Origin of the sequence: Octadecabacter sp. R77987 (assembly GCF_042466115.1) — a bacterium.
GTDB lineage: Bacteria > Pseudomonadota > Alphaproteobacteria > Rhodobacterales > Rhodobacteraceae > SW4.
Genome location: NZ_JAXHBQ010000001.1, coordinates 1,772,501 through 1,827,658 on the forward strand (window position 1 = coordinate 1,772,501; position 55,158 = coordinate 1,827,658).

60 protein-coding genes and 1 tRNA gene (2 of these 61 only partly in view) are annotated in these 55,158 nt (G+C 59.7%); 26 read left to right on the forward strand and 35 right to left on the reverse strand.

Going from position 1 to position 55,158, the window contains the following annotated elements; genetic code table 11:
* The 5 genes from SJY21_RS09005 to SJY21_RS09025 form a co-directional block, all read right to left on the reverse strand.
* Positions 1-249, reverse strand: the start of a protein-coding gene (locus tag SJY21_RS09005) for an MFS transporter (RefSeq protein ID WP_377509209.1). It extends 930 nt beyond the left edge of the window; the window shows 249 of its 1,179 coding nt (coding positions 1-249); its start codon is at positions 247-249; the stop codon falls past the left edge of the window.
* A gap of 43 nt (positions 250-292) precedes the next feature.
* A complete protein-coding gene (gene msrQ, locus SJY21_RS09010; protein WP_377509211.1) occupies positions 293-907 on the reverse strand; it encodes a protein-methionine-sulfoxide reductase heme-binding subunit MsrQ in 615 nt (204 codons plus the stop codon).
* On the reverse strand, positions 907-1,806 hold the full coding sequence (msrP, locus tag SJY21_RS09015; RefSeq protein WP_377509214.1) for a protein-methionine-sulfoxide reductase catalytic subunit MsrP: 900 nt from the start codon (positions 1,804-1,806) through the stop codon (positions 907-909). Before msrP ends, msrQ begins: the two co-directional genes overlap by 1 nt.
* A gap of 102 nt (positions 1,807-1,908) precedes the next feature.
* On the reverse strand, positions 1,909-2,124 hold the full coding sequence (locus SJY21_RS09020) for a DUF6552 family protein (protein WP_377509217.1): 216 nt from the start codon (positions 2,122-2,124) through the stop codon (positions 1,909-1,911).
* A gap of 55 nt (positions 2,125-2,179) precedes the next feature.
* Positions 2,180-3,667, reverse strand: coding sequence for an FMN-binding glutamate synthase family protein (locus SJY21_RS09025; protein WP_377509219.1), 1,488 nt, complete (start codon positions 3,665-3,667; stop codon positions 2,180-2,182).
* A 278-nt stretch (positions 3,668-3,945) separates the two neighbouring features.
* Here SJY21_RS09025 and SJY21_RS09030 point away from each other — a divergent pair, with 278 nt between their 5' ends.
* Entirely contained in the window at positions 3,946-5,394 is a 1,449-nt protein-coding gene (locus SJY21_RS09030) for a lamin tail domain-containing protein (RefSeq protein WP_377509222.1), read from the forward strand.
* 242 nt (positions 5,395-5,636) lie between these two features.
* On the forward strand, positions 5,637-6,113 hold the full coding sequence (locus tag SJY21_RS09035) for a fasciclin domain-containing protein (protein ID WP_377509225.1): 477 nt from the start codon (positions 5,637-5,639) through the stop codon (positions 6,111-6,113).
* A gap of 93 nt (positions 6,114-6,206) precedes the next feature.
* On the opposite strand, the gene SJY21_RS09040 is transcribed toward SJY21_RS09035, so the two are convergent.
* Entirely contained in the window at positions 6,207-7,223 is a 1,017-nt protein-coding gene (locus tag SJY21_RS09040) for a Hint domain-containing protein (protein ID WP_377509228.1), read from the reverse strand.
* Positions 7,224-7,367: 144 nt separating this feature from the next.
* The gene (gene clpB, locus SJY21_RS09045) at positions 7,368-9,983 is read right to left on the reverse strand and encodes an ATP-dependent chaperone ClpB (protein ID WP_377509231.1); all 2,616 of its coding nucleotides are present in this window, start codon (positions 9,981-9,983) and stop codon (positions 7,368-7,370) included.
* 200 nt (positions 9,984-10,183) lie between these two features.
* Here clpB and pyrF point away from each other — a divergent pair, with 200 nt between their 5' ends.
* A complete protein-coding gene (gene pyrF, locus SJY21_RS09050; protein ID WP_377509234.1) occupies positions 10,184-10,909 on the forward strand; it encodes an orotidine-5'-phosphate decarboxylase in 726 nt (241 codons plus the stop codon).
* On the opposite strand, the gene SJY21_RS09055 is transcribed toward pyrF, so the two are convergent.
* The 3 genes from SJY21_RS09055 to SJY21_RS09065 are packed head-to-tail and all read right to left on the reverse strand — an operon-like array spanning position 10,906 to position 13,244.
* Positions 10,906-12,057, reverse strand: coding sequence for a sterol desaturase family protein (locus SJY21_RS09055; RefSeq protein WP_377509237.1), 1,152 nt, complete (start codon positions 12,055-12,057; stop codon positions 10,906-10,908). The genes pyrF and SJY21_RS09055 overlap by 4 nt on opposite strands.
* A 21-nt stretch (positions 12,058-12,078) precedes the next feature.
* Positions 12,079-12,351: an NfeD family protein gene (locus SJY21_RS09060; protein ID WP_377509240.1), complete on the reverse strand. Its 273-nt coding sequence runs from the start codon at positions 12,349-12,351 to the stop codon at positions 12,079-12,081.
* 2 nt (positions 12,352-12,353) lie between these two features.
* Positions 12,354-13,244 (reverse strand): SPFH domain-containing protein, encoded by an 891-nt coding sequence (locus tag SJY21_RS09065; protein ID WP_377509243.1) that lies wholly within the window; start codon positions 13,242-13,244, stop codon positions 12,354-12,356.
* Positions 13,245-13,401: 157 nt separating this feature from the next.
* On the opposite strand from SJY21_RS09065, the gene SJY21_RS09070 reads away from it, so the two are divergent.
* Entirely contained in the window at positions 13,402-14,655 is a 1,254-nt protein-coding gene (locus SJY21_RS09070; RefSeq protein ID WP_377509246.1) for a DNA polymerase IV, read from the forward strand.
* A gap of 273 nt (positions 14,656-14,928) precedes the next feature.
* Here SJY21_RS09070 and SJY21_RS09075 read toward each other — a convergent pair whose 3' ends face one another.
* Positions 14,929-15,792 carry an N-formylglutamate amidohydrolase gene (locus SJY21_RS09075; protein ID WP_377509249.1) on the reverse strand — a complete coding sequence of 288 codons (864 nt, stop codon included), beginning with the start codon at positions 15,790-15,792 and terminating at the stop codon, positions 14,929-14,931.
* 150 nt (positions 15,793-15,942) lie between these two features.
* Here SJY21_RS09075 and SJY21_RS09080 point away from each other — a divergent pair.
* The 4 genes from SJY21_RS09080 to SJY21_RS09095 all read left to right on the forward strand — a co-directional run bounded on the left by SJY21_RS09080 (position 15,943) and on the right by SJY21_RS09095 (position 17,608).
* Positions 15,943-16,017 (forward strand) — tRNA-Val (locus SJY21_RS09080).
* 78 nt (positions 16,018-16,095) lie between these two features.
* Positions 16,096-16,221 (forward strand): type B 50S ribosomal protein L36, encoded by a 126-nt coding sequence (gene ykgO / locus SJY21_RS09085; protein ID WP_010141322.1) that lies wholly within the window; start codon positions 16,096-16,098, stop codon positions 16,219-16,221.
* 171 nt (positions 16,222-16,392) lie between these two features.
* Positions 16,393-16,668, forward strand: a complete 276-nt coding sequence (locus tag SJY21_RS09090) for a hypothetical protein (protein ID WP_377509254.1) — start codon at positions 16,393-16,395, stop codon at positions 16,666-16,668.
* Positions 16,586-17,608 (forward strand): ABC transporter substrate-binding protein, encoded by a 1,023-nt coding sequence (locus SJY21_RS09095; RefSeq protein WP_377509257.1) that lies wholly within the window; start codon positions 16,586-16,588, stop codon positions 17,606-17,608. Before SJY21_RS09090 ends, SJY21_RS09095 begins: the two co-directional genes overlap by 83 nt.
* 50 nt (positions 17,609-17,658) lie before the next feature.
* Here the strand turns inward: SJY21_RS09095 and SJY21_RS09100 are convergent, their stop codons facing one another.
* From SJY21_RS09100 to SJY21_RS09110, 3 genes are all read right to left on the reverse strand, one after another.
* Complete coding sequence (locus SJY21_RS09100) at positions 17,659-18,126, reverse strand: GNAT family N-acetyltransferase (RefSeq protein WP_377509260.1); 468 nt, start codon at positions 18,124-18,126, stop codon at positions 17,659-17,661.
* On the reverse strand, positions 18,123-19,799 hold the full coding sequence (locus SJY21_RS09105) for a peptidoglycan-binding domain-containing protein (RefSeq protein ID WP_377509263.1): 1,677 nt from the start codon (positions 19,797-19,799) through the stop codon (positions 18,123-18,125). The genes SJY21_RS09100 and SJY21_RS09105 overlap by 4 nt, the downstream gene beginning before the upstream one ends.
* Positions 19,800-19,883: 84 nt before the next feature.
* A complete protein-coding gene (locus tag SJY21_RS09110) occupies positions 19,884-20,132 on the reverse strand; it encodes a hypothetical protein (RefSeq protein ID WP_377509266.1) in 249 nt (82 codons plus the stop codon).
* 119 nt (positions 20,133-20,251) lie between these two features.
* On the opposite strand from SJY21_RS09110, the gene SJY21_RS09115 reads away from it, so the two are divergent.
* Together SJY21_RS09115 and SJY21_RS09120 are read left to right on the forward strand one after the other, a co-directional pair.
* Entirely contained in the window at positions 20,252-20,419 is a 168-nt protein-coding gene (locus SJY21_RS09115) for a hypothetical protein (protein WP_377509269.1), read from the forward strand.
* A gap of 54 nt (positions 20,420-20,473) precedes the next feature.
* Positions 20,474-21,508 (forward strand): saccharopine dehydrogenase, encoded by a 1,035-nt coding sequence (locus tag SJY21_RS09120; protein ID WP_377509272.1) that lies wholly within the window; start codon positions 20,474-20,476, stop codon positions 21,506-21,508.
* Here SJY21_RS09120 and SJY21_RS09125 read toward each other — a convergent pair.
* The 6 genes from SJY21_RS09125 to SJY21_RS09150 form a co-directional block, all read right to left on the reverse strand.
* On the reverse strand, positions 21,505-21,822 hold the full coding sequence (locus SJY21_RS09125; RefSeq protein ID WP_377509275.1) for a DUF3775 domain-containing protein: 318 nt from the start codon (positions 21,820-21,822) through the stop codon (positions 21,505-21,507). The two genes, SJY21_RS09120 and SJY21_RS09125, sit on opposite strands and share 4 nt — an antisense overlap.
* A gap of 78 nt (positions 21,823-21,900) precedes the next feature.
* A complete protein-coding gene (locus SJY21_RS09130) occupies positions 21,901-22,638 on the reverse strand; it encodes an SDR family NAD(P)-dependent oxidoreductase (protein WP_377509278.1) in 738 nt (245 codons plus the stop codon).
* A gap of 15 nt (positions 22,639-22,653) precedes the next feature.
* Entirely contained in the window at positions 22,654-23,214 is a 561-nt protein-coding gene (locus SJY21_RS09135; RefSeq protein ID WP_377509281.1) for a DUF3833 domain-containing protein, read from the reverse strand.
* Positions 23,215-23,217: 3 nt separating this feature from the next.
* Positions 23,218-24,447 (reverse strand): MFS transporter, encoded by a 1,230-nt coding sequence (locus tag SJY21_RS09140; RefSeq protein ID WP_377509284.1) that lies wholly within the window; start codon positions 24,445-24,447, stop codon positions 23,218-23,220.
* Positions 24,444-25,199, reverse strand: a complete 756-nt coding sequence (locus tag SJY21_RS09145; protein WP_377509286.1) for a DUF1365 domain-containing protein — start codon at positions 25,197-25,199, stop codon at positions 24,444-24,446. The genes SJY21_RS09140 and SJY21_RS09145 overlap by 4 nt, the downstream gene beginning before the upstream one ends.
* The gene (locus SJY21_RS09150) at positions 25,196-26,491 is read right to left on the reverse strand and encodes an NAD(P)/FAD-dependent oxidoreductase (protein ID WP_377509289.1); all 1,296 of its coding nucleotides are present in this window, start codon (positions 26,489-26,491) and stop codon (positions 25,196-25,198) included. Before SJY21_RS09150 ends, SJY21_RS09145 begins: the two co-directional genes overlap by 4 nt.
* Positions 26,492-26,749: 258 nt before the next feature.
* Between SJY21_RS09150 and SJY21_RS09155 the strand changes: the two genes are divergently transcribed.
* Together SJY21_RS09155 and SJY21_RS09160 are read left to right on the forward strand one after the other, a co-directional pair.
* Entirely contained in the window at positions 26,750-27,274 is a 525-nt protein-coding gene (locus tag SJY21_RS09155) for a sigma-70 family RNA polymerase sigma factor (RefSeq protein WP_377509292.1), read from the forward strand.
* A gap of 8 nt (positions 27,275-27,282) precedes the next feature.
* Positions 27,283-27,933, forward strand: coding sequence for a ChrR family anti-sigma-E factor (locus SJY21_RS09160; RefSeq protein ID WP_377509295.1), 651 nt, complete (start codon positions 27,283-27,285; stop codon positions 27,931-27,933).
* On the opposite strand, the gene SJY21_RS09165 is transcribed toward SJY21_RS09160, so the two are convergent.
* The 3 genes from SJY21_RS09165 to mutL all read right to left on the reverse strand — a co-directional run bounded on the left by SJY21_RS09165 (position 27,930) and on the right by mutL (position 31,412).
* A complete protein-coding gene (locus tag SJY21_RS09165) occupies positions 27,930-28,319 on the reverse strand; it encodes a hypothetical protein (RefSeq protein ID WP_377509297.1) in 390 nt (129 codons plus the stop codon). The genes SJY21_RS09160 and SJY21_RS09165 overlap by 4 nt on opposite strands.
* A 61-nt stretch (positions 28,320-28,380) precedes the next feature.
* Complete coding sequence (locus SJY21_RS09170) at positions 28,381-29,610, reverse strand: DNA recombination protein RmuC (RefSeq protein WP_377509300.1); 1,230 nt, start codon at positions 29,608-29,610, stop codon at positions 28,381-28,383.
* Positions 29,607-31,412 (reverse strand): DNA mismatch repair endonuclease MutL, encoded by a 1,806-nt coding sequence (gene mutL / locus SJY21_RS09175; protein WP_377509303.1) that lies wholly within the window; start codon positions 31,410-31,412, stop codon positions 29,607-29,609. Before mutL ends, SJY21_RS09170 begins: the two co-directional genes overlap by 4 nt.
* Positions 31,413-31,513: 101 nt before the next feature.
* On the opposite strand from mutL, the gene SJY21_RS09180 reads away from it, so the two are divergent.
* On the forward strand, positions 31,514-32,494 hold the full coding sequence (locus tag SJY21_RS09180) for an NAD-dependent epimerase/dehydratase family protein (RefSeq protein ID WP_377509306.1): 981 nt from the start codon (positions 31,514-31,516) through the stop codon (positions 32,492-32,494).
* Here the strand turns inward: SJY21_RS09180 and SJY21_RS09185 are convergent.
* The 7 genes from SJY21_RS09185 to SJY21_RS09215 form a co-directional block, all read right to left on the reverse strand.
* Positions 32,491-33,801, reverse strand: coding sequence for a M16 family metallopeptidase (locus tag SJY21_RS09185; RefSeq protein ID WP_377509309.1), 1,311 nt, complete (start codon positions 33,799-33,801; stop codon positions 32,491-32,493). The genes SJY21_RS09180 and SJY21_RS09185 overlap by 4 nt on opposite strands.
* Positions 33,798-35,132 carry a M16 family metallopeptidase gene (locus SJY21_RS09190; RefSeq protein ID WP_377509312.1) on the reverse strand — a complete coding sequence of 445 codons (1,335 nt, stop codon included), beginning with the start codon at positions 35,130-35,132 and terminating at the stop codon, positions 33,798-33,800. The genes SJY21_RS09185 and SJY21_RS09190 overlap by 4 nt, the downstream gene beginning before the upstream one ends.
* 85 nt (positions 35,133-35,217) lie before the next feature.
* Positions 35,218-35,730 (reverse strand): DUF3035 domain-containing protein, encoded by a 513-nt coding sequence (locus SJY21_RS09195; RefSeq protein ID WP_377509315.1) that lies wholly within the window; start codon positions 35,728-35,730, stop codon positions 35,218-35,220.
* A 65-nt stretch (positions 35,731-35,795) separates the two neighbouring features.
* Complete coding sequence (gene lspA, locus SJY21_RS09200) at positions 35,796-36,263, reverse strand: signal peptidase II (RefSeq protein WP_377509318.1); 468 nt, start codon at positions 36,261-36,263, stop codon at positions 35,796-35,798.
* A gap of 37 nt (positions 36,264-36,300) precedes the next feature.
* Entirely contained in the window at positions 36,301-37,890 is a 1,590-nt protein-coding gene (purH, locus tag SJY21_RS09205) for a bifunctional phosphoribosylaminoimidazolecarboxamide formyltransferase/IMP cyclohydrolase (RefSeq protein ID WP_377509321.1), read from the reverse strand.
* 13 nt (positions 37,891-37,903) lie between these two features.
* A complete protein-coding gene (locus tag SJY21_RS09210) occupies positions 37,904-39,631 on the reverse strand; it encodes a heparinase II/III family protein (RefSeq protein ID WP_377509324.1) in 1,728 nt (575 codons plus the stop codon).
* Between the two features lie 114 nt (positions 39,632-39,745).
* Positions 39,746-41,020, reverse strand: coding sequence for an RsmB/NOP family class I SAM-dependent RNA methyltransferase (locus SJY21_RS09215; RefSeq protein ID WP_377509327.1), 1,275 nt, complete (start codon positions 41,018-41,020; stop codon positions 39,746-39,748).
* Between the two features lie 67 nt (positions 41,021-41,087).
* Here SJY21_RS09215 and SJY21_RS09220 point away from each other — a divergent pair, with 67 nt between their 5' ends.
* The gene (locus SJY21_RS09220; RefSeq protein WP_377509330.1) at positions 41,088-41,267 is read left to right on the forward strand and encodes a DUF1674 domain-containing protein; all 180 of its coding nucleotides are present in this window, start codon (positions 41,088-41,090) and stop codon (positions 41,265-41,267) included.
* A gap of 3 nt (positions 41,268-41,270) precedes the next feature.
* Here the strand turns inward: SJY21_RS09220 and SJY21_RS09225 are convergent, their stop codons facing one another.
* Positions 41,271-41,561, reverse strand: a complete 291-nt coding sequence (locus tag SJY21_RS09225; protein WP_377509333.1) for a dihydrodipicolinate reductase — start codon at positions 41,559-41,561, stop codon at positions 41,271-41,273.
* On the opposite strand from SJY21_RS09225, the gene SJY21_RS09230 reads away from it, so the two are divergent.
* From SJY21_RS09230 to SJY21_RS09255, 6 genes are all read left to right on the forward strand, one after another.
* On the forward strand, positions 41,545-42,831 hold the full coding sequence (locus SJY21_RS09230) for a LacI family DNA-binding transcriptional regulator (protein WP_377509335.1): 1,287 nt from the start codon (positions 41,545-41,547) through the stop codon (positions 42,829-42,831). The two genes, SJY21_RS09225 and SJY21_RS09230, sit on opposite strands and share 17 nt — an antisense overlap.
* A 180-nt stretch (positions 42,832-43,011) precedes the next feature.
* On the forward strand, positions 43,012-44,283 hold the full coding sequence (locus SJY21_RS09235) for an ABC transporter substrate-binding protein (RefSeq protein WP_377509338.1): 1,272 nt from the start codon (positions 43,012-43,014) through the stop codon (positions 44,281-44,283).
* A 100-nt stretch (positions 44,284-44,383) separates the two neighbouring features.
* Entirely contained in the window at positions 44,384-45,364 is a 981-nt protein-coding gene (locus SJY21_RS09240) for a carbohydrate ABC transporter permease (RefSeq protein ID WP_377509341.1), read from the forward strand.
* The gene (locus SJY21_RS09245; protein WP_377509344.1) at positions 45,364-46,194 is read left to right on the forward strand and encodes a carbohydrate ABC transporter permease; all 831 of its coding nucleotides are present in this window, start codon (positions 45,364-45,366) and stop codon (positions 46,192-46,194) included. The genes SJY21_RS09240 and SJY21_RS09245 overlap by 1 nt, the downstream gene beginning before the upstream one ends.
* 13 nt (positions 46,195-46,207) lie before the next feature.
* Positions 46,208-47,215: an ABC transporter ATP-binding protein gene (locus SJY21_RS09250; protein WP_377509347.1), complete on the forward strand. Its 1,008-nt coding sequence runs from the start codon at positions 46,208-46,210 to the stop codon at positions 47,213-47,215.
* Between the two features lie 66 nt (positions 47,216-47,281).
* Positions 47,282-48,637 (forward strand): hypothetical protein, encoded by a 1,356-nt coding sequence (locus SJY21_RS09255; RefSeq protein WP_377509350.1) that lies wholly within the window; start codon positions 47,282-47,284, stop codon positions 48,635-48,637.
* A 296-nt stretch (positions 48,638-48,933) separates the two neighbouring features.
* Here the strand turns inward: SJY21_RS09255 and dapB are convergent, their stop codons facing one another.
* Entirely contained in the window at positions 48,934-49,743 is an 810-nt protein-coding gene (gene dapB / locus SJY21_RS09260; protein WP_377509352.1) for a 4-hydroxy-tetrahydrodipicolinate reductase, read from the reverse strand.
* Positions 49,744-49,820: 77 nt separating this feature from the next.
* Between dapB and rbfA the strand changes: the two genes are divergently transcribed.
* From rbfA to truB, 3 genes are read left to right on the forward strand one after another with little or no spacing between them, the layout of a single operon-like run.
* On the forward strand, positions 49,821-50,216 hold the full coding sequence (gene rbfA / locus SJY21_RS09265; protein ID WP_377509354.1) for a 30S ribosome-binding factor RbfA: 396 nt from the start codon (positions 49,821-49,823) through the stop codon (positions 50,214-50,216).
* Positions 50,216-50,953 carry a phosphodiester glycosidase family protein gene (locus SJY21_RS09270; protein WP_377509356.1) on the forward strand — a complete coding sequence of 246 codons (738 nt, stop codon included), beginning with the start codon at positions 50,216-50,218 and terminating at the stop codon, positions 50,951-50,953. The genes rbfA and SJY21_RS09270 overlap by 1 nt, the downstream gene beginning before the upstream one ends.
* Before the next feature lie 29 nt (positions 50,954-50,982).
* Complete coding sequence (truB, locus tag SJY21_RS09275; RefSeq protein ID WP_377509359.1) at positions 50,983-51,885, forward strand: tRNA pseudouridine(55) synthase TruB; 903 nt, start codon at positions 50,983-50,985, stop codon at positions 51,883-51,885.
* Here truB and SJY21_RS09280 read toward each other — a convergent pair.
* Genes SJY21_RS09280 through SJY21_RS09290 form a run of 3 tightly spaced genes read right to left on the reverse strand, consistent with a single transcriptional unit; the run spans position 51,882 to position 53,363 of the window.
* On the reverse strand, positions 51,882-52,250 hold the full coding sequence (locus SJY21_RS09280) for a VOC family protein (RefSeq protein WP_377509362.1): 369 nt from the start codon (positions 52,248-52,250) through the stop codon (positions 51,882-51,884). The genes truB and SJY21_RS09280 overlap by 4 nt on opposite strands.
* Positions 52,251-52,279: 29 nt before the next feature.
* Positions 52,280-52,996: an RES family NAD+ phosphorylase gene (locus tag SJY21_RS09285; protein WP_377509364.1), complete on the reverse strand. Its 717-nt coding sequence runs from the start codon at positions 52,994-52,996 to the stop codon at positions 52,280-52,282.
* Positions 52,983-53,363, reverse strand: a complete 381-nt coding sequence (locus SJY21_RS09290) for an antitoxin Xre-like helix-turn-helix domain-containing protein (RefSeq protein ID WP_377509367.1) — start codon at positions 53,361-53,363, stop codon at positions 52,983-52,985. Before SJY21_RS09290 ends, SJY21_RS09285 begins: the two co-directional genes overlap by 14 nt.
* A gap of 93 nt (positions 53,364-53,456) precedes the next feature.
* Here SJY21_RS09290 and SJY21_RS09295 point away from each other — a divergent pair, with 93 nt between their 5' ends.
* The 3 genes from SJY21_RS09295 to rpsO all read left to right on the forward strand — a co-directional run.
* Entirely contained in the window at positions 53,457-53,978 is a 522-nt protein-coding gene (locus tag SJY21_RS09295) for a DUF1643 domain-containing protein (RefSeq protein ID WP_377509370.1), read from the forward strand.
* A 108-nt stretch (positions 53,979-54,086) separates the two neighbouring features.
* On the forward strand, positions 54,087-54,923 hold the full coding sequence (locus SJY21_RS09300; protein WP_377509373.1) for a calcium-binding protein: 837 nt from the start codon (positions 54,087-54,089) through the stop codon (positions 54,921-54,923).
* Positions 54,924-55,049: 126 nt separating this feature from the next.
* Positions 55,050-55,158 carry the 5' portion of a 30S ribosomal protein S15 gene (rpsO, locus tag SJY21_RS09305; protein ID WP_148056714.1) on the forward strand. 161 nt of this gene lie beyond the right edge of the window, so 109 of the gene's 270 nt are visible here — the first part of the coding sequence; it begins with the start codon at positions 55,050-55,052; the stop codon falls past the right edge of the window.

Below are 55,158 nucleotides of genomic sequence, written 5' to 3' on the forward strand. Positions count from 1 at the left end.
TGGCTGTGCCAGGAACCCCGCCGCCAGCAATCGCCGTGGACCAAACCGCGACACCAGGCGGCTGGCGACTTGCAAGGTCGGGATCGTCGCGATGGGCATCCCCAACAGCGCCAGCGCCAGCTGCGCCTTGTTCAGCCCCAGTTTGATCTGAACGTCTGGGATCAGCGCCAACCACGCACCAAAGGCCAAAGCCTGAAGTGCGAACACCGCGATGGTAAGAAGGGTCGTGCGAAACAAGGAACTGCTCATCGCGCGACACTAGCAGCGGCACACTATATATACAGACGAAAAATCAGGCGGTGGCGCGACGCTGTGCGAATTTCACCCGCGTTGCCAGCAACCCGATGATCACCACCAGATAGATGATCGGTTCAATCTGAAACCCTTTGACCAGCCACAGATAATGGACGGCCCCCAGCACGGCGATCGGATAGGTCAGCTTGTGCAGCTTGCGCCACGCGGCCCCGCCCAATTTGCGCAGGGAAAGGTTGTTGGATGTGGCGGCCAGCGGGATCATCATCAGAAGCGCAGCCATGCCAACGGTCACATAGGGGCGCTTGACCACTTCGGTCCAAACCCGCGCAACGCTTTGGACATCCAGCACCGCAAAGACAAGGAAATGTGCCAGCACCAGAAAGAACGCAGAAACACCAATCGCGCGGCGGAACTTGAGCAAGTTCAGCCCCGCAAATCGGCGCAGCGGTGTGATCAGCAACCCCGCGACGATCAGCTTCAACGCCATCTCGCCATATTCACGCTCAAGCTCGTTAATCGGCTCGATCAGGTAGCGGCCCGACTGGTTCAGCGCCAGCCAGAACTGCCACCCCGCATAAATCGCGAACACTATATATATAGTCCAAGCCGGGACGCGGCGCAGGGCGCCATTTATCGGGCCGACGATATCCATCAGTAATTTGCGCGCAGGTCCATGCCATCATAAAGGCTGGCAACTTCGTCGTAGCCATTGAACATCAGCGTGTCCTGACGGGCGGCAAAAAGCCCGCCACCGATCAGCCGTTCTGTGGCTTGCGACCAGCGCGGGTGATCCACTTCTGGGTTCACATTACTGTAAAAGCCGTATTCGCGCGCGTTGATCGCGTTCCATGTGGCATAGGGCTGTTTATCGGTCAGGGTGATCCGCACGATGGATTTGATCGACTTGAACCCGTATTTCCACGGCACGACCAACCGGATCGGCGCGCCGTTCTGTTTTGGCATCGGTTCGCCGTAAATCCCCGTCGCCATCATCGTCAGCGGATGCATCGCCTCGTCCAGCCGCAATCCTTCGCGGTAGGGGAAATCAAGCACACCGCGGCGCACACCGGGCATATTGTCGGGTTGCACGGCCGTTTCAAAAGCAACATGGGTCGCGCCCGCCTGCACACCGACCGCACTCAGAATATCCGCCAGTTCGAACCCGTTCCACGGTATGACCATCGCCCAGGCCTCGACACAGCGGAAACGGTAGATGCGTTCTTCCTCGGTCAGCCCCGATGTCAGATCGGCAACCGTGTAGGTGCCGGGATTATCGACCAGCCCGTCCACTTCGATCACCCAATCGGTCAAGTCCAGTGCATGTGCATTCTTGGCCGGATCGTCCTTGCCCGTGCCGAATTCGTAATAGTTGTTGTAGCTGGTGATCTCTTCCCAGGTGTTGGGCTGCAAATCGTCCTGCGCCTTTGCGGCACCAGCCGCACCAAATGCGCCAAGACCCAATGCACCCGCCATGATCTGACGACGATTCAGAAACATCTGTTGCGGCGTCACGTCTGCGGCGCTCAGGTCATTTTTCCAGCGATGGGCCATATGGGTCTCCTTTAGCGATGCTCCTTACTTAGGGAACTTTGCACGAAAGGCACCCGAACTTTTCTCACGATGGCGTTGGGGGATTGTAACGTTTAGCGCGTTTCAGGAATTCAGATAACCCGCGCCGATCGCTATGAATGCGCCGATATGAACGATCATAATCGCGCGGTCTTTCCACATGACCCCGACCAAGAACCAAAGCGCGATACCAATAACAAAGGCGAGCACATTCCACGGCACGATGTTCAGACCGGTTAGTCCATAACCAACAAGCTGCACAACCGTGGCAACCCATTTTACAATATCAACGCGCTGCATTCTCGCCAGTCCTTGCATGATCATCGCGCCTCTTTGGCAGCTTGATCGGCAGTCGTCATTCGCCATTTGATGGGAACAGCCGATCCATCGGAACGCTTACCCCATCCGGCTGCACAATCCGCACATGACTACGGCGCATCTTGCGCGGTTCGGATACACCGACGGAATGGGCGATGGTTTCCACATCCTTGATGATGCCCTTGGCATAATGCGCGACACGGCCCCACTTTTCCTGCACATCCAGACCGCGCTGGAATCGCGGGTCGTGCGTGGTGATACCGGTGGGGCAAGTGTTCTTGTTGCATTTGAGCGCCTGAATGCAGCCAAGGCTGAACATGAACCCCCGCGCCGAGGTCACGAAATCAGCCCCCGCGCAAATGGCCCATGCCACATCACCGGGGTTGACCAGTTTGCCGCTGGCGATGATGCGGATCCGGTCCTGCAATCCTGCGGCATTGCGCAGATCAACAACTTGCGGCAAGGCCTCGCGGATCGACACGCCGACCAAGTCAATCAACGGCATCGGGGATGCACCCGTGCCGCCCTCGCCACCGTCGATGGTGATAAAGTCGGGGGCGCTCTCAAATCCCCTCTCTATAATCGCGTCGAAAAGCCCTTTCAGCGTCGCGCCGTCACCAAACACAGTCTTGATGCCGGTCGGCAGCCCGCCGACCTCGCGCACATGGGCGATGAAATCCAGCAGATCATCCCAATCGTCCACTTCAAGATGACGATTTGGGGAAATGCTGTCCTGCCCTGCCGGAATACCACGGATCGCGGCGATTTCAGACGTGACCTTGGCGGCGGGCAGGATACCGCCCTTGCCGGGCTTGGCACCTTGGGCCAGCTTGATCTCGACCATCTTGACCTGATCATGGGCGGCGACAGCGCGCAGCTTGTCGTCGTCCAACCGCCCCTCGGCGTCGCGCACACCGTATTTTGCGGTGCCCATCTGGAAAACGATGTCGCACCCGCCTTCCAGGTGAAATGGGGATAACCCGCCCTCGCCCGTCGACATCCAGATGCCCGCAGCCTTGGCCCCGCGGCTAAGGGCCTGCACCGCCGGTTTGGAAATTGCGCCGTATGACATTCCTGACAGGTTAAAGATTGACCCGGCAAGATAGGGTTGGCGCGCGCCTGCGCCGATCAACATCGGGTCGGTGCTGGCATATTGATCGTCCAGCGGCGGAAAGGCGGCGTTCACGAAAATCGGCGTGCCAATAACCCCCAGATTGCGGGTCGACCCAAAGGCAACGGTATTGCTTTCCCCTTTGGCGGCGCGATCCACCCAATCGCGCTGCGCGCGGTTAAAGGGCAGTTCCTCGCGATCCATCGCAAAGAAATACTGGCGAAAAAACTCGCCCAGCTCGGAAAACAGATGCCGGAAACGGCCAATCACCGGATAGTTGCGCCGCACCGCATCGGCGCGCTGGGTCCGGTCGATCACAAAGAGCACCACCGCTACCAGAATCGCCGCACCAACGACGACGATAAACAGCATCGCCAGTCCCTGAATGACGTTAATCGTGAACTCGGAAAACATGTGGGCCCCTATGAAATAGGCCGCAGCTGGGCCAATAACCACCAACTGACGGGATTGAACGCGGATCGTCAACGATCCGATTGCAAATGTCACGCCTAGTCCAATGAAATGATTGTCTATTTTCATTAACCATGACAGATTTGGGCGGATAAGCGGCTGAAAGGTGTCAGAATAATGGCACTGCCTCCGGCACAGACCGGAGCCGCAGGGGGAGACAAGGCAGTAGTTAAGAGCGGTCGGACGTCCGGCCGAATGTGCAATTTTGTGGGGGAAGCTACGTGCCGAATTCTGATATCAAAGTCACCGAAATTTACTACAACCCGTCCAACGATGTAGGCCTGAACCTGCAATACGTCGAAGTCGTGAACACCGGAACAAGCGCCATCAATATGGCGAACTGGGCGATCGGCAATTCCGACTTCATCCCCGAAGGTTTCGTGGACGAAAACGTGCCTGCACTTGCGGCGGGCGGCGTTGGTATCCTGGTGAACCAATCCGTGACACGCGCCCAGTTCGAGGCCGCGTTCGGCCCCCTGCCCGCTGGCGCGGTTCTGATCCCCGTCTTTGCCTTCTTTGGCGCAGATGGAGGCGGGCTTGGCTTTGAAGACTATCCATCCACACTTAGCTTGCTTGACGATCAGGGCGAGGCGGTCGCCTATCTTTACAAGCCCGATATCGCCGACAGCACACCGGGCAACGAACTTTCGGTCGGCTATGTCTATGGCGACGGCGACCCCGTTGCTGTCACACAAACCGCGTCACCTGGCGTGTCACCCTTTGACGTGATCGAACCGCCAGCCGGTGAAGGCGACCCGACCGAAGGCGACGACAATCTGAAAGGCGACCAGCGCATGAACACCATCGCGCTGCTGGGTGGCAACGACACCTATGACGCCGGTGCCGGTGCGGATTCGGTAAGCGGTGGCGATGGTAACGACAACATCGCCGGTGGTTATGGCAACGACACGCTGAACGGTGACGCAGGCGATGATACAATCAACGGTGACACTGGCCGCGATATCATTGATGGCGGCGATGGCAGCGATGAAATCTATGGCGGCAATCAGGTCGACACGATCAATGGTGGTGCCGATGACGATGACATCTATGGCGGTGCCGCCAATGACATCCTTGCCGGCGACGCGGGCAACGACACGATCAACGGTGATTCCGGCAATGATTCCATCGACGGTGGCGATGGTATGGACATCATCTTTGGTGGCCACGGCAACGATCGTATCACAGGTGGTTCTGGCGACGACCTGATCTTTGGCGGCAAAAGCCACGATATTATTCGCGGCCAAAGTGGCAATGACGTTCTGCACGGCGACGACGGGCAGGACCGTCTTTATGGCGGCGGCAACAACGACTTTCTGTATGGCGGCAAACAGTCCGACATTCTTAATGGCGGCAATGGGGATGACACGCTTGATGGCGGTCGCGGCCATGACGAACTGACAGGCGGCAATGGTGCCGATACCTTCGTGTTTGCCGGGACGATGAATGACGACACGATCACCGATTTTGACGGGACCGAAGACCTGATCGACCTGTCAGCCTTTGGCACCTTTGCCGATCTTGAAGTGTATGGCGGCCTGTCCCAAAACGGTGCTGACGCGGTCATCGACCTTGGCGGTGACGGTTCGATTACCCTGACCGGCGTGAACGCGGCTGATCTGACGCTGGACATGTTCATCTTTGCGGACGAGATCATCACGGTCGGCTAAAGCGACCCTGCAAAAGCTGCAACTGGCCCGGTGCATCGCCGGGCCGTTTTGCGTTTCCGGTCACAGGATCAACACGGCAGATCAATCAAATGTGACTGGAAATCAGGCGCAGCGCCTGCTTAGCGCGCACCGCCGGTTCGTCAAACTGCATCGGCAGTTTTCCCCGCTGATCTGGGGTCAGGATGCCACGTATCCCTCCTATTGCCACTCCGGCAAAAGCAAAATTTTTGGGAGACAGACACATGCTTCGTAGAACTTTCATGGCTGCTACAGCCGCAACTGCCCTCGCCACTGCCGCCTTTGCAGAAGGTCACGCCAAAGACATCGTCGACACCGCAATCGAGGCGGGTTCCTTTACAACCCTCGTCGCTGCGGTGCAGGCCGCTGGTCTTGAGGAAACGCTGCGCGGTGAAGGTCCATTCACCGTCTTCGCGCCCACGGACGAGGCCTTCGCTGCCCTGCCCGAAGGCACGGTCGAAGGCCTCCTGGCCGATCCCGAGGCACTGGCCGCGATCCTGACCTATCACGTGGTCGCAGGCAAAGTGATGTCGGGCGATTTGTCCGATGGCATGATGGCGACAACCGTGAACGGCGGTGATGTCACGATCATGACCGAAGGCGGTGTTATGGTGAACGACGCCAATGTCGTGACCGCCGATATCGAAACCAGCAACGGTGTGATCCACGTCATCGACAAGGTGATCCTGCCTGCAATGTAAGGCAACCCACTGGCTACTGGGCCCTCCACCACATGCTGCGGTGGGGGGCCTTTTTCGTGAAGTCATTTGACGACCACAACCGGATGCATTGCCTCAGACCAATGCAAATTCAGGCGAGGCACGCGAAACCTTTTCCAGGTTCTGCACCATCAACCGCGCTTCTTTGACGCTTAGGACCGGACGGACAGTTTCATTGTGTCGAACCGGCGACTCCCGCGCGGCCACGGCACGCATCAACGCATCTTCATCCCCCAACCATTTCAACGATTGTTCCCCAAGGAACAGCGTTTCGCACGGCGCACCTTCGGCAAAGACGACCTCGTGGTCTTCAAGTAAAATATGAACATAAGTGATCAGCGTGCAGGGCGCGAAAGTGACCGTTGTATCATTGACCAACGAAACGGCTGGCACCAAAACTTCGGATGATCCAAAGTAAAGCTCGGCCAAGGGCGAACGCACCAACACACGATGCTGTTGCGACAGACGCAGTGGCCGATCATTCCCGATTGATCCTGCCGCGAAACAAACCGGCGTGTTTTTACCGTGCCCAAGCATATCTTGCTGCCCGACCCAGCAGATTGGCCTGATCCCATGATCAAGCGTCTGCACCTGATCACCGGCCACAAGTTCGCCAACTGCACGTAAACCCTTTGGCGTCAGCAGGCATGTATCCGCGGCAAAGCAGACATATTGGTGAGTGTAGTTGGGATTTTGGTCGGTGACATAAAACCCAGGCTCCATCGACGGGTTGTAGTTGTCGCTATACCAGCCCTCTAGATTGAATTCGGGCGTCCAGACGACTTGGGCCAGATCGCCGTTTTCATCGAGCCCTTCAAATACGATCGCACCACCGCCGCCCGGCGCTTCATCGCTGCGAATGACAACAGCGTCTTCGATAGAACCGCCGCCGCCAGCGCCGCCCCATGACACATCATAGGTATCGCCAATGCTGAAAATGGTTGGTGTCGGATCGCCCGGGTTGGTTGATACGAAAAGATCAGTCGAGCTGGTCGGCGGGTTATCGAACGTCGATGTCCCCGGACCCGAATTGACATTGCTGCCCGTTGAAACGGCAAATTCATGGTCTGGCGGCGCGTAAGTATAGGACATTGCGGACTCCTTGATCAGAAGCCTTATCGCCGCGTCATTTGTAACAACGCCCTAACAACCCAAAGGAATTTACCGCGCATTTAAGTCAAGCCGCACGAAAAAGGCCCCGCCGGATCGGGCGGGGCCTTGGTTCGTTTTCAGCGATTAATGAACGACAGCATCATCCGGTTTCGGACGGTTCGATCCGGCCAGACGGTCCCCGACAATCAGCCCGTCCGCACCTGCGCTGACGGACACCGTATCGCCATCAAGCACGTCACCAGCGAGGATCATCTCGGCCAGTTGGTCTTGCAAGGCGCGCTGGATCACGCGTTTCAGGGGCCGCGCACCAAACACCGGATCATAGCCTTCGTCAGCCAGCCACTTGCGCGCACCATCATCCAGATCAAGCATGATCTTGCGCCCCGCCAGACGTTTTTCCAAGCGCCCAAGCTGAATATCGACGATCCCGTTCATATCGGCGCGCGCCAGACGGTCAAAGATGATCGTTTCATCCAGTCGGTTTAGAAACTCGGGGCGGAAATGGGCGCGCACGGCGTCCATAACATCGCGCTTGGCCTCGGCCATATCGCCACCATCAGGAAGCTGGCTTAGCGCCTGCGCGCCAAGGTTGGATGTCAGCACGATAAGCGTTTGCTTGAAATCAACGGTGCGGCCCTGCCCATCGGTCAGCACACCATCATCAAGCACCTGCAACAGCACGTTGAACACATCGGGGTGCGCTTTCTCGACCTCGTCAAACAACACCACCTGATACGGGCGGCGACGCACGGCTTCGGTCAAAACGCCACCTTCGTCATAGCCAACATAACCGGGCGGCGCGCCGATCAGGCGGGACACGGCGTGTTTTTCCATGAATTCCGACATATCGATCCGCACCATGGCGTTATCGTCGTCAAACAGGAACTCGGCCACGGCTTTGGTCAGTTCGGTCTTACCCACGCCGGTTGGCCCAAGGAACAGGAAGCTGCCCAGCGGGCGCCCCTCGTCATTCAGGCCAGCCCGCGCACGGCGCACCGCGTTTGCCACCGCTTTAACGGCCGCGTTCTGGCCGATGACGCGCTTGTGCAGCCCGTCTTCCATGCGCAGCAGCTTTTCGCGCTCGCCTTCCAGCATCTTGGACACGGGCACGCCTGTCCAGCGTTCGACAACGCTCGCGATCTGTTCAGGGCGCACGGCTTCTTCGACCATCAGATCGGTATCGCCGCCTTCGGCTTCGGCGATTTGCTTTTCCAGCTTGGGGATCACACCATAAGACAGTTCCCCCGCCTTTTGCAGATTGCCTTCCCGCTTGGCGATGTCCAGTTCCGCTCGTGCACGATCAAGATGTTCTTTCAACCCGCGCGCGCCCTCAAGCTTGTCACGCTCTGCCTGCCACTTGGCCGTCATTTCGACCGAGCGGTCCATCAGATCGCCAAGTTCCTTTTCCAAGGTGACAAGCCGGTCCTTGGACGCGACATCGTCCTCTTTCTTGAGCGCTTCGGCCTCGATCTGAAGTTGCAGGATCTGGCGATCAAGCGCGTCCAGTTCTTCGGGCTTGCTGTCGACTTCCATGCGCAAACGGCTGGCGGCTTCGTCCACAAGGTCAATTGCCTTGTCGGGCAAAAACCGGTCCGTGATATAGCGATGCGACAGTGTGGCCGCGGCGACCAGCGCGCTGTCACTGATCCGCACGCCATGGTGCAATTCGTATTTTTCCTTGATGCCGCGCAGGATCGACACCGTGTCTTCGACGGTCGGTTCCTCGATCACAAGCGGCTGGAAACGGCGCGCAAGTGCTGCGTCCTTTTCAACGTATTTGCGGTATTCATCCAAGGTTGTCGCACCGATACAGTGCAGCTCACCACGGGCCAGCGCGGGTTTGATCAGATTGGCGGCATCCATCGCCCCGTCCGATTTGCCCGCCCCCACAAGGGTGTGCATTTCGTCGATGAAAAGGATGATTTCGCCCGCCGCATCGGTGACTTCGTTCAGAACCGCCTTAAGCCGTTCTTCGAATTCACCACGATATTTCGCACCGGCGATCAACGCGCCCATATCCAACGCCATCAATTTCTTGTTGCGCAGGGATTCAGGCACATCACCATTGACGATGCGCAGGGCCAACCCTTCGGCGATGGCCGTTTTACCGACACCGGGTTCACCAATCAGAACCGGGTTGTTCTTGGTGCGGCGTGACAGCACCTGCATGGAGCGGCGAATTTCCTCGTCCCGTCCGATGATCGGATCGATCTTGCCCTTCTCGGCGGCTTCGGTCAGGTCGCGCGCATATTTCTTGAGCGCATCATAGCTGTCCTCGGCGCTTGCACTATCGGCGGTGCGGCCCTTGCGAATATCATTGATCGCGGCATTCAGGGATTGGGCGTTGACGCCACCGGTGTCCAGCGCGTCCTTGGCCTTGGATTTGACCATCGCCAGCGCCATCAGGATGCGTTCCACAGGGACAAAACTGTCACCGGCTTTTGTGGCGATCTTTTCTGCTTCGTCCAGAACCTTGCCGGTGGCACTGTCCAGATAGACCTGCCCGGCATCACCCGTCACCTTGGCGATTTTTCCGACGGCCAGATCAACTTGTTCCGTCACGCGTTTGGCATTCCCGCCCGCACGATCAATCAGGTTGGCTGCAAGCCCCTGTTCGTCGTCCAAGAGTGCCTTTAACAAATGTTCGGGTGACAACCGCTGGTGGCTTTCGCGCATCGCAATTGTTTGGGCCGCCTGCACAAAACCGCGCGACCGTTCGGTGAATTTTTCCAAATTCATGTCGTTCTCCTTCTCAAAGCGCCCGTATGGTTGGATGCCCGCAATCGCAGCACACCCAGTTTGGGCCTTGACCAAAAGATGGGGTCACGCCTGTGTTACTTCAAGCATCCGCGGCGAAATTGCCCATGCAGCGCGCGCGCCGCTTGACAGGCCACGCCCCGCGCCCCATCACCCCCCGAACATAGCCGCAGGAGAGCCCGATGCCACAGCCCGCCGATGACCGCCTGATTGTCGCCCTTGATGTGCCAAACGCAATCGCCGGGTTGGAGCTGGCAGAACAGATCGGTGACGCGGTGTCGTTCTACAAGATCGGGTTGGGAATGCTGACAGGCGGCGGGCTGGCCCTTGCCAACGAACTGAAAGACGAGCACGGCAAACGCATCTTTCTGGACATGAAACTGTTCGATATCGGTGCCACCGTCGAGGCTGCCGTGCGCGGCCTTGCCCAATTCAACCACGATTTCCTGACAGTGCATGGCGACCCGCATGTGGTGCGCGCCGCCGCAACCGGCAAAGCGGGGTCGGACATGAAAATTCTGGCTGTGACAATCCTGACTTCACTGGACCGCGATGATCTGGATGCGTCCTGCATCAAGGCGGGCAGCATCACCGATCTGGTGCAGGAACGCGCGGGGCTGGCCCTGTCCAACGGCGCAGACGGCGTGATCGCCTCGCCGCAAGAGGCCGCATTGATCCGCGCCCTCCCCGAGGCCGAGGGCAAGCTGATCGTCACCCCTGGCGTGCGCCCCGTCGGCGCTGATCTAGGTGATCAAAAGCGGGTCACGACTTCCGCGCAGGCCATCGCCAACGGGGCCGATCACGTGGTTGTCGGGCGACCCGTCTGGCAGGCCAGTAATGCACGCGCCGCAGCACAGGCCATCACTGCCGAAATGCGCTCGCCGCAGGCTGCGCGACCCAACGCCTAATCGTCAGTGTCCGGCGATTTGGGCTTGGTGAACGGATAGATGAACTGCCGCCAATACCCGCGCGGCACAGTGTCCCCGACCACACCATAGTTTTCGGGCCATTCGCTGTCGGGCAGATGATGCGTGCCAAACAACCAGTCATATATGGGGAAATGGCTGGCATAGTTGATGTCAATCGCCGCGCGATCGCTGCCATGGTGCCAGTGATGAAAGCGCGGGGTGACAAAGAACCGTTCAACAAACCCCAGTTTCCAGCCAATATTGGCATGGATGAAACTGGAATAGAAATAAACGATCAACAAATAAGCCTGAATCGCGACCGGATCGAACCCCAGCGTGAACATCGGCACCGCCGTCAGACTGCGCAGCACGGCGATTTCAATCAGGTGCATCCGCGCACCGGCCAGCCAGTCCATCTTTTTCGTGGAATGATGGATCGCATGAAACCGCCACAAAAACGGGAACGTGTGAAAGGCGCGGTGCACCCAGTATTGCACGAAATCCGTGGCAGCCATGATGATCGCGACCTGCACCCAGAACGGCAGATTGACGATATGGATGCGCACATCATCCAACGGAATCTGCGCGTTCACATAGTTGGACGGGGCCAGCGTGATGAACCCCAGAACCTGCACCAGCATGGAACTAACAAGGTAATAAAACATGTCCTCCTGCCATTCGGCGCGAAACACGGTCTGTTCACCACGCGCGGGAAAAAACCGCTCCAGCGGAACAAACAGGAACCCGACCAGCAGGACGTTGATGATGAAATAGTCCAGACCAAAGTAGAAACTTTGTGGCACATCGCTGGCATGTTGCGGCTGCGTCGTCGCCATCAGGGACGCCACAACCGACACGGCCAAGGCCGTCCAGCCCAGCGATTTTCGGGTGCTGAGGATCAGACTAAGCAGCGACAGCGCATATCCAGCCAGCAGGACAAACCGCAGGGCCGCTGTCACGATGCCACTGTCCTGAATGAACGCGATTTCGGGGTAGGAAAAGGTTTCGGGAAACCAGCGCAGCAGAACGATCAACAGGCCAGCAATCGACGCCAAAAGCGCCAGTGACCCCGACAGCCAGCCGCTGCCAAGGGGGCGTTCATCGCGCGGGGTTTCAAGCTGTTCAACGACCTTGCGCAATACGTTCATGTCAAAGCCCCTGTGCGCAGGTTAATCGTTGATGTCGCGGTCCCAGATTTTCACCTGACCATGGCGGATCCCGAAAATCTTGCGCAGGGCGATGAACGACACCAGTGAAAACACCGCGAATACCAACAGCGCCCATGGCAGGGTCAACCCGCCAATACCCAGCAACAGGATGCCGCCGACAAAAGCTGCCCCCGCTGCAAAGCCAAGGAAGATGTAACCGGGAACGACCACTTCAAGGATGGCCAGCACGACGGCTGCGGACATCCAGACCCACCAGACTGACCAAAGTTCCATGGTTAACGTCCTTTCAGCATCTTGAAGGCATCACCGAACGCCTCGAGCGCATTGGCGGGCACAAGGATCGTGTTGCTGCCGTTGCCTTCGCCCAGTTTGTTGAGCGCTTCGACCTGTTTCAGCGCAACCTGATACTGCGCGGCCTCAAGACCATTGGCGGCAATCGCCTCGGCGACGACGCCTGTTGCATAGGCTTCGGCGTCAGCGGCAATGCGGCGGGCCTTGGCGATCTGTTCGGCGGCATACAATTCTGCATCGGCCGACAGTTCCACGGCGCGTTTCTTACCCTCGGCCTCGGTCACTTGGGCACGGCGGGCACGTTCGGCGTTAAGCTGCTGCAACATTGCAGCACGGGTGGCCGCATCAAGGTTCACATCCAGAATTTCAGCGCGGGTCACTTCGATGCCCCAATCATCTACCTGCGCGGCAAGCTGGTCCTGAATAGCCAAAATCAGACCAGTGCGGTTGGCTTGCACCTGATCCAGTTCCATTTTGCCAATCTCGGAACGCACGATGCCGGCCACGGTCGTGGAAATCGCACCGTCCACATCGCGGATACGGTACACCGTCTTTTCAGGTTCGATAATGCGGTAGAATACGGATGTTTCGACCTGCACCAGAACGTTGTCCGATGTGATCGCATCCTGGCTCATCACCGGAAGCTGACGTTCAAGAACGGAAATCTTGTGCGCAACGCGATCCAGAAACGGCACGATAAAGTTGATGCCGGGCCCAAGGACCGAGCGCAGACGCCCAAACCGTTCCACCACGAACTTTTCCGACTGAGGCACGATGCGAACACCGACCAGAATGCAGACGATAATAAATGCAGCAAGTAACAACAGCAGGATATTCCCGCCGACAAACTGCGTAATAACTTGTTCAAAATCCATGATGGGTTCCCTTGTTAGGTTTCCCTTTAGATAGGCTGCATAGGGGCGAAATAGAAGCGAGAAACGCATTGTATTCGCCCAAACCGCGCGGGGTGTTGCGCGCAGGACTCTGACGCATATCAATTGCGGTGATGTGCGGGCGGGCGTAAACAGGGCCATGCCTGCCCTTTGTCGCGATTGTCTGGCCACGTTCGACGCTGGCGCCCGCTGCCCCACTTGCCGCAGCCCCCGTATCACCGCGCACCCCGAACTGTTCGATCTGACCATCGCGCATATGGATTGCGATGCGTTCTACGCCTCGGTGGAAAAGCGCGACCATCCCGAACTGGAGGGCAAGCCGGTGATCATCGGCGGCGGGCGGCGCGGTGTGGTCAGCACCGCCTGCTATGTGGCGCGGATAAAGGGTGTGAAATCGGCCATGCCGATGTTTCAGGCGCTGAAACTCTGCCCCGAAGCGGTGGTCGTGCGCGGCCGGATGGAGCGTTATGTCGAAGTGTCCCGCCAAGTGCGCGCCCTGATGGATGAACTGACCCCGATCGTCGAACCCCTGTCGCTGGACGAGGCATTCATGGACCTGTCGGGCACCGCCCGCCTGCATGGCGCACCGCCTGCCGTGATGCTGGCCCGCCTGACCAAACGCATGCGCGACGAAATCGGCATTACCGGATCAATCGGCCTGTCGCACAACAAGTTTCTGGCCAAGGTCGCCAGCGATCTGGACAAACCACGCGGCTTTTCGGTGATCGGCGCTGCGGAAACCACCGAATTCCTGCGCCACAAACCCGTGCGCCTGATTTGGGGGATCGGCCCTGCGGCCCAAGCCTCGCTTGAAAAGGCGGGCATTCGCACCTTTAACGACCTTTTGCGCTGGGACCGGCGCGATCTGTCAGACCGGTTCGGCAGCATGGGCGAACGGCTGTGGCACCTTGCCCGCGGGCAGGATGCGCGACGCGTCAGTAGCCACGCGCCGGTCAAGGGGTTGTCGAACGAAACCACGTTTTTCGACGATACCAATGATCCCGATATCCTTGACGGGCACATCTGGCGGCTGTCCGAAAAGGTCAGTGGTCGGGCCAAGGCCCAAGACAAGGCGGGCCGTGTGGTGACGCTGAAACTGAAACGGTCAGATCACTCCAGCCTGACCCGCCGCCTGAGCCTGCATCAACCCACCCAGCTGGCCGACACGATCTACCGCACCGCGCGGGGATTGTTCGATCAGGTCGGCGATCAGGGACCATACCGGTTGCTGGGTGTCGGGATCAGCGATCTGGTCTCTGCAACAGATGCGGACCGCGAAGGCGATCTGCTTGACCCCGACGCCGGAAAACGCGCCAAAGCCGAAGAGGCCACAGACAGCATCCGCAAGAAATTCGGCAAGGATGCGATCAAAAAAGGGCGGGCGCTAAGGTAGCCAAAGCTGAATGTCAGGTTTGAGCCCTAACGGGACATAGGCGCGCATGCGCCATGCCCGACCTCGGGAGGGGCTCGCGGTTTTGTAGTGGCCATAGTTTAAAAGTTAAACAAACGCTCCATGCACATCAGAAGTTGCAATATGCCCTCCCGTGGGGGAGGTCGGGCATGGCGCATGCGCGCCGGTTGCGATTGTTGTTTACAGTCGCGCAAACACGGGAATGTCCACTTCGTCCGCACAGCAGCCAATCGTTTATCCAGGACCGACTCCCGATCACTCCGCCGCCACGCGCACATCGCCTGCGGCACCAATCGCGGCCAATTCGGCGACAACTCCGTCCAGCGCCGTCTTGAACGCCTTGTAGTTTCCGTTCGGGCGCACCGTGCGTTCATCCATATACAAAGCGCGGTCAATTTCCACCTGCACCGCGTGCTGACGGCGTGACGGGCGGCCGTAATGTTGCGTGATATAGGCACCGGCAAAGGGCATGTTGCGTGCGACCTTGAAGCCAGCGCTGGCAAAGGCGGCCTCGACCCGTTCCACAACGGACCCGGCGGCGGCAGCGCCAAAACGATCACCCAAGACCACATCGGGGCGCGCACTGCCAACAGGGCTGACGCTTTCGATCGCTTCATGGGGCATGGAGTGGCAATCAATCAAGATCGCCTCGCCAAAGGTGCCATGGGCCTGATCAAGCAAGGCCTGCAACTGGTCATGATAGGGACGCCAGTAATCGGTGATCCGCATGTGCGCTTCGGCCAAACTGATCTTGCCACGCATGATCGCCCGACCATTCGACACCACGCGCGGGATCACGCCCAACCCGCTGGCGATCCGCGGATTATGGGCGGCACGGCGAATCCCGTCGATCAATGCAGGGTCGAATTCTTCCGGGGCACGGTTCAAGTCGACATAGGCGCGCGGGGCATTCGCAAACAACAGCGGTGCGCCCTGCGATGGCGCGGCATCAAACAGCTGATCAACGAACGCATCCTCGGACGAACGGATTTCCCGTGCGTTCAGCACCGCATCGCGCAGGAATGCCAGCGGATAGTCACGCCCCGAATGAGGCGAGGCGAACACCACACTCGTCGTGCGCTGCACAGGTGACACAAGACTGAATGACGGCTTTGACATCGACGCTCCTTTGCTACAGACGATAGCGCATAAGAATAGGTTTCCAAAAGCCCTTGATCACCTGTCCGACTCCTTTTATAGACCGCACACCTGACGCGGTTCGCCCGCGTCCTGTTTCGTTATGGGCAGGGCGAATTGTTAAGGGATCATGGGCGCTTAGCTCAGCGGTAGAGCACTTCGTTGACATCGAAGGGGTCACAAGTTCGAACCTTGTAGTGCCCACCATGAATTTGAACGACCCTTTTGAAAGGGTCAAAATGCAACCAAGGCGCCCCGACCGCGCCGCGAAAGAGGAGACGACCAATGAAGGTTCGCAACTCACTCCGCTCGCTCAAGCAGCGTCATCGCGATTGCCGCGTCGTGCGCCGTAAGGGCCGCGTCTATGTGATCAACAAGACGCAGCGCCGCTTCAAGGCCCGTCAGGGCTAAGCGCGCACCGCTTGACAAAGATAGGGCCGCATCCGGAAACGGGGGCGGCCTTTTTCTTTGCTGACTGGCCAATCTTGTGCAGGTTTTCCCGACTTTACAGTCTTGGTGCTGGCCAGCCTCACCTGGCGGTATTAACCTGCGTGCGATAGCAAAACCAAAGGACCGAATTTCATGGCAAGACATTTATTCAAATTCGCCGCCGGACTGGTATTCGCAGCCGCCCTGCCCGCCACCGCCCAGGACAACCTGTGCGGCGGTGTCGGCGACAACGGCCAGTGGATCGGCGGGGACGCTGCAACCTCGGACATCGCGACTTCCCCTGATTACATGGAACAAATGGCGCTGGTGCTGTTGCGCAACGAATATGTGTCGCTGTTCACCGTCAGCGAAGGCACCGAAGTCCGAAATCGAAGCCGCGGGCCGCGGCAGTGGCGACACACTGATTGATGTCCGCGACGAATCCGGCGAAATCATCCTGTCGGACGACGATTCCGGAGGCATGGGCGCCTCGCGCGGGGAAATGTTCCTTGGGTCGGGCACCTACTGCGTGTCGATGCGCAGCTATGACGGATCGCCGCTGACAGGGTTTGTGCGCGTTGGACGCATGGAACACGACCCCCTGACCCAAGGCCTAAGTGGTGGCATGATGCCAGGCGGCGAAACATGCACCGCTGACACGCCAGCCATGGACCTGACCGGCGATGTCATCGCCGAAGATATCATAGCAACCAACACCATCGACGGCGCGCCGTTCTACCGCTTTACGCTTGCAGCCGACGCACCCATCACCCTGACGGCAGAAAACCCCGATGCCGACCCTGTGCTGACGCTCTATGACAATGACGGCACCCTTTTGGCGGAAAACGATGATTTCGATGGGCTGAATTCGCGGATTGACATGCAAACCGCCTTGCCCGCCGGCACCTATTGCGTGGGGCTGCGCGCCCTTTCCGACGCATTTCAACCTGTCACGCTGACACTCAAGGCCTATGACGCCGAAGAAGTCTTGAACACGCTTTATGCGCGCGGCGAGGCCAGCCCGCCAATGGATGGCAGCTATCCTGTGACCAATCTTGGCGTGATCGCCACCCGCATCCGCGAAGATGCCCAGGTCACAGGCGATACATCGTGGTTCGCGGTTGAGGTCGAAGAAGCAGGCCTGCTTCTGATCGAGGCGATTGCCCAAGGCAACGGTGATCCGGTGCTGGTCCTGTTTGACGATCTGGGCCGCGAAGTTGCCTATAATGACGACTTTGGCGGGAGCCTGGACAGTCAGATCACCGCCCGCGTCCAGCGCGGCACCTATATGATCGGTGTGCGGCAGCTGGATGAATCGATTCAAGGCTTTATCCGCATCCTTGCCGAGCGGTTCATCCCCGCACAGTAAAAAACGGCTTTGAAAACAACCCCGTCCCCGGCGCTGGGGGCGGGGTTATTCTATGGCAATTGCTTTTGCATCACCGCCCATTGCGCACCAGCTTCATCGCTTGCATCGCGCACGTGCAACCACTTGCGCCGCAGCAGTAATCCGAACGCGCTTTGGGTTGTGGTGTGAATTGCGCCATAGCCCTGTTGCCGCGCGATACCCTCGATTGCGGCAACCAATGCCGATGCCACTGCGCGCCCGCGCATGTCAGGCGTCACACATAGCCCGATCAACCACGGGGATTCATCAGCCTTGCCAAACGAATTCTCCGAAAGGGCCGCCGTGCCGATGGCCCGCCCGTCCTGCACTGCAACCACGGCAATCGGTAATCCGGTCTGTCTGATCCGCCGCGCCAGATCGCCATGGGCATCACCGCGCCCGCCTGCACCATAATGCTGCGGCCAAGTCTGCGCCAGAAGCCGGGCCGTGTCAGCGGCAAACTCGGGGGCGTCCGCAAGCAGACGAATGTCAGGTGTCACTGCCTCTCGATCCGGATGCCAAAGCTGTCGGCAAGCAGTTGCACGGCTGTTGCCTGATCAAGGTAGCCCGTGACACCCAGACCTGCGTTTTCCTGATACGCGCGCAGGGCGCTGCGGGTATCCTCGTCAAATTCGCCGTCAACGGCGCCGGGGTTCAGACCCATTTCGCGCAACCGCAGTTCAACAAGTTGGGCGCGGATTTGTGGCAGGCCCAGTGCTTCTTCCTGGGCGCGGGCCGCATCAATCGCCGCTGTGTCTTCGTCGGGTGCCGTCAGCGCGGCAATCCGTGCTTCGGCCTCGGCCTTGAACGCACCTTCTGGATAGGCGGCAAGGTAAGCCTGAAAGCCCGCAACAGTTTCGGTTGAAAGCGCACGATCCCAGGCCGCGCGGTCAAGGGCAACTGTGGCCGCTTCGCGCTCGCCCTCGATCGCAGCCAAACGCTGGCGCGCAAGGGCGGCAAACTGGCCTTCGGGGTAGCGCCCCAGATACGCGCGATAACCCGGTTCATCCCCGCGCGCGCCCGTTTCATCCCAAAACGCGCGGTCAAGGCGCGCCTGTGCAAGGCGTTCGCGTTCAGCTTCGGCGGCCAGTTCGGCGGCACGGCGTTCAGCCTGCGCATCCAAGCGGCTGATCTGTTCCGTCGTCAGATAGGATGTCTGCGGATAGCCGTTTTGCTGCTGCCAGTTACGAATGGCGCTGCGTGACCCGGGACCGAAAATGCCATCAACCCCGCGCGTATTGTAATCGAGCGCCGTCAAGTCGCGTTGAATTTCACGCCGCGCCTCGCGCGTCAGGCTCAAACCTTCTTCGGCCAGACGGTCGGCACGGTTTGGTTCGGCCAGAATTTCCGCAATCGTGGTTTCGGCAATTTCGGTGTATTGCCCGTCGGGGAAACGGCGCAAGTAAGTGCGATAGGCATCAACGGTATCAAGGGCGATTGTCCCTTCCCACAACGCATCCTCGGCGCTGGTGTCAACGACAGGCGTGCCAAGCGGATCAGCGGGTTCAACCGTAATCTCTGCGGGCATAAGCACCCAAGTCGCAGGCACGAAACCTGCCGCCTGCACACGTGGGTTGGCGGCAATCAACACGGCAAGATCAGCTTCGGGCGCCGAAAGTTCCTCGGCCAGAAACGCTGCTGCGTCAGCGGGGGCCGCACGCAAAACACTCACGCCTTGGGGAATATCAAGCGTTCCAATCCCCGCAGCCAGATATGTGTCGTCGATCTCGGTGCCGTCATCAGCCTCGGCCCCGATCAACAGCACGGCGCGCCCTTGCGCCCGCGCCAGAATATGCAGCACGCTATCAACCGACACAGCCCTGTCGCCAAGCGAAAGCAGCGAAGGGCTAGCGGCATCAGCGGTCAGCAACCATGTGCGGCTGCCATCACTCACAAAGCGGCCGGACATCACGACCACCAGTCGTTCCGCGTCCTCCGCGGCGTCGACAAAGCCGGCCAGGGCCGCAAGCGTGGTATCTGCGCGACCGTTCGCAAGCGCGGTGACAGCAAACCCAAGGCTTTCCAGCCCCTGCGCCGCCGCGACAACATCGTCACCACGCGACAGGCGGCCAAGCTGTTCATAGCGCTCCATCCCCAGCACCAAAGCCGCATCCTCGGCCAGCGCTCCAAGGGGCAAAGCCGCCAGAATCGTCGTGATCATTAGGTGGCGCATAGCTGGTCCTTTCGCATCGGATAATCGGGGCGCGCTTGATTTGACGCTACGCCCGCGACCCCTTGTTATGCAATATCGGCGCGTCTAGCTTTCGGGGTGCTCACGCAGATGTTCGGGCAAAACGCGGTTGGGTTTCTTGGCATAACCAATTTCCTCGGCGTGGCGGGCAAGCCAGAAAAACGCAACGATTCCAACCGCAGCCCCGGCAAATGCCAGTAAAATGGCCGTCACAAGATGCCCGGTGCTTTCGTCACCGGCGGTCAGCGCCAGATAACCGAAGGACCAGAAACCACCCCAAGCGACAATGTTCAGAATTGCGACAAACTTGGCCATGACCATACTCCTTTGATGCTTGCGCCAATAGTGAGCCAGCGGCGCACCCGCCGTCAAACGGGTTTATTGTCACGGTGGAATTTGCGGGCGTTTCGGCGAATTTGTGCTAGGCTCGCGCCATGGACCCTATTTCAATCACTTTTTATGCCATGGTCTGTGGCTGCCTTAGTATGGCCGCGCCCCGTCTTGGCGGGCTGGTTCCACGGTTGGCGGTTGGCGCAGGAATTGGCGTGGCCGCTGCGATCTTGCTGCCTGTATTGCGCGGGATGATGGGCTTAACATACTAGCACCCCCGCGCGACTCGGCCTAAGCAGGGCGCGAACACCAACAAGGGGTCAGCCATGCATCTTTGGGTCCGCGCGGAACAACGTGACAATGAACAAAGGGTCGGAGTAGTGCCCGATGGTGCAGCCGACCTGATCGCCGCAGGCTTCACCGTCACGGTCGAGGACAGTGCGACCCGGATCATCCCCACTGACGCCTATCGCGCCGCCGGATGCACCATTGCGCCCGAAGGATCCTGGCCCGGCGCGCCCGCCGACGCAGTCATTTTCGGCCTCAAGGAACTGCCCGACGATGGCACGCCCCTGACCCATCGTCACATCATGTTTGGCCATGCCTTCAAGGGTCAGCCCAGCGGGCGCGTATTGCTGGACCGGTTCAACGCCGGGGGCGGCACACTTTATGATCTGGAATACCTGACCGATGCGGATGGGCGCCGCGTTGCCGCCTTTGGCTATTGGGCGGGCTATGCAGGGGCGGCTGTGTCGCTGTTGTGTCTGGCAGCGCAGCGCCAGGGCAAACACAAAGGGCCGGTCAGCGCCTATCCGACAGCCCAAGCCATGCGCGAAGATCTACGCGCACAACTGGACGACACCCCGACATCGGCCCTGATTATCGGGGCCTTGGGCCGTGTTGGCACAGGCGCGGCAGACCTATGCCGCGAAATGAACGTGGATGTGACGCTGTGGGATATGGCAGAAACCGCCAGCGGCGGCCCCTTCCCGGAAGTCTTGCAGCATGACCTGTTCTTCAACTGCATCCTTGCCCGCCCCGGAACGCCAGTGTTCGTGCCGTTGGATACGGGCAGTCAGCCACGCACCCTGCGCGTCATCGGCGATATCGCCTGCGATCCCGACAGCGATTTTTCCCCTATCAAGGTTTATAGCCACGCAACAACCTGGGCTGCGCCTGCCCTGCGCGTGCACGACACGCCGCCGCTGGATGTCATGGCGATCGACAATCTCCCGTCCCTTTTGCCATTGGAAAGCGCGCAGGATTTCTCGCAGCAGGTATTGCCGCATTTGATGGTCTTGCAAGACATCGACAATGGCGTCTGGGGCCGCGCACGCGCGATCTTTGCAGACCACGCCTAGTAAAGATCGTCCTCGGCATCGCTGGCGGAAATCCCAAGCGAATCCAGGCCGTTCTCAAGATGGTCTGCCAGATGCGGCGATCCCTTGAGGTAGGTTTGCGTTGGCGTTGTCGCCTCGCTCGCGGCCGTATCAATGGCCTCTTCCAGTTCCTCTGGCTCAAAGCTGCCACGACCAATCCACATCACCGCAACAAGACTGAACTTTTCCTCGTCCCGCAGGTTCGACACAAATGCATCAAACTCGGCCTCGCTACGGTCGATGTCGCGCGCAAGGATAATCACCTCGGCAATTTTGTCGGTGCTAATTTTCAACATCGCGCGGGTCCTTTCGGGTGTATGCAGCAAACATACCATGCGCCGCGCCTTCTGTCCCCGCTTTGATCTGGCGCAAACCTATTTCGCGCCGAAAATCCGGTAATACAGCCAGTCCGGCAGAAACTGACTGGCACGAAACACCAAGGAAAACAGCGCCGGAAAGCTTTTCTTGAAGCCGTCGCTATTCATGTGATCAAACATTTCATGAGCGGCCTGTTCCGGCTCCATGATGAATGGCATCTTGAAGTCGTTCTTGTCGGTCAGCTGCGTCTTGATAAATCCGGGGTTCGCGACCTGCACCGTCACGCCTGTCTTGCGCAGATCGGCATACATGCATTCGGCCAAGGACATCGTCGCGGCCTTGGACGCCGTATAGCCGATTGATCCGGGCAAGCCGCGAAATCCGGTCAGGGATGATGTGATAACCACATGGCCCGCGTCGCGATCAATGAACTGTGGCATGACTTGCCCCAGTACCCGCATGAAACCGGTAAAGTTGATATCGGCCATCGCGACCGCTTGCTGCGCGTTCCATTGATCCGCACCAAATGGCCAGTAAACGCCTGCCAGCAGCACGACACCGTCGATCTGGCCCACGGCCTTGGCGGCCTGTGACACGCTGTCGTCATCCGCGATATCCACGGTCTGCACCTGTGATTTTCCGGGCAAGGTTGCGGCAACGGCGCGCAGTTTATCAAGCGAACGGGCCGACAGTATGACTTCGGCACCGGCACGGCTCATCACTTGGGCCAATGCGGCCCCCAACCCGTCACTCGCGCCAACCAACCAATACCGTTTTCCTTGCCATTCTCGCACAATCTTTCCTTTGCTTCAGGCCGCTTTGGGGCGCATCGTCGCGACCAGTTCGGCCACCTTGATCCCGTATTTCCGGAACTGGCTGCGGTTCATGATGGTTCCGTTCGCCGTCAGATACATCCAGTCCACGGTATCCAGAATGTGGCCGCCGGCCTCGTCTGCCAGCTTGATCCGGTAGTTCAACACAACGCTGTTGCCCGCTTGCTGGCCATGTCCGGTGCCAATGACATCAGGCGCCGTGGCCTTGATGGCACCGTCATTGCCAACGGTCAGCGTCCATTCACGATTTTGCACAGTTCCGCTGTCATATTCAAACCGTTCGACCATGCGGCCAACGTTGCCTTGCCAGCTGGCCTCGAAATCCGCGACGAACCGCGATGTGACCCGCCCTGTAGGACCATAGATCACGCCTTCGCACTGTATCGGACCATTCAGGTGTTCGCGAATGCTGAAATCAGGACCAGCGGCTGTGTAATCCTCGGGGCGCTGCGCCTTGAATGAAAAGCGGCTCTGGATCAGCAGGAACGCGATGACGGCCAAAGCAACACCCGCAATCAATGAAAGAAACACTGTCATACCTTAATCCTCAAGTCTGGTGGCGGCCAACAAGGCGATCGCCACAAGTTTCAAAACGGACGGCACAAGCGCATAAAGCACCGTCAACATCATCAGGGCCTGTTCCGGCTGTGTTGCAGCCGCGACAGCAAAACCCGACCGTTCCAGCAGCGGCAACAACAACACCGCCGCAAAGGCCAGCGTGAACTTCGACACCAGCGACCAAAGGCCAAAACCTTGCCCGCCATTGGGGGAAATGGTCGCAAGGCGGCGAGCAAACATCGCGGGCAGTAACGTGAGGTCAGCGCCAATCGTCGCGCCCGATGCAATGCAGATCAGGGCAAACGCAAGCGTATCGCCTTGCCCCAATGTCAGCGTCACGCCAAAGGACGCAACTGCCAGCACCATTGCCGCCAAAAGCACCGGTTTTTCACCATACCGGCGCGCCAATGCGCTCCAGATTGGCGCCGACAGGGCAGCGGCCAAGAAGAACAGCACCAACAGCGGACCTTCCCAACCCGGCGCGCCAAGGCGGCTTTCGACGTAGAACAGGAACAGGGTCGAGGACACGGCAAGCGGCGTTGCGTTGACCAAAGCAAGGATCAGCAAGCGCCGCGCCAGCGGGTCGCGCAGGATATCCCCCATCGGGCTGGGGGGGTGATCGACGCGCGCGCCCGTCCATTCGGGCCACATGAACAACGCGGCCACCACAGCCGCTGCGGCAAAGCCCCACGCAAAAGTCGCAAAGGGCGCGGCGCTGACATCCATCAGCAGTGTTGGCGCGACAGCAGCCAGACACACACCCAGCAAAGCCCCGCTTTCGCGCCACGCCGCAAGGCGCACATGACCTTTGTCGTCATCACCCACCTTGGTGATCCCTTGGGCATAGAAATTGATCGTCAGAAAGCTGAACGCTGTGAACAACCCCGTGATCGTCAGGCCAAACCACCAGATCGGATCAATCGGCGGGGGAACGGCGAACAGGCCCAACATTGACGCGGCCAGCGCCAACGCACCGCCGCTGACAGCGACCGCACGGCCCTGACGCAAGCGTTCACTGATCCAACCCAGCACAGGGTCTTGGACCACATCAAACAGGCGCAACCCAAACAAAACCGCACCCAAGGCCGTCAGCGAAACGCCAAACGTGTCGGCATAGTATTTCGGTGCATAGATATAGATCGGCAGACCCGCACCCGAAAGCACGGCGGCAAAGCCGGTATAGGCCGGATAGCGCTGCGCCAGCGCCGTCATTTGGACACCTCGTCGATGGGTGGTTCAGGGCGCGGGCGATAGGTGACACCCTTCCACCACAACACCAGCGCCTGCCAGTGGATCAACGCCAGCACCCGGCGAGACCCGAAGGGGCGGCGCAGCATCGCGCGCAGGATGCTGCCGTTGGTCAGTGGCTTGCGCGCGCCCGTCAGCGTGGCGATCAAACCGCCATTTCCGCGCGAATAATCAATCCAGATGCCGATGCGATCGGGCTGGATATCAAAGCGGAACGCATACCCGCCCTCGACCGGTTGGAACGGCGAGACATGGAAAATCTTTTGCGCCGTGATCGTGTCGGCCCTGCTAATTTCACGTAAATCGTCGTGGTGGCAAAGATAGGAATGGCGATCACCAAAGGTGTTCGACACCTCGGCAATGACCACGCGCAAGACACCTGCATCGTCATGGATCAGCCAGAATGACACCGGGTTGAACACATGCCCCAGCACCCGCGGTTGGGCCAGCAGATCAACCCGCCCCGTCACATCCAGCCCGTGCTGCGCCAGCACATCGCGCACCCAGGCAGCCCCGCGCCCGTGATGCGGTGCGCCACCATGATCGACGTCCTGCACCGACATAGGGCCACGCGTGTTGCGCCCGAACAGCGCCGGGCGATCCGGCGTGCCTTCGGCATCCAGCAGCACATAGTCGATCGAATAGCGAAAGGCGTTTTTCGTGCCCCCGCGTCGACCATGATAGGTCTCGCCCGCGATATGTTGAACGCGGCTCACTCGGCCGCCATGGCCAGTTCGGCGGTGGTCATTGCCATGACCACATCAACCGCGCTTGATAGCCCATCTTCGTGAAAGCCGTTCTTCATCCACGCACCGCAGAACCACGTCCGGTTCATACCGTTCATGTTCGCCACCGCCTTTTGCGCGTCCAAAGCCGCCAGATCATAGACCGGGTGGCGTAGGGTCACCTCGTCCCAGATCAGCTCTTCGCGGATCGGACGCGTCGTATTCAGCGTGACAAAAAAGTTGTCACGCTTGAGCCATGGTTGCAGCGAATTCATCCAATAGGTCAGGTCAATCTGGTCGGATTTCTTGTCGGCATCCTCGGCATAAACCCAGGACGACCACACCGGCTTGCGCTTGGGCATAATGCTTTCGTCGGAATGCAGCACGATCTTGTTGGGCTGGTATTTGACCGCCCCCAAGACAGATTTTTCGTGCGGCGATGCATCGGCCAACAAACGCAGGGTGTCGTCAGAATGCGTCGCGAAAACCACCTCGTCAAACTGTTCCCACTCGCCACCTTTTGGTTTGATCGACACGGCAATCGGGCTGCGTTCGACCGCATCAATCGGCGCACCAAGGCGCAGGCGCACGCCGCGATTTTCCATCGACGCGCCCAGACGGGACACATATTCGTGGCTGCCCCCTTGCACGGTAAACCACTGATGCTGACCCGTATGGTGCAACAGCGCGTGGTTTTCAAAAAATTGCACCATCGCATGTGCCGGGAAATCCATGATCTTTTCCACCGGCGTGGACCAGATCGCGCCAGACAGCGGCAGCAGGTAATAGTCGCGAAACCACGGGCCGGTACCCAGTTTGTCCAGCAGGCCTGCCACGGTCAGGCCGTCCTCCTTCGAGGCGGCAAGCGCCCTGGCGTTGAAGTGAAAGATGTCACGCACCATGCGCAGAAACCGCGGGTTCGCGGCATTGCGTTTCTGCGCGAACAGCGCCTGAAGCGACGCAAGCCCGTATTCAAAGCGGCCCCCTTCAATGGATGCGCCAAAGCTCATGTTGGACGGGATCACCGGAACGTCCAGCTCGCCAAACAAGGCCGCAAGATGCGGATAGTTTGCGTAGTTGAAAACGATGAAACCGGTATCTACCGCCTGATCACCTGCCGGCCCGGCCATGCGTGTGCGGGCATGTCCGCCAAGCCGGTCTTCAGCCTCGAACAATGTGACCCGGTGACTTTTGGCGAGCATGTGCGCGGCCCCCATTCCCGAGATTCCCGCGCCGATTACGGCGATATTCCTGGGGGCGGCGGCCCCGGTTTCAAATGGCATTGTCTTGTGTTTCCCGATACCCGAATTTTTTGTTGTATTTCTATTACGTTGCACCGCCCCGATTGGATGAATGCTAAATTCGGGAAATGTTGTGATCCATTTCCAAACACCCCGCGTAACCCTGATATGTTCATGGTCGCCGAAGCCCCGATAATTGCGGATGCACCCGCCCACAGTGTTCCTTATAAAAGGGGGAACAGGACGCGCGCTGATTGCAATGGAGGGGCCAAGTTGGCCAAGACTGAACAACCCGATCGCATGATATGGGTCGCCCAACTGGCGGCGATCCGCGACAAGCAGGATGAACAGGCTTTTGCCGAGGTTTTCCAGCATTTCGCACCGCGCGTGAAAGGATTTTTGATAAAGTCCGGAGCAAGCGCCGAGCTTGCCGAGGAATGCACGCAGGATGTCATGGCGACACTTTGGCGTAAGGCGCACATGTTCGATCCGGCCCGCGCAAGCGTGTCCACCTGGATCTTTACGATCGCCCGAAACCGCAAGATCGACCTTCTGCGCAAACAACGCCGCCCCGAGCCGGAAGACCTGACTTGGGGCCCCGAAGCAGAGCCGGACCAGGAAGATGTGCTGGCGCTGCAACAAGATACCGAACGGTTGGGTGCCGCCCTCGCGGCCCTGCCCGACAAGCAACGTAACCTGATCGAGCGCGCCTATTTCGGCGACTTGACGCATAGCGAAATTGCACAGGAAACCGGTCTGCCACTGGGCACGATCAAATCGCGGATTAGACTGGCGCTGGACCGTTTGCGCCACACGATGAAATGAAGATGAACATGACCGAGATCAAACATCACCTTACCGACGCCCTTCTGATGGGCTATTCGGCTGGAACCCTCCCCGAAGCGTTCAACCTTGTGGTGGCCACGCATATTTCCCTGTGCGACGAATGCCGCGCACGGATGCACGAATTCGACGCCGTTGGCGGCGAAGTCATGGAAATGTCATCCAGCGACATGGGTGACGATGCCTTGGCCACAACCCTTGCGCTGATCCGTCAGGACAAGACTTTCAAGACGCCACCCCCCGCGCCAGCCAATCCGAGTGGCATTTTCCCCGCGCCCCTGCGCGATTACACGGGCGGCGACCTAAGCGCCGTGAAGTGGCGCAAGATCGGCGGTGGCGTATCGCAAGCGATCCTGAAAACCGACAAAAGCGCCTCTGTGCGCCTGTTGCGCATCCCTGCTGGCACCGCTGTGCCTGATCACGGGCATCGCGGCACGGAACTGACACTGGTGCTGCAAGGCGCATTCCGCGACGAAAGCGACCGGTTCGGCAAAGGCGACATCGAAGTCGCCAACGAAGAAATGGTGCACACACCGGTCGCCGAAGAAGGGCTCGATTGTATCTGCCTTGCCGCTACGGACGCGCCTTTGCGCTTTAACAGCCTGATCCCGCGGATTGCCCAGCCGTTCCTGCGGATTTAGTCCCAAGCCAGCGGCAAGTACTGCGCGCCGCGCTTCATGTAACCACTGCCACCGGGCGACAAATAGAACGTCCGGTTGCGGTAGGCGCCACTGACCACATCCCATTGTGCCCCGTCACGCAAATGGCCGGCGCGCCCGCGCGGGCCACCCGCGCAGATGTGCGTGCCACCACGGCAGGGATGCAGGGAATAGGTGCGCAAATCACCGTGCTCTGTCACAAGGATCGCGACCGGCCCTTCGGCAAAGGGTTGCATCGGATGCGTGCTGGCGAACTGTGCCGAAACCGCGCGTTCAACATTGGCGAATTCAAACTGGGCCATATCACTGCCCCCGCTGCACCCCGCAAGAAGTGCCGCACCCAAAAGCCCGCTTGCCAGTTTCCGCATGATCCCATCCTTTGCTTGCTGCCCCTAGGCTAGCGCCCGCGCTGCCCCGCGGCAACGCCGATCAGCCCTTGGGCGGTGTCAGAGGCACAACGTTGGGCGTTTCGTCGTCCGGTGCCAGTTCCTCGAAGTCAAAATTGTCGAGGCGGTCGGCCCGTTTGCCTGCCCGCGTGCTCGCCGTCAGAATCCCGCCTACGTCATCGCCCGCCTGTCGCAAGTGAACTTCCAGCTTGCCTGCCTTTTCGCCGATGATTTCCACATCACGGTGCAACTGTTTCAAGGCCTTGCGGATCGTGCCCGCCTGTTCGCGCATCCGCGCATCTTTCAGGATCGCGCGCATGGTGTTCAGCGTTGCCATGCAGGTGGTTGGTGACACGATCCAGACACGCGCATCAAACCCTTCGCGCACGATATGGGGCAGGCGGGCGTGCAATTCGGCGTAAACCGCTTCGGAGGGCAGGAACATCAGCGCACCATCTGCGGTCTCACCTTCAATGATATACTTCTCGCTGATCGCCTTGATGTGGACGCGCACGGCTGCGCCCAGCGTTTTCAACGCACGGTCCTGCGCATCGCGCCCCTCGGCACGGGTGTATTCTTCATAAGCCTCAAGCGGGAATTTCGCGTCTATCACGATTGGCCCCGGCGGGTTAGGCAGATGGATCAGACAATCCGCACGTTTGCCGTTCGTCAGGGTCGCTTGCAGCGCGTAGCTATCGCTGGGCAGCGCCTTGCGCACGATATCGGACAACTGGATTTCCCCGAACGCGCCGCGCGTCTGTTTGTTGGACAGGATGTCCTGCAAGGACAGCACATCGCCCGACAGCTTGGTAATATTGTCCTGCGCCTTGTCGATCGTGGCCAGACGTTCCTGCAACTCGGTCAGGCTTTTGGTGGTCTTTTCCGAATTGCCATGCAGGCTTTCCTTCATGCGTTCCTGCATCTCGACCATGGCGCGTTGTGATCGCGCGATGTTTTCCGACAGCCGTTCGTTCACATGCAGCTTTACCTCGCCCATCTGGCGGGTCACGTTTTCCGACACTTTGGCCTGCGTTTCGCTGACCTGCAAAAGACTGCCAGACAACTGCTGCTGCCCTTGCCCCAGCGTCTGCACGTCCATGTTCAACCTCCCAACCTGCTGCGCAACCTCGGCCACGGATCGGGCCTGCGCACCAGCACGGCGCACCGATACGATCAACAAGACCACGACCAACGCAGCCACAATCAAGCCAAGCAGCACCAGTAACGTCACCGGATCGCTGATGTCATATGTGGTTTCGCCAAGCGTGATCATGTGCGTCCAAACAGCCGTTCAATGTCGGATAGTTTCAGTTCAACATAAGTCGGGCGCCCGTGGTTGCATTGGCCGGAATGGGGCGTTGCCTCCATTTCGCGCAGCAGGGCGTTCATTTCCTCGGCGCGCATCAACCGGCCCGACCGGATCGACCCATGACAGGCCACGCGGGACAGGATCGCTTCAATCCTGGCCTGCACCGACTGGCTGTCACCCAAGTCGGCCAATTCATCCAGCACATCGCGCAGCATGGCTTCGGCGTTGACTTCACCCAGAATCGCAGGCGTTTCGCGCACGGCAATCGCGCCGCCCCCAAACGGTTCAATCACCAACCCCAGGCGCGCCAGATCCTCGGCCAGTTCCAATAGCAGGGCCGCGTCACTGTCAGAAAGCTCAACAATCTCGGGGATTAGCAACGCCTGCGCCGCCACCCCGTTTTCCGCCATCTGGCGTTTGAGCTTTTCATAAACCAGCCGTTCATGGGCGGCGTGTTGGTCGACAATGACAATGCCGGTTGCGGTCTGGGCAATCACATAGTTTTCATGGACCTGCGCGCGCGCCGCCCCAAGGGGCAAATGCGCGGTTTCAACCACCTCGGGTGCGGGTTCAAAGCGGGCCGAAGGCGCGGCCATTTCCGCAAACCCCTGCACGGGCCGCGCAAACCCCTGCGAGGGGCGATCCATCTGATAGACGCGGCCCTGTTCTGGCTGCATCGCCCCAAGAGTCGCCCCCGCCACGGTGGTTGACGCGCGGTGCCCTGCGTTGGCCAGCGCGTGGCGCAACCCGCTGACAATCAAACCGCGCACGATAGCCGGATCACGAAAGCGGACCTCGGATTTGGCGGGATGCACGTTCACGTCAACCAAATGCGGATCGCAATCGACAAACAGCACGGCGGCGGGATGCCGGTCACGCGTCAGGAAGTCCATGTAGGCGCCGCGCAGTGCGCCGATCAGCTGCTTGTCCCGCACGGGGCGGCCATTGACGAACAGGAATTGCTGCACGGCAGACCCGCGCGAATAGGTTGGCAGGGCCGCGTATCCGGTCAGGTGAAACCCGTCGCGTTCCGCATCAATCGCCAGCGCGTTATCGGAAAATTCGCGGCCCAGCACGCTGGCAAGCCGTCCGTGCAACGCATCAAACATATCGCCGGTTTCGGGGTCGGCGCGGAACGTCACGCGCCCCTCGCCGCCACCTGACACATCGCGCAGGGTGAACCCGACAAAGGGTTCGGCCATGGCCAGACGTTTCACCACATCGCTGATCGCCTGCGCCTCGGCGCGATCTGTGCGCAGGAATTTCAGACGGGCAGGCGTGGCGTAAAACAGGTCGCGCAATTCGACGACCGTGCCGCCCGACAGCGCGGCGGGGCGCACGGGGTCAACTGCGCCGCCCTGCACGCGGATCACAGCCGCATCGCCGCCCGCAACACGGCTCGTGATCGCCAAGCGGCCGACCGCGCCCAGCGATGGCAATGCCTCGCCGCGGAACCCGAAGGAATGGATGTTCAAAAGGTCCGACCCGTCGATTTTCGACGTGGCATGGCGCGACAGGGCCAGCGGCAAATCATCAGCAGCAATCCCGCAACCATCATCCGTCACGCGGATCAGCGTCTTGCCACCATCTGCGACGGCGATGTCGATCCGCGTAGCGCCCGCATCAATGGCGTTTTCGACAAGTTCTTTCACGGCCGAAGCAGGCCGCTCCACGACTTCACCCGCCGCAATCCGGTTAATCGCAGCGTCGTCAAGCTGTCGAATAACAGGGCGATTTTCGCTTATCTTGGGGTCAGGAATGGCCATGCCCCAAGGGATAGCGCAATGCGCGCGATTCTGACAGGGGGCTTTTACATAGATCACGGTTAAGGCAGGCTGCAGCTGAACAAAGGAAAAAGGAATGAAGGATGCGCGTGTTAGTCGTCGGCGGGACCGGATTTCTGGGCGGCGCGATCACGCAAGCAGCGCACGCCGCGGGATACGACGTTACAACCCTGTCACGGCGCGCGCGTGCCCCGAACCATATCAGCGCCGACCGCACGCAACCCTTGCCCGACCTGCACGACAGAGGATTCGACTGGGTCTTTGACACCTGCGCCTTTACGCCGGACATGGTCACTCATGTGCTAAACGCCGTTGGACCGGACATCGGCCACTATTGTATGATCTCGTCCATTTCGGCCTTTAGCGACATGACCGGTGCGGGCACCACCGAAGCAGGGCCATCACGCCCAGCAACGCCCAAAGAATTGGCCCTGACGCCCGATCATCCCACAAGCGCCGCCGCCTATGGCGCGGCCTATGGTCCACTGAAAAAGTCTTGCGAGGATGCCGCCACTGCGCGCCTTGGTGATCGAGCGCATCTGGTGCGTGTGGGGTTGCTGGTGGGTCCGGGTGACAACACAGATCGCATGACGTGGTGGGTCAGGCGCATGGATCAGGGCGGCAAAGTTCCAGTCCCGCTCCCCAAGGATGCAACGCTACAAATGATCGACGCACGAGATGCGGCGGCATACTGCATTGGCGCCGCGACACGCAAGGACGGGGGCGTGGTGAACCTGACTGGACCGATCCTGAAACGCGAGGATGTTCTGAACCGTATTTCTGAAATGACCGGTGAAAAGGCGACGCTTTGCTGGTTGCCGCCAGTACGGTTTGACACGGCTGGTGTCGCTTTCTGGACTGATGTGCCGATGATGCTGTCGCCGGACTGGATCACATTGGCCGGTATGCTTGCGGTTGACACCACGCGCGCAATCTCGCGCGGATTAAAGCTGCGTCCGCTTGACGACACCCTGCGCGATATCCTGACATGGGATCGTGGTCACCGCACCACCACCCTCACTTGCGGGATGAGCGCGTCACAAGAGGCGGCACTACTGAACTAGTTGGTGTTTTCCACGCCCGCGGGCTGCCCGACGACGACGAAATGCAGATCATCCGGGCGCAGCAATTCACCAGCCACGCGGTTGATCTCGTCCAGCGTCACCGCATTCACATAGTCGTTGCGGTTGATCACATAGTCCGGCGGCAGGCCGGTCATCTGCATCCCCACAAGGATATCCGCAATCGGCGCATTTCCATCAAATCGCAAAGGATAGGCACCCGTCAGGTAGGTCTTGGCAGCGCTCAATTCGTCAGCCGTGACGCCATCACTGGCGATCCGCGCCCATTCATCGCGGATCACGGCAATCGCTTCGCCGATCCGGTCATTGCCTGATGCAACCGACCCGATCACCATTTCCGCGTGATCCTTGGGGACAAGGTAGGTGTAAACGCCATAGGTCAGCCCGCGCTTTTCGCGCACTTCAGTCATCAAGCGGCTTTCAAAGCTGCCACCCCCCAGAATGGTGTTCAGGATATAGGCGGCAAAGAAATCCTCGTCGTCGCGCTTGAGTCCCTGATGGCCGAAGTAGGCGACAGATTGCGGCGTTTCAAACGGCACAACAGTCACACCACCCGCAAGGCCAAAGGGCACATCTTCGGGCAGCGGCGCGTCCGATTGCGGCAGGTCGCCCAAAAGATCATCCAGTACCACACCCAGTTCTTGCGCCGTAATATCACCCACAGCACCCACATAAACGCGGTCACGTGTCAAAACGTTGCGGTGCGCGGTGATCAGGTCATCACGGGTCAGCGCTGCGACACTTTCGGCGGTGCCGTTCAGGGACGACCCGTAGGGATGATCACCAAAGGCCGCGGCATCAAAGGCCGCGCCGGCAATCCGGTTGGGGTTCTTTTCGTCGCTCGCGATAATCGACAGCACCTGCGCGCGCACACGTTCAACCGCATCATCATCAAACGTCGGATCAATCAGGGCAGCACGCAGCAGCGCCAAGGCTTCATCGCGATTTTCGGTCAGAACGCGGGCGGATACGGAAAAACTGTCGTCATAGTTGTCGAACCCGAACGATGCCGCCAGCCCCTCGCGGGCTGTTTGGAACGCACGGGCATCCATCTCGCCCGATCCTTCTTCGAGCAGTCCAGTCATCAGGTTTGCAGCACCGCGTTTGCCCGCAAGGTCAAGGGACGCACCCCCTTCAATACGGATTTCCAGCGCAAGGAACGGAATCTCGTGATCCTCGACCAGCCAGGCGTTGATCCCGCCGGGCGAGGTGACTTCCTGAATGTCGACTTCGGCCTGCGCGGTGGCCGCGGCAACGGACAAAAGGGCGGCAAATACAAAACGGATCATTGGGTCAGCACCTCGCGGTTGGGAATGACCCAGCCCGTAACGGACTGACGGCGGTCAAGCACTTTGGCGGCAACCGCCATGATGTCATCGGCAGTGACGGCCTGCAAAATATCGGGCCAGTCCTGCACATCCTGCACGGTCAGCCCTTGGGTCAGGGCCGCGCCATACCGGTTGGCAATGCCTTCGACATTATCACGCGCATAGATTTCGCCTGCGCGAAACTGCGTGCGCAGCCTCTCAAGCTGTTCGGGGTCAACACCGGTTTCCATGAAATCTGCAATCGCGGCGTCCATCGCATCCTCACCTTCCTGCAAGGATACACCCACAGCAGGCACGACCGTGATGCCAAAGGTGGTGTCATCAAGGCTGCTCGCGTCATATCCCGCACCTGTGTAAACAGCCAGCTGCGCATCAAACTGCAGGGCTTCGCCCAACACAGACGTAAACGACGAACCACCAAGAATATCAGCCAGATAGACCAGTGCAGCGGCTTCTTCCTGTGCGCCACTGTCGCGTTCAGGGGCCAGATAGCTGCGGGTGACATAGGGTTGCGACACGCGCGGATCCTCAAAAATCAGACGGCGTTCGGCGTTCTGCGGTGGTTCTTCGGGGCGCAGGCGTTCGGGCAGATCAGGCTCGGCTGGGATCACGCCGTAATACTGTTCCGCCAGCGCCAGAACCTCGGCAGGTTGCACATCACCTGCGACAACCAGAATGGCGTTGTTCGGTGAATAGTAAAGTTCGTAGAAATCAAGCGCATCTTGCAGACTCAACTCCTCCATCTCGTGACGCCAGCCGATGATCGGCACACCGTACCGGTGGTTCATATACTGAGCGGCGCGCAGCTGTTCGCGCGCCAATGCACCTGCATTGTTGTCAGTGCGCTGGGCGCGTTCCTCAAGGATGACATTGCGTTCGGTCACAATGTCGGCCTCGGTGATGCGCAGGTTGTTCATGCGGTCGCTTTCCATCCGCATCATCAGTTCCAGACGGTCGGCTGCTACACGCTGATAATAGGCGGTATAGTCATAGCTGGTGAACGCGTTATCACTGCCACCATTGGCGGCCACGGTGGCGGACAATTCGCCACTGGCCAAGTTCTCGGTTTCCTTGAACAGCAGATGTTCCAGAAAATGCGCCACGCCGGATGCGCCCACCGGCTCGTCGGCAGATCCGATGCGATACCAGACCATATGCACAACAACAGGCGCACGGTGATCTTCGATCACCACAACGTCCATCCCGTTATCAAGCGTGTAGGTCGTGACCTCCTCGGCGTGCAGCGCTGTGCTGGCAAACAAGGCAAAGGCGGTAGTCAGTATGCGCAACATCGGCAAGTCCTATCCAATACGTTGCCCGTAACCTACGCCGGTGCGCGCAGGCTTCAAGACATCAAACGCTTATGTGAAAAGACTGTTAGGGCGCGGGCGGCGCTGTGGGCGTTGCGACACCCAGATTGCGAAACCGCGTCAGTTCCGCGTAGGCATCAAGGGCTTGCGCGGCATAGGCCTGAAAATACCGGTCACGCCCGCCAAGCCCAAGGAACCCTACGCGCGCTCGGCGATTGCGAAATGCTTCGTCCTCGGACGCCAGTGTCGCGCGGATGTTGGGATCGGTGCCGTGACGGCCGGCGCGCGCCACAAGGGCTGCGTCCGCTGATGGAATGCCACCGGCACGCGCGGCACTTTCGCGCCCGCCAAGGGCGACAATGGCCTCACCGCCGGGATTAGGATCAGTCAGGTTTGCACCACCTGGCGTAGGCGCGGGCAATGTGTTCAGGCTTTCGGGAAGGGCCAAGGGGCCAACCGGCAACACTGTAAATTCGTCAGGCCCGCCACTGCTGCTGCGCAAATCACGCAAGCCACGATCCCCGCCCGCACAGGCCGAAAGCGCCAAAACAGCAGTGGTTGCAAAGATCATCGCACGCATATCGCGAACCCCGTCGTCGGTTTCCCCGCTTGTTTAGCGCAGCTTGGCGGCGGCGTCACGGGTGTTCAGGCTTTCTTTTTACTTTCGCCCGTGAACATGACAAGGCCAATCGCTCCGGCAAAAATCGTGATGTCGGCCACGTTGAATGCATAGGGGTTTTCAAACCCGCAGCACGACATGTTCAAAAAGTCCGCCACTGCGCCGTAAATGATCCGGTCAACCACATTGCCCAGCGCGCCCCCCACCAACAATCCGGCCGAGACATAGGCCCATTTGCCGACCTTTTCCTTGTGGATCCAGTAAAGGACCAAGGCGGAAATCACGACAGCAATGCCAATCAACACCCAACGCATATCGGCCCCCGAAAACAGGCCGAAATTCACGCCGCGGTTCCACGCCATGCGCAGGTTCAGCAAAGGTGGCAGCACGTCAATCGACAACCGCGTTTGCAAATCAAGCGGATAAAGCACGATGTATTTGGTGACCTGATCCAACAGGAACACCCAAAACCCCACCCAAAATGTCAGCCGCATGGCACGTCCTTTCGTTCTGCCCCTCAAATGGCAGCGATTAGTGCCTAAAGTGGCGCATACCCGTAAATACCATGGCCAAACCGGCCTTGTCAGCGGCGGCGATCACTTCATCGTCGCGCATGGAACCACCGGGTTGAATAACTGCGGTAGCGCCTGCCTCGGCTGCGGTCAACAGACCGTCCGAGAATGGAAAGAACGCATCGGATGCCACGACCGACCCTTTGGTCAATGGCGCGGGAAGGCCCATCGCCTGGGCCATATCTTCGGCCTTGCGTGCGGCGATGCGGGTGCTGTCGACGCGGCTCATCTGGCCCGCGCCAACACCAACCGTCGCGCCATCCTTGACGTAGATGATCGCGTTGGATTTGACGTGCTTCGCAACAGTCCAGGCAAACAGCATATCGGCCATTTCCGCATCGGTGGGCTGTTTCCTGGTCACGACTTTCAGATCATTCATCGACAAACGCCCCGTGTCCTTGTCCTGCACCAGCAGGCCACCCGCGACCTGCTTGAAGGCCATCCCTGCAGCCGTCGGATCGGCCAGTTCACCCGTCACCAACAATCGCAGGTTCTTTTTCGCAGCAAACACCGCGCGCGCATCATCATCAGCGGCAGGTGCGATCACGACTTCGGTGAAAATCTGCGCGATTTCTTCGGCAGTGGCCCCGTCAAGCGGCTGGTTCAGCGCAATGATCCCGCCAAACGCGCTGGTGCGGTCGCAATCAAATGCGCGGGTATAGGCGTCCTTCAAGGTGTCACCACGGGCCACACCACAAGGGTTCGCATGCTTGATGATCGCGCAGGCCGGCCCATCGGCGGGGGCAAACTCACTGACCAGCTCAAACGCCGCATCGGTGTCGTTGATGTTGTTATAGGACAGCTCTTTGCCCTGCACCTGCTGCGCAGTCGCGGCACCGGGGCGGTTTGACCCGTCCAGATAGAACGCAGCGCGCTGATGCGGGTTTTCGCCATACCGCAGCGTCTGCGCAAGGGTGCCCGCAAAGGCACGGCGGCGCGGCGTGTCCACGCCAATCGCATCCGCCATCCACGTGGACACGGCCGCGTCATAGGCCGCCGTGCGGGCATAGGCACGCTGCGCCAGCTTCTTGCGGAATTTCGGGCATGTTGCACCGTTATGCTGCGCCATGTCACCCAGCAGTTTGTCGTAATCCTCGACATCGACGACGACATTCACAAAGGCATGGTTCTTGGCCGCAGCGCGGATCATCGCAGGGCCACCAATGTCGATATTTTCAATGCAGGTGTCATAATCGGCACCCTTGGCCACGGTTTCCTCGAACGGATAAAGGTTTACCACCAGCAGGTCGATCGGACCAATTCCGTGCTGTTCCATCGCCGCCAGATGTTCACCGTTATCGCGCAGGGCCAGCAACCCGCCATGCACCGCCGGGTGCAGGGTTTTCACACGCCCGTCCATCATTTCGGGAAAACCCGTCACATCTGCCACATCGCGCACCGGCAATCCGGCATCGCGCAGCGCCGCGGCGCTGCCGCCGGTCGACAGCAACTCAACACCGTAGCCATCCAGCGCACGGGCCAGATCAATCAGGCCGGTCTTGTCGGAAACAGACAGAAGTGCGCGGCGCACGGGTTGCATATCGGTCATTCAGGCGGCCCCCTCAGGCAGTTTCATCCACGTCCGTCAGGTGCGCATCAAAATCCTCGATCCCGACATCGCGCAGGGCGGTTGGGGTATCTTGAGCCTTGGCCAGCGACCATCTGACGCGCGTCGCATAAGACATTGCGCGACCAGTTAAAACCACCTGTTGTGTCGCACGCGGCTTTAATCGACCGTTTTCCAGATAAACCGAAGGTTCCAGTGTCATTTCCGCACTGCCATCCTGCCGGAAAACCCAGATTTCGCCGCTTTTCAGCGCCATGCTGATCGCGCCACCACCCAGATCGACAGCCGCCTCAACTTCGGGGTGAATATGGAACCGCACCGCAAATGCGATCCCCTGCAAGGCGCCCGCATCCATGGCGCGATCGAACGCCGCCTCGTCTGCGGGGGTTAGCGTGGTCAGCAAGTCCTCGCCTGCCATCGCGCGGCCGTCAAAAGCCAGATCAAGCGTGCGCGCATGGGTTAACCCGTGCGTGCTGCGATACCCGTCATGGCCCAACTCAAGCCGTATCCCGTCACTCACGGTGCTTTGAACGTAGGGCACATCGCGCGGCACTTCTGCCAAAAGTTCGCCGCGCAGGGTATTGGCGCGACCGGGCGGGTCCAGACGCGACGATGAATACCCGTCAATCGCCAGAGTCGAATGGCTGGGTGTCGCACGGCCCGCGCGGCGCCAGTCCTCGCCAAAACTGGCTCCGGACCCGCAGTTCACAATCACCGGACGGCGCCCCGAGGTCAGTTCAAACGCCAGCGTCGAGGCATGCGCATCAAATGACGCCGGGCCAATGGGTGGCGCGCTCGCGTCAACGATCAAAGATGTGCGCCCCGCTGAAAGCCGCGCGAAACCCATGTGCAGGCCGTCGCTTGGGCGCTGCTTCATGCCTGCCAGCGCCAGCGCATGATCCAATCGCCCCTCAAGTCCGCGCCCACCCCCGTGAAACCGCGCCAAACCACCATCTGCATGGCGCAACGCGCGCAGGGTCGGCGCGATCCGTGCTTGGGCCGCCAACAGTGTTTCAGGCACCTCACGGTCGGCCTCGGCCAAGGCCTGCTGGGCCCATGTCAGCAGGGTGAACACCTCAAGCAGTTCTTCGGGGTTGCGTGTTGCGATCCCGCCTTCAAGGTCGACCTGGGATTTGCAATCCTGTGCAAGCGCGCGCACCGCTGGATCAACGTGGCGCTCCATCCCTTCAAGGGACAGGCCCGCATAAATCATGCCCGTCAGGGCTTCGAACCGTGGCAAGCCGCTGCGCGTCGATGTCCAGCGACGCGACAGGAAAATCGTCTGGCGGGCAAGGCTGCGAAAATAGGCATCCGTAAATTCGCGGTTCTGTCCACGCATCAGGAAAAAACCGTGGTTGATCCAGCGGATCAGCCTGCGCCCCGTCAGGTCAGGCGTCCAGCCCGGCCCCTTGCCACTGCCATAGCGGGCAATCCAATCAGCAACCCACGCTTGCGCCGTTTCGCGGGCACGGGCATCGCCGACTGCCGCGAGATCATCCAGCCAGACGCAGCCCTGCACAACATTGGCGACACGCGGATCATCCGGCACGACATCCCAGATCGACGCATTCTTGGCCTCGACCAACTGACCGGCAAAAAGGAAATTGCCCGCCATCAACTGACGGCCACGGGCATAATGGCCAATCGTGCGTGGTTCGGGTTGTGATACAAAACCGCTCGCAGGGCGCGCACGCGCAGCAAGACGCGCATGCAAGCGGTCCATCAGACGCGCACCATTGGCGCGCAATATCTGCGAATGTGTCAAGTCTCTGCTGCCTCTGGTCGTGCTTTGCGCATCTTAAGGTTGGCAACAACATACCGCTCTAGGGGATTCGTGTCACGCAGGCTTTCGCAGCATCGCGATATAGAACCCGTCCATCCCGCCCTGATCCGCCCAATAGTCGGGGCGCAGACGCAAGCCGCCTTCGCTTGTGCGCCAGGCCGGATCAATGCCTGCAACCATTACCGCATCACGGTCCGCGACCAGCCCATGGTGACGTTCCAGCGCCTCGTCCACCTGCACTTCGCCCTCGTCAGGCAGCAGGGAACAGGTGCAAAACACCAAGCGCCCGCCGGGTTTCAGCAGGGAAAGGGCATGGTCGATCATGCGGCCCTGTTGTTCGATCAGCGCGCCAAATTCCGATCCGTCCTTTGCGTGGGGCAGGTCGGGATGGCGACGGATCGTGCCCGTAGCAGAACAGGGCGCATCCAGCAAAACAGCGTCAAAACCGTCCGTTTCATACGAAAACGCATCAGACACCACAGTCTCGGCCTCCAGCCCAACGCGTTTCAGATTTTCAGCAACGCGGGCCATGCGCCCTGCCGAGGCATCGACAGCAACGACCTGCGCACCGGCTGCGGCGACCTGCATCGTCTTGCCGCCAGGTGCGGCGCACAGATCAAGGATCACCTCGCCCTTCTGCGGGGCCAACACCTGCACCGGAATGGCGGCGGCGGCATCCTGCACCCACCACGCGCCGGTGTCATAACCGGCCAGCGCCGACACCTGCCCGGCATCCGCCAGACGCACAGAACCAGTCGGCAAAACCTTGCCACCCAGCGCATCGGCCACCGCCTGCGGATCGCCCTTGGCTGTCAAATCCAGCGGGGCACCCGCGAAATGCGCCGCCTCCATCGCGATCACAACATCGCGGCCAAAGGCATCACTTAGCGGGCCACGCAGCCACCCGGGTAGGCGCGGCACGGCCAGTTTCGCCCAGCCTTCGGGCCCATCGGCGGCGATCTTGCGCATGACCGCGTTGACCAGCCCTTTCATCGACGAAGTCCGCTTGTCGCGCGCAACCAGTTCCACGCAGGCATTCACAACACCATGCCCAGCCGCACCGCCCGCGATTTCCACCGTCCCAAGGCGCAGCACATTGCGCACGGTCAGCGGCGGGGTCTTTTGCAGGAACCGGCCCAGCATCCGGTCTGCACGGTTCATCCCGCGCAGGGTTTCCGATGCCAGTCGCTGCGCGCGCGCGCGATCTTCGGGGGCAAGATGCTGCAGCGCGCCTGCGCCCACTAGTTCGGACAGCAGTTTGCCGTTGCCGGTGATCTGGTCGATCAGATGCAGGGCGGCGCGGCGCGGGGCAAGGCCTTGCTGGCTCATGGGCTGTCCTCTTGTTCAAAGCTGGTCGCGGCGTATATCAAGGGATGATCCGCCACAAGGACGCGCCATGACCGACAATACGCCCAAAGACCTGCCCGCCGCCGCCGTGCGCGCGCTGCAAGAAGCCGAAGCGCGCCGCAAAGCCGCGAAAAACGAACCGCTGCCAGTGGAACTGGGCGGGCGCGACGGGCCGGAACCCGTGCGTTTCGGGGATTGGGAAAAAAAGGGGATCGCTGTCGATTTTTGATCGTCAACGCAGGTTGAACGTTGCCTCGTCACCTGCCCCACGATCGACGGTAAAGCGCATCTTGGTGTTGTTCTGCACCTCGACCAATTGGCAGTTGTAAGGGATCGGTGTGCCACTCCAGTCCATTTCGCGGCAGAAATAGCCGTCTTGCCATGACCAGGTGCCAACAACATCCCACCCGCTTGCCCGACCGACGATATTGCCGTCAGCGCGCACATCAAGCGCGATACCAAACACGCCCAGACGCAGCTCCCGGCCATCAAGTAGCGCAAGGAATGTGTCGCGGTCCGACACGGTTTCAAACGCTTGGGCGGACGCGGGAAGGGCAAGACCCACTGCAAGTGCCAGACTAAGGAAGGTAGTGCGCATCGTTCAAACCCAGCTGTTGTTTGGAATAATTACGGACGAAGTAGTCCGCTGGTTCAGTTTCAAAGGGACAAAGGCCGGAATGGAGTCAATCCCGAAACGTTTCGGCTATCGCAGGCGGCTTGCCCAAAACGTTTCGGTTTGGCAGTCTGCAGACCTAAGGGAGATTCTTTTTATGACAACGCTCAAGGATCTGAGCCGCCATCTGGGCTTGTCCGTCACGCAGGTCAGCCGCGCCCTGAATGACCATAGCGATGTCAGCAAAGACACCAAAGAACGCGTGATGCGTGCGGCCAAAGCATTGGAATATCAACCAAATCTTTTGGCGCGTCGCCTTGTGACAGGGCGGTCAGGCATTGTCGGGCTGGTGTATCCTGAAATGCCGGACCCGTCCGATTCATGGTATTTCACACAGTTCGTTGCTGGCCTTTCGAGCAACTTCGCACGCCTTGGACGGCAGTTCATGTTGCACATGTCGCAAGACTCCGATCATGGCATCGAGGTCTACGATAGTCTTGTCAGGTCCCGTTCGATTGACGGATTCGTGGTGATTATTCCGGAAGTGGCCGATGCGCGGGTCGATTTCCTGCGCGAAAAGAAGGTTCCGTTCGTGCTTCATGGGCAGACCATGCAGGACCCCGACTACCCCTTTTACGACATCGACAACATTGCGGTGGGCTATGATCTGACCAAGCGACTGATCCGTGCAGGCCACCGGGAAATCGCCTTTATCAACGGCCAGGAAAAGGCCTCGTTCGTGCAACGGCGTTTCTTTGGATACGCGCGCGCACTTGCCGAAGCCGGGCTGAAACCGCGCAGGTCTTTCCAAGTCACCGGCACCATGACGGCGGAACTGGGGCTGCGTGAAACGATCAGGATGTTCCAATCCAAGGGGCCGCATCCGACTGGTATGATTGCAAGTAACACACGGATTGCAAAGGGAATTTATGACGGACTTGCAGCACTTGGGTTGCGCGTTCCGCATGATGTTTCAGTCGTGGGGCATGATGATGCGCTGCCCGATGTCACGCCTGACCAACTGCCGGTTCCCCTGACAGGAACGGGATCGCCGCTCATTGAAAGTTGGGAACCGCTGGCAAAATATCTTGATGCAGCCCTGAATGGCGCAAAGCTTGAGACCGTGCAGGAAATCGGCGCGCACTACTTCTACGAGCGCGCCTCGGTGCGTAATATTTAACCCGTCACGCCGGAGATTTCGGTCACTACAAGACCCGCGCAAGCTTCAAAAAGGAATCATATTGACGCATCGGGTGTGTTGGCGCTAACGTTACCGAAACGTTTCGGGTGAACTTTTCCGAAGAATCGTTTTTCGGACCGGGGTTGGGAGACCCCGATTCATGCAACTGGGAGGAACTCCATGACTATCACTGTGAAATCCGCAATGATGCGGACCACTGCTGCGGCTGCTGTTGCAGCTTTTGGCGCGACTGCGGTCGCGGCTGACGAAATCACCTATGTTTCGGGTGCCGTCGGCAACGCCGTCGAAGACTTCAAGACAATCGTCGCCCCTTGGGAAGAAGCAACCGGTCACACTGTGACGCTGGTGCCAATGCCATCTTCCACGACTGACCAGTTCGGCCAGTATCGCCTGTGGCTTGCCGCGGGTAACGGCGACATCGACCTGTATCAGACCGACGTGATCTGGGCGCCACAACTGGCTGACCACTTTGTCGATCTGACAGATGCTGCCGCCGACATCGCCGGTTTGCACTTCCCCTCGATCATTGAATCGCAGACCGTTGACGGCAAGCTGGTCGCGCTGCCGATCTTTACGGATGCTCCTGCGCTTTACTACCGCACCGACCTGCTGGAAAAGCACGGCGCTGACGTTCCGACCACATGGGAAGAACTGACCGCAACCGCGCAAATGATCCAGGATGCGGAACGCGCCGAAGGCGACGACGACATCTGGGGTTTCGTGTGGCAGGGTAACGCCTACGAAGGCCTGACCTGTGACGCGCTTGAGTGGGTCAAATCCTCGGGCGGTGGCCAGATCATCGAACCCGATGGCACGATCTCGATCAACAACGAAAACGCAATCGCAGCAATCGAACTGGCTGCATCCTGGGTCGGGACAATCTCGCCCGAAGGCGTGATTTCCTATCAGGAAGAAGACGCACGCGGCGTCTGGCAGACGGGTAACGCCGTGTTCATGCGCAACTGGCCCTATGCCTACGGTCTGGGCAACGGCGAAGACTTTGCGGTTGCAGGTCTGTTCGGCGTGACTACCCTGCCAACTGGCCAGGGCCATGACACGTCTGCTGCCACACTTGGCGGCTGGAACGTTGCTGTGTCCAAGTATTCCGACAGCCAAGACGCGGCGATCAGCCTTGCGATCTATCTGGCCTCGGAAGAAGCACAGAAAACACGTGCGTTGGTTGCATCCAACCTGCCCACGATCATCAGCCTTTACGAAGACGCTGATATCGCCGAGCAGCAGCCGATCATCCCGCAGTGGAAAGACGTGTTCCTGCAGGCCGTGCCACGTCCATCGGCGCCAACCCGTCAGGACTACAACGAAGTGTCGACACTGTTCTTCTCGGCAGTTCACTCGGTTCTGTCCGGCAACGAAGATGCCGCAACAGCACTGGCTGACCTCGAGCTCGATCTGGAAGATCTGCTCGAGTAATCCGTCGATCTAAGACACCGCATCGGGCGGGCAATCCCTGCCCGATGCACCCCTTGCACCGACCCCGAAAAATCGGGGCAAGCAAGACCTGGGAGGGACAATGGCTTCTACAGATATCAAAACACCCCCAACGGGTGGCAAGCGCGAGTTGAACCTGCAACAGCAGCGTGTCCGCGCCGCCTATACCTTCTTGGTCCCGATGCTGATCATGCTTGCGTTGGTGGCCGCCTGGCCGCTGTTCCGCTCGATCAGTTTCTCTTTTACCGACGCCACCGCTGACACCATTTTCAATGGACAGTCGAGCTGGGTCGGCTTTGAAAATTACCTCGAACGCCGCGTGCGCTCGAATGGCGAGGTGCGCTGGCGCGGTGTGCTGGTGGATGGCGACTGGTGGAACGCGGTGTGGAACACCGTGCGGTTCTCGATCGTGTCGGTTTCGCTCGAAGCGGTGCTGGGCCTGCTTGTCGCCCTGGTGCTGAACATGGAATTCAAAGGCCGCGGCCTTGTCCGCGCTGCCATCCTGATCCCTTGGGCGATCCCGACTGTTGTGTCGGCACGGATGTGGGGCTGGATGCTGAACGACCAGTTCGGCGTGATCAACTACATGATGATGGGGGTGGGACTGATCGACAAACCCATTGCCTGGACCGCCAGTTCGGACACGGCGATGATTGCCGTGTTGATTGTGGACGTCTGGAAAACCACGCCCTTTATGGCGCTTTTGATGCTGGCCGGTCTGCAAATGATCCCGCGCGACATGTATGAAGCGGCCAAGTTGGACGGCATTCATCCGGTCAAGGTGTTCTTCCGCGTGACGCTGCCATTGCTGCGGCCCGCGATCCTTGTGGCCGTGATCTTTCGCGCGCTGGACGCGCTGCGCATCTTCGATCTGATCTACTTGCTGACACCGCAATCGGATTCGACGGTCACGATGTCCGTGCTGTCCTATCGTGAATTGCAGCAGTTTGGCGACTATGGCGAAGGCTCGGCCATGTCCACGCTGCTGTTCCTCATCATCACCCTGTTCGTGCTGATGTATATCAAGCTCGGCAAGGTTGATCTGTCAGGGGAGAAAAGCTGATGGAACGCACACCATTCTGGAACATCATGTTCTACTTTGCGGTCTTTCTGATCGTCGTGATCGCGGTCTATCCGTTCTACTATGCCGTAATTACCAGCTTTGAGACGGGCACCGCGCTGTTCACGCCGAACTTCCTGCCGGAATCATTCTCGTTGGACAATTACAGGAACGTCCTTGGACAACGCAGCTTTATCCTGTCGCTTGTGAACTCGGTCTTTATCGCTGGTGTTACGGTCTGTTTTGCACTGCTGCTCGCTGTCACCGCTTCCTATGCGCTGGCACGGGTGCGCTTTCGCGGGCGCGGTTTGCTGCTGATGACGATCCTTGGCGTGTCGATGTTCCCGCAGATCGCCGTGCTGTCAGGCCTTTATGAGCTGGTCAATATCCTGGGCCTTTACAACAAGCCATATGCACTGATCCTCAGCTACACGATCTTTACGCTGCCCTTTACGGTCTGGGTGCTGACCACCTTCATGCGTGATCTGCCCGTAGAGATCGAGGAAGCCGCAATTGTTGACGGTGCAACTCCGTGGGTGATCATCACCAAGGTGTTCTTGCCGCTGCTGTGGCCTGCCCTTGTGACAACCGGCCTTCTGGCTTTTATCGGCGCGTGGAACGAATTCCTGTTCGCGCTGACCTTCACAATTTCGGAATCCCAGCGCACCGTGCCTGTGGCCATCGCCCTGCTGTCTGGCGCAAGCCAGCAGGAAATCCCTTGGGGGTCCATCATGGCGGCCAGCGTTATCGTGACGGTTCCGCTGATCATTCTGGTCCTCATTTTCCAACGCAAGATCGTCGCGGGCCTGACCGCTGGCGGCGTCAAAGGCTAATCGGAGAGTAATAATGGCAAATATCGAACTCAAAGCTGTCCGTAAGTCCTATGGCGCGGTCGAAGTGATCAAGGGCATCGACCTTGATATCAAGAAGGGCGAATTCATGGTGTTCGTCGGCCCCTCGGGCTGCGGGAAATCCACCCTGTTGCGCCTGATTTCGGGGCTTGAACAAATCACGTCGGGCGACATGATGTTTGACGGCGAACGCGTGAACAACGTGATCCCCTCCAAGCGCGGTATCGCGATGGTGTTCCAGTCGTACGCGCTTTATCCGCATATGACCGTGTTTGATAACATGGCTTTCGGCATGCAGCTGGCCAAGGCGACCAAGGCCGAACAGGACGAACGTGTGCGCAAGGCGGCCGACCTTTTGCAGATCGATCATCTGCTGGATCGCCTGCCCAAACAACTGTCGGGCGGACAGCGCCAGCGTGTTGCCATCGGCCGTGCGATCGTGCGTGACCCGCGCGTATTCCTGTTCGATGAACCGCTGTCCAACCTTGACGCTGCCTTGCGTGTGCAAACCCGTCTGGAAATTGCCAAGCTGCACCACGACATGCAGGACGTGACCATGGTTTACGTCACCCACGATCAGGTCGAAGCCATGACACTTGCCGACCGGATTTGCGTGCTGCGTGATGGAATGGTCGAACAGGTCGGCACCCCTGCCGAACTTTATGACAGTCCCAACTCTACGTTTGTTGCCGGATTCATCGGTTCGCCCAAGATGAACTTTATGACCGGCGCATTTGCGGATGCGTTCGATTGCACCACCCTTGGCATCCGCTCCGAACACATCGAAGTGGTCGAGGATGGCAGCGGTATCTGGACAGGCAAGGTGATCCACACCGAAGACCTTGGGTCCGACCACTTCCTGTTCATCGAAATCGGTTCGGATGAACCGATTATCGTGCGCCAATCCGGCAAATGGTTCGGCAAACTGGGCGCCGAAGTATCGCTCAAGCCGGTGGACGGAAATGTTCACCGTTTCGGGCAGGACGACAAGCCACTCGGCTAAAACGAAACTGAAATCGCAACCTAAATTTGCTCCGGTGGGATTCCGGACACTCTGAGGCTATGGAAAATGACAAAAATTGTACTCGTCGGCGCAGGCAGCCTTCAATTCGGCGCAGGCATGTTGGGGGATGTGTTTCAATCCGCCCACCTTACAGACGCACAGATCGTCTTGAACGACATCAATGAAGCCGCGGCCAAACGCACCGAAAAGGTCGCCAACGCCTATATCGCCGACAATGGTCTGAAACAGACCATTTCGGTCGAATCCGACCTTCCCAAGGCGCTGAAGGGCGCGGACTTCGTGGTAATCTCCATCGAAGTCGGGGATCGTTTCGCCCTGTGGGATATGGATTGGAAAATTCCGCAGCAATACGGCATTGGCCAGGTTTACGGCGAAAACGGCGGCCCCGGCGGGCTGTTCCACGCCCTGCGGATTATCCCGCCGATCCTTGAAATCTGCGGCAAGGTGATGGACCACGCGCCAAACGCCACAGTGTTCAACTACTCCAACCCGATGAGCCGGATCACGACCACCGTGCACCGTGCCTATCCGGGTATCAAATTCATCGGCATGTGCCACGAGATTGCCTCGCTGGAGCGTCACCTGCCGCCACTTCTGGGTGTTGCGCGTGACAAGATCCACTACCGCGCCGGTGGCCTGAACCACTTCTCGGTGATGACGGACGTGACTTATGTGGACAGCGGCAAATCGGCCTACGATGACGTGCGCGCCAAGGCCGAAGATTACTTTGGCAAACAGCCCGGCTATTCTGAAATCCTGAACGCCTCGCGCAAGACCGGCAAGGCCGTGGACACCGAAGGCTGGATGGACATCGACCTGTCCCACATCACCGAAGTGCGCCCGTGGTCGGACCGCTGGTTGTTCAAGGTGATCCTTGATAACTTCGGTGCGCTGCCGATCACTTATGACAGCCACTTTGGCGAATATATCCAGTGGGCGCATGATTGTTCGGATCACCGCGGCATCTTGGATTTCTACACCTACTACCGCAACTATCTGGGCCACGTGACCCCGACGATCGAAAAGGAACTGCACGAACGTGTGGTCCCGATCATGGAAGGGCTGATCACCGGCAACGCCTACGAGGAAGCCGCCGTGAACATCCCCAACGCCGGTTTCATCAAGGACCTGCCTGACTGGATCGCCGTCGAAGTGCCTGCCAATGTGGACAAGGACGGCGTGCACGGCATCGCCTTGGACATCCCCGTGGGCATCCGTGGCTTGCTGTCCAACCAGATCGGCATCCACAACCTGACAGCCGAGGCGATCTTGCAGAAGAAGAAAGACCTTGTTGTGCAGGCACTGCTGGTCGATCCGGTGGTGACCGTGTCCAAAGGCATCCCCGAACTGGTCGACCACATGATCGCCGAACAAAGCCCGTGGCTGGATTATTTGAAGTGATTTGAATAAAGGGGCCGGTGGAAACGTCGGCCCCTTTTGGCATTTGACATGCGTGGTATTGCATGGCGATGAGGTTGTTCAATGTGCCCGACAGGAATCCTTGGAACGCACTCCGGCGCGCATGCGCCATGCCCGACCTCCCCGACGGGAGGGCATTCCAACAACAACTAATGCACTTTGAACGCAAGTTGTTCCCAGCATCTCACTTGCCGCTCAAAACCACGGCCCTCCCGAGGTCGGGCATGGCGCATCCACACCTCGCACTATGAACTCAGCTAGAGTTCAAACCCGTCCCTCTACAACCCCAGCACATCCACCATATCGTATTCACCCGGTTTCTGCCCCTGCCCCCAGAGTGCGGCCTTCAGCGCACCGCGCGCAAACACCGCGCGGTCTGTCGCGACGTGGCGCAGGGTGATCCGTTCTCCGGCGGCGGCGAACAGCACGTCATGTTCACCGACAATATCCCCGCCACGGATCGCGGTGAAACCGATGTCACCGCGCCGCCGCGCACCGGTGATCCCGTCGCGCCCGCTGTCGCGCACATCGGCCAGTGAAACGCCACGCCCTTCGGCCGCAGCCTCGCCCAGCATCAGCGCCGTGCCGGATGGCGCATCGACCTTTTGGTTGTGATGCGCCTCGATCACTTCGATATCGAAATCCTCGTCCAGCGCCGCAGCCACTTTCTTGGTCAACTGCACCAACAGGTTCACGCCCAGCGACATATTCCCCGCCCGCACAATCACCGCATGACGGGCGGCTGCTTTGATCTTGGTCAGGTCATCATCCGACAGCCCTGTCGTCCCGATCACATGCACCGCACGGGCTTGCGCGGCCAATGCCGCAAATTCCACCGTGGCGGCGGGGGCCGTGAAATCAATCACCGCCTGCGCGCGCGCAAATGCCTCGACCGGATCGTCGGTCACATGAATGCCCAGTGCGGCACCACCCATCGCTTCGCCCACATCGCGGCCAATCCAGTCGTGGCCTTCGCGCTCCAGCACGCCGACCAGTTTCGCCTTGTCCGACGCCATCACAGTCTTGATCAACATCTGTCCCATACGCCCTGATGCGCCGGTGATGACTATTCCGTCCTGATGATGCATGGCCCGTTCCCTCACGTCTTTGGCACCCCGCCAAGGCGCGCCTTGGCAAGTCTTCCTATATTCCTTACATGGGCCATATGGCAAAGAACAGATCACACGAAGGGCGCGGCCCTTCCCAGCGGCAACTGCGGGTCGGGGAACTGATCCGGCGCAGGCTGTCCGAAGTCCTCCAGCGCGGCGAAGTCCATGACCCCGATCTGGGGCGCATGATGATCACCGTAGGCGAAGTGCGTATCACTCCCGACCTTTCCATCGCCACGGCCTATGTGCTGCCCCTGGGCGGGGATAACGCCGAAGAAGCCCTGCTTGCCTTGCGCAAGAACAAAGGCGAGCTGCGCCACCTTGTGTCCAAGGCGCTGGCGCTGAAACATGTGCCGGACCTGCGGTTCTTTATCGACGAAACATTTGACCGGATGGACCACACCCGCGCGCTGCTAGCCGAAGATCACGTGCGCCAAGATCTGGACGACTGATGCTGCGGCTTGCCACCTTTTTTGGCCTGCTCGCCGCCCCCGCGTGGGCGGTTGACTGCTCCGACCTTACCCATCTTGGACAATCCTACACAGTTTGCGAGGTCAGCGCGGATGACGATCTGCAACTGTTCCTGCGTGACGGCGCAGGCGATATTCTGGGCACCTTCAGTGCCGTGGAACAGCACACGGGCCGCACCCTGCTGTTTGCGATGAATGCAGGCATGTATCACGATGATCGCGCGCCCGTGGGTCATTATATCGAGGACGGAGCCGAGGAAATGCGCGTGATCGCATCTGCGGGTCCGGGAAATTTCGGGCTTTTGCCCAACGGGATCTTTTGCATCCGTGGAGGCGCGCTCGAGGTGATCGAAACCGGTGACTACCTGAACGACACCCCCACTTGCACCCATGCAACCCAATCCGGGCCGTTGCTGGTGCAGGGCGGCACGCTGCACCCCCGCCTGATCCCCGATGGCACCTCGCGCTATTACCGCAACGGTGTGGGCACCGATGCCAGCGGCACCCGTGCAGTGTTCGCGATTTCCAACGAGCCGGTCAACTTTCACGATTTCGCCACGCTGTTCCGTGACGCGTTGGGCCTGCCCAATGCGCTTTACTTCGATGGCAAGGTCAGCCGCCTTTATGCGCCGCAACTGGGCCGCGATGATTTCGGCTGGCAGATGGGGCCGATCGTTGGCGTGCTGGCCCCTGTTGACGGCGACGCCACCAGCAACTAACCCGCCCTTTTACTTCTTCGGAGACTGTGATGGCACGCAAACGCAAGGGACGCGACATTTCCGGCTGGCTGGTCGTGGACAAGCCTGCGGGCATTACCTCGACCGCCGTCGTGAACAAGGTCCGATGGGCGTTTGATGCGAAAAAGGCGGGCCATGCAGGCACGCTTGATCCCGATGCAACCGGCGTGTTGGCTGTGGCACTAGGCGAGGCAACCAAGACTGTCCCCTACATCACCGACGCCCTCAAGGCCTACACATTCACCGTGCGTCTGGGTCAGGCGACCAACACCGATGATGCCGATGGCGAAGTGACCGCCACCAGCGACACGCGCCCGACAGACGACGAGATCAAAGCCGCGCTGGGCCAGTTCGTCGGCGATATCATGCAGGTGCCGCCTGCGTTCTTAGCCGTGAAAATCGACGGTCAACGCGCCTATAAACGCGCCCGCGATGGCGAAGACTTCGAAATCGCCGCACGGCCTCTTTGGGTCGAAGAACTGCTGCTGATCGACCGCCCCGACGCCGATCATGTGACGCTGGAAATGACCTGCGGCAAGGGCGGCTACGTGCGCGCCATCGCCCGTGATCTGGGCGCTGCCTTGGGATGCTTTGGCCATGTGCGCGAGTTGCGCCGCATCTGGTCCGGCCCGTTTGACGTTGAGGACGGCGTGACGCTCGACCAGATCGACGCGCTTGCGAAATCGCCCGAACTGGACGCGCATCTGCGCCCGCTCGAAGTCGGGCTGCAAGACCTGCCGATGGTCCATTGCCCCGCCGACAGCGTCACCAAACTGCGCAATGGCAATCCCGCGCTGGTCATGGGCGATGTGGAATACGGCGACGAATGCTGGGCCTGCCACAATGGCCACGCGATTGCTGTAGGCGTGTTCAAGGGCGGCGAATTGCACCCAAGTCGGGTTTTCGTGGCCTAGCGGTGTTGGTCGATCAGGATCGGGTTTCCGTCAGGGTCAATCACGACAAAGCTGGCTGGCCCCTCGGCCCCGCCCTGTTCCTGCTGGATGTCGACACCTGCATCGGCCAGTGACGCCTTGATCTCGCGCACGTCCGTGAACGGATTCACCTCGCCAGCGCTTTGATCCCAGCCGGGGTTGAAAGTCAGCATGTTCCCTTCGGACATCCCCTGAAACAGGCCAACCAGCGTGTCGCCGTTTTTCATGATCGCATAGTTATGTTCGTCTGTGCCGCCAAACTGGCTGAACCCCAGTTTTTCATAGAATGCCTTTGAGGCTTGCAAGTCCTTGACCCCAAGGCTGATCGAAAATGCACCAAGTTCCATAGTCTGTCCTTTCAGCTATCCCACCCACCCTAGCACAGTTCCAACGCATCCGCCCCAACCGCAAACTGGTGGCGCTGGCGCAGGGTTTCGCAATGGGCGCGCACAAGGGTCGGGCGCAGTGTAATGTGCCACGTCTGCTGCGCAATCGGCGCGCGTTGGGCAAAGGCGGCACAGGCCAGCACGGCAACATTGGCGCCCTGATCCGGGTCACGCACCGATTGATAGCGGATCGCCTCGCAGCCGTCATTGCGCACCTGATCCGCCAGCGTCAGACAATCGGAATAGTCGCTGGGATCCGTCCAGCGCCCCTGCCCGACCATGACCGGATCGGTCAGGTCCACAGCCACCACGGCGCGGATATCCGCCTGCACCGCCGTGTGCTCCACGGGGCGGCGCGGCATCGGTGTTTCGGGCGAGGCGCGAAAGAACGCGACAGCCCCCCAGATGCTTTCGGCTACTGCCGTCAACGCCCGTTCCGCGCCATACCACACGCCCGGCGTTTGCCCCGCGCGGCGGAACCGCGAGGCGCGCGGATAACAGCCATAGCGGAACGGCGACCAGAATTGATAATCCAGATGCTGGCATGCCGCTGGCACCGGCGGTTTGGACTCTTCAAGAATATCCTCAAGCAGCGCATGTTCAGGATCGGTATCGACAATGCGCACGGTGGCCGAGCGATACTGCCCCTCGATCAAGCGCCAGACATTGCCGCGATAAGGGGCGTAGGGCGTGTCAGGTCGGGGCACGGGCGCCGTCAAGGTAGTTCATCACACCAACCAACCCCGCCGCCTGCACAATCAATGCGCGCGGTGCGTCATGCAAATCGCTGTTGGGGTTTTTCATCCAGCCGCGGATCGTATCGGGATCACCGCCCGCAATCGCATCCAGCGACCGGAACAGGCGCACCAGACAGGCGGCCAGCTCGAACGGCTTGCCAGCCAGATCATATCCGCCGTCTTTCATGCGCGACACGGTGGCCTCGCTCACGCCAATCGCCGCCGCCAGCTCTTTCTGGGTCAGGCCCAATTCGCGCGCGGCGTTGAACGTGGCCTTGGCCAGAACGCGGCCCCTTTCGGGGCTGGCATCAAAGACTGATTTGGTTTCAAGCTGCATAGCGCACCTCCTTGGCAAGAAATATACACATTCTTTCCACAGAAATCAAGATCGCGCCGTGACGAGGCGCGCAAGGCTTGCTAAACACCCCCAATGATCACCCGCACTCATACCAAAGGCGACGCGCCCAGCACAGCCGTTTATTCCGACTGCGAGCGCTATCGCTATAGCCTGAAACGGGTCTGGGACAGGGGTGGACGCAAGGCATTGTTCGTGATGCTGAACCCGTCCACCGCCACCGAAGTGCAAAATGACCCGACCGTGGAACGCTGCGAAAGACGTGCCCGTGCGCTGGGTTTTGGCGGGTTCTGCGTGACCAATATCTTTGCGTGGCGCGATACCGATCCGCGCAAGATGCGCGCCGCTGCCGATCCGGTTGGCCCCGCCAATGATGCCGCGATCCTGGAAGGCACCACATGGGCCGACCAGATTATCGCCGCCTGGGGCGCACACGGGGATCACTTGGGGCGCGGGGCGGCTGTCGAAACACTGCTGCGCAGCACCGGCGCACCGCTTTATACCCTTGGATTGACCAAGGCGGGACACCCGAAACACCCCCTTTATATCGCCTATACGCAGCAGCCTGCACTCTGGACGGCGGCCCCTGCAGGTTAACCAATTGGTAACTTTGCATGCCGCGAATTCGGCGAAAAATGCTATAAGAATTCTTGAAAACTGTTGCGGCCCAAAGCTGGCCCACCCCTTCATGAAATCGAGAATGCTATGCTTGCCCTTCTTGGACTCCTTGGAATTGCGTTTGCCGGTGCGGCGCTGATCGGTCCCGATAGCGACGAAACCGCCGCAGAAGCAACCGAAACGGCCGCCATCGCCGAAGACCAGCCGGTCATCGACATCCCGTCTGACGCGGGTGATGTGATCTATTCCGGTGACGGGGACGACGATATCGACGCCCTTGGCGGGGATGACTACGTTGATGGCGAAGGCGGCGACGACACGCTGGCTGGCAGTGGCGGCGCCGACGAATTGCATGGCGGCGCGGGCGATGACATCGCCGATGGCGGCGGCGAAAACGATAGTCTGTTCGGCCATATCGGCAACGACATGCTGAATGGCGGCGCAGGTGACGACCAGCTGAATGGCGGCAGCGGCGATGACACCCTGATGGGTGGCACGGGCGACGATGCCCTGCTGGGGTCGCTTGGGCACGATCTGTTGATCGGTGAAGCCGGTCAGGACGTGCTGCACGGCGGGTCTGGCGACGATGTAATCGACGGCGCAACCGGCGAAGCAACGGCCGAGATCGACTACCTCAACGGTGGCGCAGGCAATGACACAGTGATCGGCAACGCCGGTGATGTCCTGAGTGGCGGCACTGGGGCGGACATTTTTACGATGGACAACGCCCAAGGCAGCCTGTCGGTCATGGACTATGACGCGGATGAAGATGCGCTGGTGGTTCTTTATAGCGGTGCAGAACCTGTCCTGACCACGGCGACCGATGCAGACGGCCTGACATTGTTCGCCAACGGGATGCCCGTGGCCACGCTTGCGGGGGTCGACGCGCTTGATCTGGCCACAGTGCAACTGGTTGCCGGATAAACACCCTTTTCTTTTGATGCGATTGCCCCTATCAGCACCCATCGCGGACGAATCCGCGACACCCTCCAAGGGCCCTGCTGGACGACATCCCGGCTTGCGCCATCACCCTTAACCAAGGAGACCCCGATGTCGATTACTGCTGAAGAAAAAGCACGCGTGATGAAAGAATTCGCAACCAAGGAAGGCGACACCGGTTCGCCCGAAGTTCAGGTTGCCATCCTGTCGTCCCGCATCG

Bases quoted from the DNA above. Each gene is read 5' to 3' on its own strand.
- msrQ (WP_377509211.1), bottom strand. From the start codon at position 907: ATGGATATCGTCGGCCCGATAAATGGCGCCCTGCGCCGCGTCCCGGCT.
- msrP (WP_377509214.1), bottom strand. From the start codon at position 1,806: ATGGCCCATCGCTGGAAAAATGACCTGAGCGCCGCAGACGTGACGCCG.
- SJY21_RS09020 (WP_377509217.1), bottom strand. From the start codon at position 2,124: ATGCAGCGCGTTGATATTGTAAAATGGGTTGCCACGGTTGTGCAGCTT.
- SJY21_RS09025 (WP_377509219.1), bottom strand. From the start codon at position 3,667: ATGTTTTCCGAGTTCACGATTAACGTCATTCAGGGACTGGCGATGCTG.
- SJY21_RS09035 (WP_377509225.1), top strand. From the start codon at position 5,637: ATGCTTCGTAGAACTTTCATGGCTGCTACAGCCGCAACTGCCCTCGCC.
- SJY21_RS09040 (WP_377509228.1), bottom strand. From the start codon at position 7,223: ATGTCCTATACTTACGCGCCGCCAGACCATGAATTTGCCGTTTCAACG.
- clpB (WP_377509231.1), bottom strand. From the start codon at position 9,983: ATGAATTTGGAAAAATTCACCGAACGGTCGCGCGGTTTTGTGCAGGCG.
- pyrF (WP_377509234.1), top strand. From the start codon at position 10,184: ATGCCACAGCCCGCCGATGACCGCCTGATTGTCGCCCTTGATGTGCCA.
- SJY21_RS09055 (WP_377509237.1), bottom strand. From the start codon at position 12,057: ATGAACGTATTGCGCAAGGTCGTTGAACAGCTTGAAACCCCGCGCGAT.
- SJY21_RS09060 (WP_377509240.1), bottom strand. From the start codon at position 12,351: ATGGAACTTTGGTCAGTCTGGTGGGTCTGGATGTCCGCAGCCGTCGTG.
- SJY21_RS09065 (WP_377509243.1), bottom strand. From the start codon at position 13,244: ATGGATTTTGAACAAGTTATTACGCAGTTTGTCGGCGGGAATATCCTG.
- SJY21_RS09070 (WP_377509246.1), top strand. From the start codon at position 13,402: ATGCCTGCCCTTTGTCGCGATTGTCTGGCCACGTTCGACGCTGGCGCC.
- SJY21_RS09075 (WP_377509249.1), bottom strand. From the start codon at position 15,792: ATGTCAAAGCCGTCATTCAGTCTTGTGTCACCTGTGCAGCGCACGACG.
- ykgO (WP_010141322.1), top strand. From the start codon at position 16,096: ATGAAGGTTCGCAACTCACTCCGCTCGCTCAAGCAGCGTCATCGCGAT.
- SJY21_RS09090 (WP_377509254.1), top strand. From the start codon at position 16,393: ATGGCAAGACATTTATTCAAATTCGCCGCCGGACTGGTATTCGCAGCC.
- SJY21_RS09095 (WP_377509257.1), top strand. From the start codon at position 16,586: ATGTGTCGCTGTTCACCGTCAGCGAAGGCACCGAAGTCCGAAATCGAA.
- SJY21_RS09105 (WP_377509263.1), bottom strand. From the start codon at position 19,799: ATGCGCCACCTAATGATCACGACGATTCTGGCGGCTTTGCCCCTTGGA.
- SJY21_RS09110 (WP_377509266.1), bottom strand. From the start codon at position 20,132: ATGGCCAAGTTTGTCGCAATTCTGAACATTGTCGCTTGGGGTGGTTTC.
- SJY21_RS09115 (WP_377509269.1), top strand. From the start codon at position 20,252: ATGGACCCTATTTCAATCACTTTTTATGCCATGGTCTGTGGCTGCCTT.
- SJY21_RS09120 (WP_377509272.1), top strand. From the start codon at position 20,474: ATGCATCTTTGGGTCCGCGCGGAACAACGTGACAATGAACAAAGGGTC.
- SJY21_RS09125 (WP_377509275.1), bottom strand. From the start codon at position 21,822: ATGTTGAAAATTAGCACCGACAAAATTGCCGAGGTGATTATCCTTGCG.
- SJY21_RS09135 (WP_377509281.1), bottom strand. From the start codon at position 23,214: ATGACAGTGTTTCTTTCATTGATTGCGGGTGTTGCTTTGGCCGTCATC.
- SJY21_RS09140 (WP_377509284.1), bottom strand. From the start codon at position 24,447: ATGACGGCGCTGGCGCAGCGCTATCCGGCCTATACCGGCTTTGCCGCC.
- SJY21_RS09150 (WP_377509289.1), bottom strand. From the start codon at position 26,491: ATGCCATTTGAAACCGGGGCCGCCGCCCCCAGGAATATCGCCGTAATC.
- SJY21_RS09155 (WP_377509292.1), top strand. From the start codon at position 26,750: ATGATATGGGTCGCCCAACTGGCGGCGATCCGCGACAAGCAGGATGAA.
- SJY21_RS09160 (WP_377509295.1), top strand. From the start codon at position 27,283: ATGACCGAGATCAAACATCACCTTACCGACGCCCTTCTGATGGGCTAT.
- SJY21_RS09165 (WP_377509297.1), bottom strand. From the start codon at position 28,319: ATGCGGAAACTGGCAAGCGGGCTTTTGGGTGCGGCACTTCTTGCGGGG.
- SJY21_RS09170 (WP_377509300.1), bottom strand. From the start codon at position 29,610: ATGATCACGCTTGGCGAAACCACATATGACATCAGCGATCCGGTGACG.
- mutL (WP_377509303.1), bottom strand. From the start codon at position 31,412: ATGGCCATTCCTGACCCCAAGATAAGCGAAAATCGCCCTGTTATTCGA.
- SJY21_RS09180 (WP_377509306.1), top strand. From the start codon at position 31,514: ATGCGCGTGTTAGTCGTCGGCGGGACCGGATTTCTGGGCGGCGCGATC.
- SJY21_RS09185 (WP_377509309.1), bottom strand. From the start codon at position 33,801: ATGATCCGTTTTGTATTTGCCGCCCTTTTGTCCGTTGCCGCGGCCACC.
- SJY21_RS09190 (WP_377509312.1), bottom strand. From the start codon at position 35,132: ATGTTGCGCATACTGACTACCGCCTTTGCCTTGTTTGCCAGCACAGCG.
- SJY21_RS09195 (WP_377509315.1), bottom strand. From the start codon at position 35,730: ATGCGTGCGATGATCTTTGCAACCACTGCTGTTTTGGCGCTTTCGGCC.
- lspA (WP_377509318.1), bottom strand. From the start codon at position 36,263: ATGCGGCTGACATTTTGGGTGGGGTTTTGGGTGTTCCTGTTGGATCAG.
- purH (WP_377509321.1), bottom strand. From the start codon at position 37,890: ATGACCGATATGCAACCCGTGCGCCGCGCACTTCTGTCTGTTTCCGAC.
- SJY21_RS09210 (WP_377509324.1), bottom strand. From the start codon at position 39,631: ATGGACCGCTTGCATGCGCGTCTTGCTGCGCGTGCGCGCCCTGCGAGC.
- SJY21_RS09215 (WP_377509327.1), bottom strand. From the start codon at position 41,020: ATGAGCCAGCAAGGCCTTGCCCCGCGCCGCGCCGCCCTGCATCTGATC.
- SJY21_RS09220 (WP_377509330.1), top strand. From the start codon at position 41,088: ATGACCGACAATACGCCCAAAGACCTGCCCGCCGCCGCCGTGCGCGCG.
- SJY21_RS09235 (WP_377509338.1), top strand. From the start codon at position 43,012: ATGACTATCACTGTGAAATCCGCAATGATGCGGACCACTGCTGCGGCT.
- SJY21_RS09240 (WP_377509341.1), top strand. From the start codon at position 44,384: ATGGCTTCTACAGATATCAAAACACCCCCAACGGGTGGCAAGCGCGAG.
- SJY21_RS09245 (WP_377509344.1), top strand. From the start codon at position 45,364: ATGGAACGCACACCATTCTGGAACATCATGTTCTACTTTGCGGTCTTT.
- SJY21_RS09250 (WP_377509347.1), top strand. From the start codon at position 46,208: ATGGCAAATATCGAACTCAAAGCTGTCCGTAAGTCCTATGGCGCGGTC.
- SJY21_RS09255 (WP_377509350.1), top strand. From the start codon at position 47,282: ATGACAAAAATTGTACTCGTCGGCGCAGGCAGCCTTCAATTCGGCGCA.
- dapB (WP_377509352.1), bottom strand. From the start codon at position 49,743: ATGCATCATCAGGACGGAATAGTCATCACCGGCGCATCAGGGCGTATG.
- rbfA (WP_377509354.1), top strand. From the start codon at position 49,821: ATGGCAAAGAACAGATCACACGAAGGGCGCGGCCCTTCCCAGCGGCAA.
- SJY21_RS09270 (WP_377509356.1), top strand. From the start codon at position 50,216: ATGCTGCGGCTTGCCACCTTTTTTGGCCTGCTCGCCGCCCCCGCGTGG.
- truB (WP_377509359.1), top strand. From the start codon at position 50,983: ATGGCACGCAAACGCAAGGGACGCGACATTTCCGGCTGGCTGGTCGTG.
- SJY21_RS09280 (WP_377509362.1), bottom strand. From the start codon at position 52,250: ATGGAACTTGGTGCATTTTCGATCAGCCTTGGGGTCAAGGACTTGCAA.
- SJY21_RS09290 (WP_377509367.1), bottom strand. From the start codon at position 53,363: ATGCAGCTTGAAACCAAATCAGTCTTTGATGCCAGCCCCGAAAGGGGC.
- SJY21_RS09295 (WP_377509370.1), top strand. From the start codon at position 53,457: ATGATCACCCGCACTCATACCAAAGGCGACGCGCCCAGCACAGCCGTT.
- SJY21_RS09300 (WP_377509373.1), top strand. From the start codon at position 54,087: ATGCTTGCCCTTCTTGGACTCCTTGGAATTGCGTTTGCCGGTGCGGCG.